Consider the following 44,151-nt stretch of genomic DNA (forward strand, 5'->3'; position numbering starts at 1 on the left):
TTCGCCAATCTCTGCGTCCGGCTCAAATTTTAATCCTCAAAATACGTCGAGTATTCCTGCGGTTAAAATTTTCGCCGTCCTTGACCTTGACGAAAAATCATAGTTTTCGTTCGGGCACTATAATATGCTATGCAATTACCGATGACAACCTTTTAATAAGGCTCCCCTGCCATGGGCTTTTGCCTGCCGGGCAGCCGGCACAATGTCTGACATACGGAAAAACATGATCATGTCTGATGAGTTGTCCAGTCTGAACTGGATACTGCAAAACAGCATTGACCCGAAATACGAAGTCCGCGTGCCGGCCCAGGAGTACGGGGACCTGAGTGAACTCAATCAATGCCGGCAGATACGAAATGCAGCGGGCCGGCAGACCCTTGCCGATATCGCCCGGGAGGCGATCTGCCTGCTGGATTCCTCTGTGGCCATATATGAAGAAAACGGCGACTATGCCTTTGGCATGTTTGCTTCCGGCTGGTGCCGCCTGCTTGACAGCGCTTCGCGCCGGTTGTGTGACACCCGGGACAACAGGCAGGCCCTTGCCTGCGGCAAATGGCTCTGTCATGAAAATTGCTGGAATGATGCGGCGAAAGAGGCAATGGATTCGGGCCGGCCGGCGGATATTGAATGCGTCGGCGGTATTCGGCTTTATGCACAGCCGGTTTTTGCCTCGGGCCGGGTCGTGGGTTCCATAAACATCGGATACGGCAATCCGCCGCAGGACATTGAAACCCTTGAAATGCTCGCCCGCAGGTTTAACGTCAGTGTGGATGAGCTGCGTAAGGCCGCCCGTCAGTACGTGCCAAGGCCTGGCGTTGTGGTTGACATGGCCAAAAACCGGTTGAAAACCGCTGGACGCCTGCTCGGGCAGATGGTGGAACGGCGGCAGCAGGAGGAGGATCTGCTGGCTTCCAGGCGCCGGATGAGTACGCTGCTGCAGAACCTGCCGGGCATGGCCTACAGGTGCAGAAATGAAAAAAAATGGACCATGGAATTTGTCAGCCAGGGCTGCTTTGCTTTGACCGGATATGAATCCGGGCATCTGACCGCAGAAGGCGGCATTTCCTACGGGAAGCTCATTCACCCGGAAGACGCCGACTATGTCTGGCAGAAGGTGCAGCAGTCCCTTGCCCGGAATCGTCACTTTGAGGTTGAATACCGGATTGTGACGGCCTCCGGTGATATCCGGTGGGTCTGGGAACGCGGGATGGCAACCGGGTGGACGGATAACGGCCTTGAAATTATTGAAGGCTTTATTTCCGATATTACCGAAAGAAAAAAGGCAGAGGAAAAACACGGCAGGCTTGAAAAGCAGCTTCACCAGAGCCGGAGAATGGAGGCGGTGGGGCGTTTTGCCGGCGGCATTGCCCATGATTTTAACAATCTGCTTTTTGTCATTTTGGGCTATTCAGAGATGATGCTTCAGGATCTGCCGGAAACCCATGACATGCAGGGCCCGGTCAGTGAAATATACAATGCCGCGGACAGGGGCAGGGATCTGATCGGCCAGATACTGGCATTCAGCAGAAGGCAAATGCCGGAAATGGAGATCATCGACGTTGAACGGGTCATTGGCGGCATTGAACCCATGCTGGTCAGACTTATCGGCGAGGATATCGAAATTCAGGTCAGCCTTGGTGCCGGGGCGGGTTATGTTAAAGCCCATGCCTCCCAGATCGAGCAGATCCTGATGAACCTGGCGGTCAATGCCAGAGACGCCATGCCCTCCGGGGGCCGGCTTTTTATTGCCACCAGGGCGGCCCGGATTGAAAAAGACAATGAAGAAGCCGAAATCGGGGAACTCCGGCCGGGTTCTTATCTTCTGATTACCGTGGAAGACACCGGCGAGGGTATGGACCGCGATACCCTGGACAGGGTTTTTGAGCCATTTTTTTCCACCAAGTCCAGGGAGAACGGCTCAGGGCTCGGACTTTCCACGGTTTACGGTATCGTGGGGCAGTACGGGGGAAAAGTCCGGGTTTCCAGCCAGCCCGGGCAGGGCACACGGTTTTTGATTTATCTGCCTTTGGTGGAAACGGCCCGGGCTTCTGATGCGGCCGGACCCCAAGAAGAAACAGAATCCAGGGGACTCAACGCTCCGGTTACCGTGCTGGTTGTCGAGGATGATCCGTCGGTGCGGGAGCTTGCGATAAGAATTTTAAAGGATCAGGGCTGCCGGGTGATTGAAACCCGGGATGGATCCGATGCTGTTGAAAAGGCCCAAGCTCTGGAAGAGCCCCTCCATCTGCTGTTAACAGACGTGGTCATGCCCGGCATGAAAGGCCCGGAGGTTTTCAGACGGGTCAGGACCCGGCATCCGGAAATGAAAGTTCTCTATATGTCCGGTTATTCCGGAAACGTACTGGAAAAGACCGATATGCCCAGGCAAAAAGCCGCGTTTCTCCAAAAACCGTTTACCATCCAGGAATTGAGGCGACATCTGGCCATGCTTCTGGGAGATCGGGCCCACAAAGGCGGGCAGAAGCCCACGGGGCCGCCAGTGACTTGATATGATGAAAATGATATCAGTAAAAATATTGTCAGGAATCAGGATATGCCGGATCTGGAATTAACCCCGGTGGCCCGGGCCGTGATGGAAAAGCGTTATCTTGCCCGGGATAACCAGGGCAATATCATTGAAACCCCGGAGCAGCTGTTTCACCGGGTGGCCCGGGCTGTGGCCGAGGCGGACCGGATGTTTGATCCGGGCGCATCCGTGCGCAAAACAGCCGGTGCATTTGAGGCGGCCATGACATCTCTGTCCTTTCTGCCCAACACGCCCTGCCTGATCAACGCCGGCCGGCCCATGGGTCAGCTGGCGGCCTGTTTTGTGCTGCCGGTGGACGATAACCTGGAATCCATTTTTCAGACCCTTAAGGACACGGCCCTGATCCATCAGAGCGGGGGCGGCACCGGGTTTTCCTTTTCCCGGATCAGACCCCGGGGCGATACCATTTTTCCCGCATTCGGCGCTTCCGGCGGGCCGGTTTCCTTTATTGAGCTGTTTGACTCGGCCACTTATATCATTGACCGCAACCAGGTCAGACCCGGGGCCAACATGGCCGTGCTCCATGTTTCCCATCCGGATATCGAGGAGTTTATCCGGGCCAAAACCCGGCATCAGGGGCTGCAGAATTTCAACCTGTCCGTGGCCGTGGACGAGCGGTTTTTAGACAGCCTGGAAAAGGGGGGCCTTTATCCCCTGATTCATTCGCGCACCGGGGCGGTGGTGGGGGAAAAACCCGCCCGGAAAATCATGGACATGATCGCTGAAAGCGCGTGGGAATGCGGAGACCCGGGAGTTTTGTTTATCGACCGGATCAACCGGGAAAACCCCACCCCCGGGCTGGGCGCCATCGAGGCCACCAATCCCTGCGGAGAGCAGCCCCTTCTGCCGTTTGAATCCTGTACCCTGGGCTCGGTGAACCTGACCCGGTTTGTCTCTGATCAGGGAATTGATTATGAGGGCCTGGAGCGGATCGTGACCCTGGCCGTGCATTTTCTGGACAATGTAATCGAGGTCAACCGCTACCCCCTGCGGCGCATCGAGGAATGGAGCCGCACCAACCGCAAGATCGGCCTGGGGGTCATGGGGTTTGCAGATGCGCTGATCACAATGGGTGTGCCCTACCAGAGTCAAAAAGCCCTGGATCTGGCCGAACAGATCATGGGCTGCATTCAGCAGACCGCTGCCGCGGCTTCGGCCCGACTGGCAGAAACCCGGGGCAGCTTCCCTGCATTCGGACACAGCGTGTTTCCGGAAAAAGGTGTTATGCGGCGCAGGAACGCCGCCGTGACAACCATCGCGCCCACCGGCACCATCAGCCTGATCGCCGGGGTCAGCTCCGGGATTGAACCGGTATTTGCATATGAGCTGCGGCGCAAGGTGGTCGATGATGTTATCGAACAGGTCCATCCCCTGTATCAGGCCTGCCTGGACAAGGGGCAGACCCCGCCCAGGGAGATCTTTCAGACCGCCTGGGACGTAGAACCCGAGTGGCATCTCAAAATCCAGGAGGCCTTTCAGAAGCATACGGACAACGCGGTTTCCAAAACTGTTAATTTCCCGGCCGATGCCACCATCTCAGATATCCGCCGGCTTTTTGATCAGGCCGCAGCCATGCAGGTCAAGGGCGTAACCGCATACCGGGACCAGTCCCGCCCGGGCCAGAGCCTTTCGGCCTGCCCGGTGCGGTGTGAAAGATGTGAGTGACCCATTGATTACTCTTCTTCCAGGGTAATGATGATATCGGCCACTGTGGCGCCCTTGCCCTCTTCGTGCACGAGCAGGGGGTTGATGTCCAGTTCCTTGACCTGTGGGCAGTCCGTGACCAGGCCGGACAGGCCCACAAGCAACTTTTCAATGGTTTCAATGTCGGCCTTTGGCTTTCCCCGGTAGCCGGTGAGGATCTGATAACCCCGGACGCTTCGGATCATTCGGCGGGCGTTATTGCGGCCGATGGGCGCCAGCCGGAAGGAAACGTTTTTAAACAGCTCCACGTAAATGCCGCCGAATCCGAACATCAGCAGATGACCAAATCCCGGGTGCCGGTTTACCCCGAGGATGACTTCTTCTCCCCTGGGGGCCATTTTGGTGACCATTACGCCCTGGATTTGTGCATCCGGGTTGTAGTCTTTGGCGTTGCTGACGATATCCGTATATGCCTGCTGCGCTTCCCGGGTGGTTTCAATGTTTAACACCACGGCCTTTGCGTCCATTTTGTGCAGAATCTGGGGGGACACCACTTTCATGACAACGGGAAAGCCCATTTTCTCTGCGGCCTGGCCGGCTTCCTGCGCTGAGCCGACAACTTCAGCGGGCAGGGTGGGGAAACCGTAGCACTGCAGCAGGCGGGCGCCGTCATGCTCGCCGAGCACGGTTTTGCCGCTTTTCAGACATTCATCCACGATCTGTCTGGCCCGGTCCCGGTCAAATGTCAGGTCATACTGGGGCAGGATGGTTCGTGTCAGCCAGCGGGTGGCCTCATATAGCCTGCCCATGGCCCGGGCCGCGTTTTCCGGAAACGCGTAGACCGGTACGTGGTGCTCCTGGAGATACTGCACGCCGGCAGATACGTCCACCACCCCCATAAAGCAGCAGATAATGGGCTTGTCCGTGTTTTTATAGGTCTTGACAATGGCTTTGGCCGTTCCGATGGCATCGGTCATGGACTGGGGGGTTAAAATCATGAGAACGCAGTCCACGCCGTCGTCTTTGATCACCGCATCAAGGGCGTGCTCGTAGCGTTTGCTCGGCGCGTCGCCGATGACGTCCACGGGGTTGCTGAAGTTGGCCGTGGGCGGCAGGTGCTGGCGCAGGGCCGCATCGGTTTCATCAGAGAATTGCGCCAGTTTCAGGCCGGAAACCTCGGTCATGTCCGTGGCAATGATGCCGGGTCCGCCGGCGTTGGTGATAATGGCGGTGCGGTTTCCCGCGGGCAGCCGGTTTGCGGAAAACACGCCCGCGTAGTCAAACAGTTCATCCACGGTATCCACCCGCATGATGCCGGCTTCATCAAAAATGGCGTTGTAAACAGCTTCTGACCCGGCCAGTGAGCCGGTGTGCGAAGAGGCGGCTTTTGCTCCTGAGGCGGTCTTGCCGGACTTGATCACCAGAATCGGCGTGGGACGGTGATCCGAGGTGATGTGCTTGAGCTTGTCCACGAAATTTTCCCGCATGCGCAGCTCTTCCATGTAGACCATCATCACCCGGGTTTCCGGGTCCTTGTGATAGTACTGCAGCAGGTCGAATTCATCCACGTCCGCCTTGTTGCCGATGGAGATAAACTTGGAAAAACCGTATCCCCGGGACATGGCAAAGTCGAGCACGGCCGTGCAAAGCGCCCCGCTCTGGGAGATAAACGAGATGTTGCCGTATTCGGGCAAGTGGGTGGAAAAGCTGGCGTTTAACCGCACGTCCGGATGGGGGTTGATGACCCCAAGGCAGTTGGGACCCACCAGGGGAATATCGGCCCGGCGGCAGACATCGGCGATCTCGGTTTCGATCTGCGCGCCTTCGCCCCCGACTTCTTTGAATCCGGCCGAGACAATGACAATACCCCTGATGCCTTTTTCCACACAGTCGCGCACGGCCTGAAGGGCCAGCTTTGGCGGCAGGATGATCATGGCCATGTCCACCGGGTCCGGGATTTCCGTGATGGATTCGTAGCATCGCACGCAAAGAATGGATCGGGCCTTGGGGTTGACCGGGTAGAGGGTCCCTGTATATTCGCCCCTTAAGATATTGGCAAAAATGTCATGGCCCACTTTGCCGGGCGTCGACGAGGCGCCGAGCACGGCAACGGATTTGGGGGAGAAAATCGCGTCAAGTCTTTCCATTATACTCTCTTTCAGATTTTTTTATGTTTGCATTCTTCGAAATTGCACAAGTCTTGATTTTGACCTTTACTGCGCCATATGAATCAGACTTCATTCTAAGTAACTTCAAAAAAGTTGCTGTTCGTGCCTGGTTCTATAATTTTCGCCTGATGCCGGCCCGGTGGCGGTTTGCTCCCTGCTGACCGCTTGCGCGCTCAATGCGACTCGCAAACCATCCCCGGGCCGGCATCAGGGCCGACTGTGTGCAAACTTTCACACCAAGGGAGTCGGAAGGAACACATTCAAGTCTTAAAAAGCGTTGTTTTCATGCCCGGCCGCAGGGCTTCTTCCTGACAAACAGCGGACGCCGTGAAAAGCTTTTTGCGATGTTATCATCGTTGATGGAGTCGTGAAAAGTTCTAAAACGGATATAACCGCCAACCAATAAAAAAATAACTTCTTGATTTTACTTAACACTTAATCCTTTAACACTGCCTGTAAAAAATACTTTTTACAGGCTCATCATCATTGTAACCGCCAAACACAAATAATGCAAACCCCCGGCCTATCGGACAATGGAAATGCCGATGCGCACGGCCCGGGTTCGTTCCCGGTAGTCCAGCAGGCTTTCGGCCAGGGCATTGACGTACTGGGCCTGGAGGTAAACATCAATATCCACGGGCAAAAGGCGGTGAAGCGGGTATGTGGCGTCAAACTGCACGGATGCACCTTCTTCCGCCCACCTGAAATGTGAGCCCAGCACCAGGCCTTCTGACCGGCCGGCCTTGATTTCAAGGTCAAAATAGCCCCGGTAACGATACAGGTCCCTGTTGGTATCATCATGGTTTCCGGCGTAAACCCACATCTTCGGCGCCACCTGGACACCCAGCCCGGTGTTTTCATGAAACCAGATAAAAACCGGGCGGATATAGGCGTAATTGGTGCTCCGCGACTCAAGTCCGCCCCGGCCGTTGGATTCGTGCTGGAACCCGGTCTGGACAAACAGGCGGGAAATGCTGTTTGAGTCCTTTAGCAGATTGGGGGAAAAAAAGAAAATCTCGGGCTTGTAACTGGTATCCTTAAATGGCTGGGATGTCGAGCCCAGATCCCAGAAAGATGTCTGGGTATAGCCGAGATAAAATTGCCTGGCCCAGGGATATTTCCGGGCAATCTTTTTTTTGGGGTTGAAAAACCGGTATTTCAGGCTGATCTGGAATGCGCTTTCTTCAGGATCCACGCCCGCCAGAAAATACATGGGTTTGTAGGCTGAAATGTTTTCCAGGTACGGCTGGTAAAGGGAAAACATGGAATCCATGGTCTGAAAATTACCATCTTTATCTCCTGTTTCGGCAGCAGTCCTCTCTGAATCCTGAAACACAGGGGTTTGTGCGCTGATTTTTTCCGTATGCGCAATGCAGAGTGCAATCAGGACAATCATCAGGATCAATGCGTTCCGGTTCATTGGCAGGCTCCTGTTTTGCAGTTTTAAGGGGCGGGGCGCCTTTTCCTTTATATTGAAAACATATTTTTTACAGATTTACAAGGAGTTATAAGGTCAGGGGGCTGTTTCCGTCTGTCAAAAGAACAGATGTTATTTTTTTAAACAATGTTATTGACATGGAAAATTTTCTGTGCAAGGGTTTTGGGTAAATGCACAATTTGCACATTTTGCATAATTGATGGCGCCGTAAAAAGTCTGATTTCAGATGGTGCCGTAAAAAGTTCAAGATCAAGGATTGCGCAAGTTCGAAGAATGCAGCGTACTTAGCCGTACGTGAAATTCTGAGAAATTGCGCGTAACGCAGATATTGGACTTTTACGGCGCCATCATAATTGCACAGGAAAAGGCCATGGGCATTGAGCTTATCTATTCCAGGCCGTGTCTGATTTTCGGATGCGGCAATCCGCTTTTTGGTGATGACGGATTCGGTCCGAAAGTCATTGAGCATCTCCGGCAGCACCACCAGCTTCCGGAAAGCGTGGGGTGCATGGACGCCGGTACCGCGGTAAGAGACCTGCTTTTTGATATCCTGCTTGCGGAAAACAAGCCCCGCCGGATTCTCATCATTGATTCCTCCCGGCAGGAAGGCCGGGCTCCCGGCGAGATTTCAGAGATTGCCGTGGACGGGATCACCCCGGAAAAAACCAGCGATTTTTCCCTGCACCAGTTTCCAACCACCAATATGCTCACGGAACTCAGCACCGGAACCAATGTGGAAGTCCGTGTGCTGGTGGTCCAGCCTGAATATATTCCGGATGAAATTGCCCCCGGCATTTCCGCGTCCGTGATGGCTGCGGTGCCGGAAATGTGCCGGCATATCATGGATATCATAGAAAAGGAGCCGTTATGATCGAAATCCGTCCAAGCCGGCTGGCCAGCCTTCTGGGTGTGCACCGCAACACGGTCCGCAACTGGATCAGAAGCGGCAAGCTTGCGGCAAAGCCCGGGGTGGGCAAACGCTATGTGATTTCCCGATCGGAACTGGCCGAATTTCTCCGGGCCAGACAGGTTTCGGCCGGGGTCATCCAAGAGTTGACAGACCGGCAGACCAGAGCTTCTGCCGGTGCGGGGAAAACCCGTTACCAAAAACCAGATATTGACAGAGAGGTGCCCATGTCAGACAAACCCGTGGGATCCGTGATGGTTGTGGGCGGCGGCATTGCCGGAATCCAGTCGGCCCTGGACCTGGCCGAGTCCGGCTATTTCGTCTACCTGCTGGAGAAAAGCCCGGGCATCGGCGGCAACATGGCCCGGTTGGACAAAACCTTTCCAACCAATGACTGCGCCATGTGAATTCTTTCGCCGAAACTGGTCGAGTGCGGTCGGCACTTGAATATTGAACTTCTGACCCTTTCCGAAATCGTGGACGTGGCCGGTCAGGCCGGCAACTTCACAGTCACCGTAAAAAAGAATCCCCGCTACATCGACATGGACAAGTGCATCGCCTGCGGCATCTGTGCCCAGCGCTGTCCCAAGAAAGTCGATGATGAATTCAACATGGGCATTGCCAAGCGCAAGGCCGCCTACATCCCTTACGGGCAGACCGTTCCGCTCAAGTATGTCATTGATCCGGTCAACTGCCTTTATTTTACCAAGGGCAAATGCCGGGCATGCGAAAAATTCTGTCCCACCGGGGCCGTCAATTTCGAGGACAAGGAGGAAATCCTGGATTTCAGCGTGGGTTCCCTGATTCTGTCCCCGGGCTTTAAACCCTATGACCCGTCCGGGCTGGATTTTTACGGATACGGAAAAATCCCGGATGTGGTCACCAGCATGGAATACGAACGGATGCTTTCGGCCGGGGGGCCGTTTCAGGGACATCTGGAGAAGCGCTCTGACGGCAGGGCGCCGAAATCCATCGCCTGGATCCAGTGTGTGGGATCGCGCAACACCAATCAATGTGAAAACGGCTATTGCTCCAGTGTCTGCTGCATGTATGCCATGAAACAGGCCCTGATCACCGAAACCCATATTGCCGGCGGCGGCGAGCAAACCATTTTCATGATGGATCTGCGCGCACACGGCAAGGAGTTTGAGCGCTATCACCAGTATGCCCTGGAGCATAATGTCCGGTTTGTCCGGGCCCGTCCCCACACCATTGATCCCGGCCCGGGCAATTCCGGGGTGTCCATGCGCTATGTCACCGAAGACGGCCGCACAATGAAGGAAGATTTTGACATGGCCGTGCTTTCCGTGGGCATGGAAGCCTCTGATGATGCCCGCCGGCTGGCTGAAAAAACCGGAATTTCACTCAATCATTATCAATTTGCCCAAACTTCGAGCTTTAAACCGGCTGCCAGCACCCGGGAGGGGATTTTTATCGGCGGCGCCTTTGGCGGGCCCCTGAATATCCCCACGGCCGTGGCCCAGGCCTCATCGGCCGCAGCAGAGGCAGCCCGGGGACTGGCCTCATCCAAAAACAGCCTGACCCGGGAAAAGAAATACCCGGCTGAAACAAACATCGCCGGCAAGGAACCGCGCATCGGCGTGTTTGTCTGCTCCTGCGGGGTCAACATTTCCAGCACCGTTGACGTGGAGGCGGTGGTGGAATACACCAAAAGCCTTCCCAATGTGGTGTTTGTGGAAAACAACATGTTTTCCTGCTCCACGGATACCCAGCACATGATGGCCAAGGCCGTGGCGGAAAACGAATTAAACCGGATTGTTGTGGCGGCCTGTTCTCCCCGTACCCATGAGCCCCTGTTTCAGGACACCCTAAAGGAGGCAGGATTAAACGGGTATCTGCTGGAAATGGCCAACATCCGCAACCACAATGCCTGGGTGCACCAGAAGGAGCCGGAAAAAGCCACGCAGAAGGCCATGGACCAGGTGCGCATGGCCGTGGCCAAGGCACGCATGGTTCAGCCATTGGACAAGCTCCAGGTGGACGTGATTCAAAAAGCTTTGGTGGTGGGCGGCGGCCCGGCCGGCCTGAGCGCAGCCCTGGGCCTGGCAGATCAGGGATATGAGACGGTGTTGGTGGAAAAAACCGGTCAGTTGGGCGGAAACGCGTTAAACATCCGCAAAACCGCAAAAGGAGAAGACGTTGGCCCGGCCCTGCGCGAAATGATCCGGAATGTGGAGGCCAACCAGCGAATCCGGGTGCTGAAAAACGCCCGCCTGACGTCTGTTAACGGAATTGTGGGCAGTTTTTCCAGTGATGTGGAAGCAGAGGGCAAAACCGAGCACATTGAATACGGCGCAGCCATTCTCGCCACCGGCGGCCGGGAAACCGTTCCCGAGCAATACCTGTACGGAACAGACAGCCGGGTGATGACCCACCTGGAGTTTGACCGGGAACTGGCCGATCATGCCGGCCGGGTCAAGCAGGCCAACACCGCGGTGTTTATCCAGTGCGTGGGCTCCCGCAACGAAAAACGCAATTACTGCAGCCGTATCTGCTGCACCCACACGGCCAAGTCCGCCATTGAGCTAAAGGAGCAGAACCCGGATATGAACGTCTATGTGCTCTACCGGGATATCCGCACCTACGGCGCCAAGGAGGACTTTTATACAAAGGCCAGAAAACTCGGGGTCAAGTTTATCCGCTATGACCCAAAAGACAACGACCCGGAGGTCTATCAGGAGGATGCGGGCTTAAAAGTCCGGGTCACAGACCCCATACTCGGCCTTCCCGTGGTCATTGACACGGATTACCTGGTTCTGGCCGCAGCCATTGAGGCCAACGAGGTCTCTGACCTGCTGAGCCTGTTCCGGTGCGCCACCAACCAGGACGGTTTCTTAAACGAGGCCCATCCCAAACTGCGGCCCGTGGATCTGGCCGTGGACGGGCTGTTTATGGCCGGCATGGCCGCGTATCCGAAAATGATAGAAGGTTCGGTTTCCCAGGCCCGTGCCGCCGTGTCCCGGGCCGGGGTGATTCTTTCCAGAAACCGGATGTATCTGGATGCGGTCAAGTCCTATGTCACCGAGCAGTGCGACGGATGCGCGGTATGCCTGGATGTGTGCCCCTATGACGCCATTTCCCTCACTGAGGAAACCATAGACGGCAGAAGCGTCAAAAAGGTCAGCACGGAAGCGGCGCTGTGCAAGGGCTGCGGGCTTTGCGAGGCAACATGTCCCAAGCAGGGCATCCAGGTCCACAGCTTTACCAATAATCAACTCCGGGCCCAGGTGCGCGCGGCCCTGGATCTGCCCAATTAAAACGGATGAATGCAATCAGGGAGAACAGCGTCATGTCTGAATCATTTGAGCCCAAAATTATCGGTTTTCTGTGCAATTGGTGCGCTTATGCCGGCGGGGACCTGGCCGGGGTCATGCGCATTCAGTATCCGCCAAATCTCCGGGCCATCCGGGTGATGTGCTCGGGCATGGTCCACCCGGAAGTGGTGGTGGAAGCCCTTTGCAACGGGGCTGACGGCGTCATTGTCATGGGGTGACATCCCGGGGAATGCCATTACCTGGAAGGTAATGAAAAAGCACTGGCCCGAAGCACGGTTATCAAGGCGGTCCTGGAAGATTCGGGCATTGATCCCGAGCGGTTTGCCATTGACTGGGTGTCTTCGGCCGAGGCCCCGCGCTTTGCTGAAGTGGTCACGGAATTCACCCAAAAGATCCGGGCCATGGGGCCCTGTGAAGCCGGTGCCCTGCAGCAGGCGGCCAATTGAGACCTTTGCCTGTTAAAGAAATTTGTCCGGCCGAACAGGGCCTATAGTCCACAGGAGGGGATATGGAAACTTTTTTTGACCTGGTTCAGCAGGTTCAGAAACAGGGATTGTGCCACCGGTGCGGCGGATGCGTCACCTTCTGCACAGCCGTGAATTTCGGCGCCCTGGAGCTGGACCAAGACGGCAAGCCCCGCTATGGGGACATGGAAAAATGCATCGAATGCGGGCTGTGTTATTGTATTTGCCCGGAAATCGAGGAATTCGAGGAAGAAACCCGGCGCAAGGTGGCCTGGAGCGCCCCGAACGGCCGCATCATTGAAACCAGCGTGGTTCGGTCCGCCGATGCTGCGGTGCAGGAAAAGGGAACAGACGGCGGGGTGGTCACGGCCCTTTTGCTGCATCTTTTTGACAACGGCCGCATTGACGGCGCCATTGTCACCAGGCCGGCCGGGCCTTTCATGCGCCGGCCCAGTCTGGCTGTGACCCGGAAGGAGATAGAAGACGCCGCAGGGTTTTATTTTGATACCTCTCACGGTATGAAGCACTTAAGCGACCGGTATGTCACCTATTCCTCCATTGAGAAGTTTGCGCCCATGATGAAAAAGGGTCTGCGCCGGGTCGCCCTGGTGGGAACCCCCTGCCAGATCAAGGCTTACCGCCGAATGGAGGTGCTCGGCATTGTGCCCTCGGATTCCATCCAGTACTGCCTGGGGCTGTTTTGCTCCGGCAACTTCATCTTTGATCCCGAAAGCCGGGAAAAATTGGCGGCCGCTCACGGTTTTGCCTGGGACAATGTCAAAAAGATCAATATCAAGGATTCGCTTTTAATCCACCTGGACAACGGCGAAATCCGCTCAATTGCCCTGGAAGACCTGGAGTTCATGAAGCGCGTGGCCTGCCGGTACTGCCCGGATTATTCAGCGGAATTTGCCGATATTTCCTTTGGCGGCATCGGCGCCCCCGAGGGCTGGACCACGGTGATCACCCGCACCCCCCTGGGCCGGGCTGTACTGGCAGACGCCCGGGACAATGCCGTGGAGGAGCTTGACCAGCGGCAAAACCCGGGCTATGCATCCGGGGCCCTGGCCCAAATGCAGGAGGCGGCGGACAAAAAAAAGAAAGCCGCCCGGGACAACCGCGGGGAACTGGGCAAAAAGCCGGTGAGCATCAAGGGGTAAAGCGCATCAAATCAATATCCAAACGTGTCTGAGAGGAAAATCATATGGCAGCAAAAGTGGCAAGCGACTGGCTCAATGCCTGTTCCGGGTGCGAGATCGCCATTGTGGATATGGGCGAGCGGCTGCTGACCGTGCTGGATCTCGTGGAGTTTGTGCATCTGCCCGCGCTCATGGATCACAAGTATTACGGCCAGATGGGCGACGGGGCGCACCTGAGCTTTCCCGAAGCCGATCTGGGCATTATCAGTGGGAGTATCAAAAATGAAGAACATCTTGAAGTGGCCCTGGAGATGCGCAAAAAATGCGGGGCCATTATTGCCCTGGGCACCTGCGCCACCCACGGCGGCATCCCGGCCCTGGCCAATTCCTGGGCCAATGACGCCATGCTGGAGCGCTACTATTCCACCGAGACCACAGACGCCTGCGATGCCGTGCCCGCAGACGGCGTACCCCCCCTTCTGGAAAATGTATCCGCCCTTGATGAAAAAATCAATGTGGACATCTACCTGCCCGGATGCCCGCCCCATCCGGACCAGGTGTTTGGCGCCCTGGCCGCGTTTCTGGAGGGAAAAACACCGGAGCTCCCAACAAAAAGCGTTTGCGACACCTGCCCCACCCAACGGGAGGGCAAGGGAAAGATCGGCAAACTGCGTCGTTTTCTGCAGGCCCCGCAATACAAGGGTGCGGATGAGCCCCTGGACCAAATGCGCTGTTTGCTGGAGCAGGGGCTTTTGTGCATGGGTCCGGTGACCCGGGCCGGCTGCGGCGGTGACGGGGTTGTGCCCCGGTGTATTTCCGCCCGGGTGCCGTGCCGCGGATGCTACGGCCCTGTGCAGCCCGGGGGCAACCAGCGGCTGGATATGTTAAACGCCCTGGCCTCAAACGGTATTGATCCGGCATCGCTTCCGGAAACCGTTTCCATGCTCCGGTTTTCCGGCGGGCACGGAATGCTGAAACCGGCCCGCAGATAAAAGGAGGTTTTATGACCGAAACACGCACCATTAAAATTTCGCCCATCACCCGGATCGAGGGCCATGCCTCCATTGCCATTGAGTTGGATGATGCCGGCAACGTGGCTGATTCCAAGGTTCATTTCCAGTCCATCCGGGGTTTTGAAAAATTCGTTGAGGGAAAACCCGCAGAGGAACTGCCCAGGATCGTAAACCGGATCTGCGGGATCTGCCCCTGGCACCATCACCTGGCCGCCAACAAGGCCGTTGACCGGTGTTTTGGCGTAACGCCCCCGCCGGCGGGCCAGAAACTGCGCGAGCTGATCCAGACCATCGCCCAGGCAGAAGACAAGCTTCTGCATTTCTTTTTTCTGGCAGCCGCTGATTTTGTGATCGGCCCGGATGCGGACTATGCCGTGCGAAATGTCATCGGCGTGGCCAAGGCCAACCCGGATCTGGCCAAAAAAGTGGTGCAGATGCGCTACAAGGCCAAGATGATGATCGAGAAATTCGCCGGCAAGGCCATCCACCCGGTGGCCGCTGTAACAGGCGGATTTGCCAAAGCCATGACCGAAGAAGACCGCAAGTGGATGCTGGAGGGCATGCGCGAAATCTATGATTTTGCCCGTTTCACCATTGATTTTGCAAAAAAGGATATTTTTCCCAAATATATGGATGCGATCGCCAGTCTCGGGGTGATCAATACCGGGTTTATCGGCACCGTGGACAGCGCCGGGGCCCTGAATCTTTATGACGGAAAAATCCGGCTCATGAAAGCCGACGGCTCCTATACCGACTTTGACGTCCAGGATTACACGGATTATCTGGGCGAACACGTCCCCTCCTGGTCTTACGGAAAATTTCCCTATGCCAAATCCTGGAACGAGGGTTTTTCCCTGGACCTCGACAACCCCAAAGGCATTTACCGCTCCAACACCCTGGCCCGGATCAACGTGGCCGATCACATGGCCACCCCTGCGGCCCAGGCGGAGCTCGAGGAATTCCGGCAGCTCTTTGGCCGGCCGGCCCAGGCCACGCTGCTGTATCATTACGCCCGGTTAATCGAGGAGGTTTATGCCTGCGAGCACGCCATTGAAATGCTTGAAGACCCGGAGATCACCGATCCAAACGTGCGCGCGGAAGCCGAACCCAAAGCCGGCCGCGGCGTGGGCTGCGTGGAAGCCCCCCGGGGCACCCTGATCCATGATTATTCCACGGATGATAACGGGCTGATCACCCGGGCCAACATGATCGTGGGCACCACCCACAACCTGGGGCCCATCAACATGAGCGTGGATCAGGCCGCAAGATCCCTGATAAAAGAGGGCCACGTGGACGAGGGCATCTTAAACAAGGTGGAAATGGCGGTGCGCGCCTATGATCCATGAGTCTCCTGCGCCACACACAGCCTGGACGGCGGTGTCGCAATGGAAATGACCATCCGTGATGCAAACGGCAATGTTATTAAAACCTTCAGCAACTAAGAAAAAAAGCCCATGTGTCTTGCCATTCCCTCGAAAATCGTGGCCATTGACGGTGATACGGCAGTCATCGATGTTGACGGGGTGCGGCGCAAAGCCGGCCTGATGCTGGTGGAAGACGTCTGCGTGGGGGATTACGTGATTGTTCATGCCGGCTATGCCATCAGCCGTATTGACGAAGATGCGGCTTTGGAAACCCTGGATCTGATGAAGCAGGTGTTTACATGAGTCCGATGGTTTCCGCCCGCAGGCTTGACATCAAAGGCATTGTCCAGGGCGTGGGTTTCCGCCCCTATATCTATCAGCTGGCAGCCGCCCATGATCTGAAAGGATCTGTTGTCAATACAGGTTTCGGGGTCCGGGTCCATGTGGAAGGCCGGCCGGATAATGTGGCCGGGTTCTGCCGGGCCATGGCAACCCATGGTCCGCCCATGGCCCGGATCACGGAAATCACTGAACATCAGAGCCCGCCTGCCGGGTTTTCGGATTTTACCATCGGCCAAACAGACCGGGGCACGGCTTCGGTCAACACATTTGTCTGCCCGGACACGGCCGTCTGCGCAGACTGCCTGCGGGAGATGCATGACCCCCGGGACCGGCGCTACAAATATCCGTTTATCAACTGCACCAACTGCGGGCCCCGCTACACCATTGTCTGTGATCTTCCCTATGACCGGCCCTATACCACCATGAAGCACTTTGAAATGTGCGATCAGTGCCGGGCCGAATACCATGACCCGTCCAGCCGGCGGTTTCATGCCCAGCCCAATGCCTGCCCGGTGTGCGGGCCCGGGGCGGTGGTTTGCCACAGCACGGGCCAAAAAATCCCGTGCACAGATCCCATTGCCCATGCCGCAGACCAGCTCAAAGCCGGCGCCATTGTGGCCATAAAAGGCCTGGGCGGCTTTCATCTGGCTGCGGATGCAGCAAACTGCAAGGCCGTGGCCGGGCTGCGCCGGAAAAAGGGCAGGGCGGAAAAGCCCTTTGCCGTAATGGCCCAAAGCCTTGAGCACATCCGGGCATTTGCCCGGATCCGCCCGGAAGAAAAGGATCTGCTCACTTCCGGCCGGCGGCCCATTGTCCTGGTGGAAAAAAAAGCGCCCGGTTTTCTCTGCCATGCCGTGGCCCCGGACAATCCCTGTTTCGGCGTGATGCTGCCATACACGCCCCTGCACCATCTGTTGCTTGAACACGGGTTTGCCGCCCTGGTGATGACCAGCGGCAATGCAGCCAAAGAGCCCATTGTCACAGACAATGAGGGTGCATTTTCTGCTCTTGGTGGGATTGCCGACTGTTTTCTCATCCATGACCGGGATATCTGCGTGCGGGCAGATGATTCCATTGTGCGCCATGCGGCCGGCACACAGCTCGCCATCCGCCGGTCCCGGGGATATGCCCCGGCTCCCCTGGCTTTGAATTTCCGGTGCCCGCAAATCCTGGCCTGCGGGGCGGAATTGAAAAATACGGTATGCCTGACAAAGGATGAAAACGCGTTTTTAAGCCAGCATATCGGGGACCTGGAAAATCCCGGGGCTTTTGATTTTTTCAGATCCACCATCGATCATCTCCGGGGTCTTTTTGACATCACACCGGAGCTGGTGGCTCATGACATGCACCCGGATTACATGAGCACCCGCTATGCCATGGCCCAATCGGCAGTCAAACACGTGGCCGTCCAACATCACCATGCCCATGTGGTGTCCTGCATGGCGGAAAACCGGATTTCGGACACGGTCATCGGCCTGGCTTTTGACGGCACCGGATACGGCACAGACGGCCGGATTTGGGGCGGTGAGGTGCTGGTGGCAGATGCCGCCGCATTTGTCCGCGCAGCTCACCTCCAATATGTGCCCATGCCCGGCGGCAATGCCGCAGTTGCCGATCCGCGGCGCATGGCCGCCGGGTGGCTGCATCAGGCATTTGGAGACCAGTGGGTGAACCTGGAATTGGAATGCGTCCGCAGCCGGGACCCGGAAGAACTGACCGTGATTTCCCGCATGATTGAAAAACAGGTCAATTCCCCTTTGACCTCGAGCATGGGCCGGCTTTTTGATACCGTGGCCGCGATTGCCGGCATCCACTCCGGTCCCGTGGAATTCGAGGGCCAGGCCGCCATAAAGCTGGAAGCCGCAGCCGGTCCAAGCCCCGGCCTGCTGGAGCAAAAGACATGCTACCCTTTCCAGCTTCCGGCAGAAATCGGCGGTGCCATTGAAATCCGGCCCCTGATCCGGGCGGTTGTTGATGACGTGCAGGCCGGCCGATCAGCAGCCGAAATCAGCCGCCGGTTTCATTCCACTCTGGTTTATCTGTTTTCCCAAATCTGCGATCAGATCCGGGCCCGTCAGGGCATCAGCCGGGTGGTGCTCACCGGCGGGGTGTTTCAAAACGCCTGTTTGCTTTCAGCCATGGCCGGCCGGCTAACGGCCATGGATTTTTCGGTTTACACCCACGGCCTTGTGCCGGCAAACGACGGGGGCATCAGCCTGGGCCAGGCTGTTGCGGCCGCAGCAGGGATGCCATAGGCAGGACATGGAACATACCCATCATTACAGGGACGGCAGACTCTGCCGCAGGCTCGCTGAACAGATCGCATCAATGTGCGCAGAAGACCTCCGGATCATGGAGGTCTGCGGCACGCACACGGTTTCTGCGTTCCGTCACGGTATCCGCACCCTGCTGCCCCGGTCCCTGTCTTTGATTTCCGGGCCCGGATGCCCGGTCTGCGTCACAGATCAGGCAGAACTGGATGCGTTTATAGAAATCGCCAACATGCCGGATACGATTCTGGCAACATTCGGCGATCTCATGCGCGTGCCCGCAACCGGGTCCTCCCTTCAGAAGGAAAAGGCCAGAGGAAAAGATATCCGGATGGTGTATTCCACCATGGATGCCCTGGATCTGGCCCGGGCCAATCCGGACCAACAGGTGGTGTTTGCCGGTGTGGGCTTTGAGACCACCGCGCCCACCATCGCCGCCTCAATTCTTGCCGCGCATGCGGAAAATTTAAGCAATTACAGCGTATACTGCGCCCATAAGCGTGTGCCTCCGGCCCTGGATGCCCTGATGCATCTTTCCGGTGTTGAAATCCACGGATTTCTGCTGCCCGGTCATGTTTCGGTGATCATCGGCGAGCAGGCCTATGCGGCATTTTTTGAAAAACACCGGATCCCGTGTGTTATTGCCGGATTTGAGCCCGCAGACATGCTTTACGCCATTGGCCGGCTGGCGGAAATGATTGCATCCGGCACCCCGGGCCTGGAAAATGCTTATGGCCGGGCTGTTTCCGCACAGGGCAATCTCCGGGCCCGGCAGGTTATGGACCGGGTGTTTGAAACCACGGACGCCCTCTGGCGGGGACTTGGCCGGATTGCCGACAGCGGACTGGCCATTGGCGAGGAATTTGCCGATTTTGATGCGGCCCGGCGGTTTTGCGTAAATGTCCGGCCGGCTGCGGCCCCGGCCGGCTGCGCCTGCGGCGAGGTGCTCACCGGCAGATGCCTGCCGCCCCAGTGCCCGCTTTACGCCGGCGTGTGCACCCCTGCCCACCCGGTGGGGCCCTGCATGGTTTCAAGCGAGGGAACATGTGCGGCATACTGGAAATACAACCGATGATCAGGCGGATGGGATAGATGAAACACCATACCATTGTGCTGGACCACGGCAGCGGGGGGCTGCTTTCCCATGAGCTTACGGAAAAAATCATGCTCCCGGCATTTGATAACCCGGTGCTGTCCCGGCTCGACGACAGTGCGGTGCTTGAGTCGCAAAAAGGGCGCATGGCGTTTTCCACGGATTCGTTCGTGGTGGATCCTCTGTTTTTCCCTGGGGGCAACATCGGGGATCTGGCGGTCAACGGCACGGTCAACGACATTGCCATGAGCGGGGCTGTGCCCTTGTATTTAAGTGCCGGGCTGATCATCGAGGAAGGCTTTGCCATCCGTGACCTGGAAACAATCATCGCCTCAATGGCTGCTGCCGCCCGGCAGGCCGGGGTCAGCATTGTTGCCGGCGACACCAAGGTGGTGCCCCGGGGGGCGGCGGACAAGCTGTTTATCAATACCTCGGGGGTGGGCTGGATTGCCGGTGATTTTGAAATTAACGCCGCCAATGCCCGGGCCGGGGACTGTGTTCTTTTAAGCGGCACCATGGCCGATCACGGCATGACCATCTTAAACCAGCGGGAAGGGCTGAGCTTTGATGCGGACGTGAAAAGCGACAGCGCGGCGTTAAACGGCCTTGTGGCGCGCATGCTTTCCGCCGCCCCGGACGGCATCCGGGTGCTGCGGGACCCCACCCGGGGCGGAGTGGCAACGGCTTTAAATGAAATTGCCCTGGCCTCGGGCACGGGCATCCAGATCAATGAATCAAGCCTTCCGGTGCGCAAATCCGTATCCGGACTGTGCGAACTTCTGGGCATTGATCCTTTGTATGCGGCAAACGAGGGAAAGCTCATCGCCATTGTTGACAGGGCCTGTGCCGATGCCGTGCTTGCCGCGCTCAGGCAGGACCCCCTGGGCGCTGATGCCTGCATTATCGGCCAGGCCATGGCCGACCACCCCGGCCGGGTGGTCATGGAAACAGCCATCGGCGGCCGGCGCATCGTGGATATGCTCACCGGCGGTCAGCTTCCCCGTATCTGCTGATATAGTGCCTGAACGAAAACCGTCTTTTCCGCCAATCTCTGCGCCCGGCTCAAATTTTAATCCTCAGGATACGCCGCGTAACTTGTTTGATTTTCTGTCCGGTTCGGGTTATTCTCTGTCATTGGCAGCGTAAAAACAAGGTCCATTTCTGGTAACCGGTTTCCGGAAAAAGGTGGCGGATGTCGTATATATTGCCTGTTGTTCTTCTTGTAATCGGTCTTTTGCTCCTGATCAAGGGGGCGGAATTCCTGGTGGAAGGTGCCGGTTCCATTGCCCGGAGATACAGGATCTCGGATCTGGTGATCGGTCTGACCATCGTGTCCTTCGGCACTTCCGCTCCTGAACTGTTTGTCAATGTCACCGCAAGCCTTCAGGGCAATGCCGGTATTGCCATCGGCAATGTTCTGGGCAGCAACATCGCCAATATCCTTTTGATCCTGGGTGTATCCGCCCTGATTTACCCCCTGGCCGTGTCCCGTGGCACGGTATGGCGGGAAATTCCCTTCAGCCTGCTGGCTGCGGCGGTGCTTTGGATTGCCGCCAATGACCGGCTGTTGGACGGCTGGGTTTACAGCGATATCTCCCGCTCTGACGGCCTTGTGTTTCTGCTGTTTTTTGCCATTTTCCTGTATTACTCGGCCAGCATTGCCGGAAACATCTCTGCCAACGGCCGGGACCTTCCCCTGCAGCAGCGCAGCATTGGCGCATCTCTGGGCCTTGTGGCGGCAGGTCTGGCGGGTTTGGCCCTGGGGGGCAAATGGATCGTGGACGGTGCCACACACATTGCCCTTTCCTTTGGGATGAGCCAGGAGATGGTCGGCCTGACCATCGTGGCAGTGGGCACTTCCCTTCCCGAGCTGGCCACCTCGGCCATGGCCGCCTGGCGCAAAAACGTGGAAATCGCTGTGGGCAACGTGGTGGGCTCCAATATTTTCAATATTTTTTTCGTGCTGGGCATCAGTTCGGTGATCAAGCCGCTTCCCTTTCACCAGGGGGCCAACCTGGACATCGGCATGGTGGTGGTGGCCAGCCTGATTCTTTTTGCCACCATGTTTTTCGGCCAGCGCCGCCGCCTGGACCGCTGGGAGGGGGCGGTTATGCTGGTGCTGTATGCGGCCTACCTGGTATACGTGGTCATGCGGGGATAGTTTTGCGGCCGGCTATTCCTTTTTTTTCTCGTCTGCCTTGACCCCGATTTTGTCAAAGATTTTCTGCTTGATCTGTTCGTTGAACACGTTCCACTTGTGCTGCTGGAAATCCTGGTCCCCGCTGCCGGAAAGAAATCCCACGGGGATGTGAAATCCGCCGGCAGACATTTTTCCGCCCCCGAAATACTTTCCGCTGGCGTCTTTTCCAAACACGTCCTTGATAAACTGGTCCGGATCAATGGTGATCCGGTTAGTGCGCATGGAGCCGATCACCGCTTCCTCCCAGTTGTCTCCGGTGACAATGCCGTAGACAATGGCGGTGTGCACGTTTTCCTCTGTGAGCAGAAAATCCGCGGCCTGGGGAATGGCGTCCCGGTCCTCTGCGCGCAGGTAGCCCACCCCGGCAAAGCAGAAATTCTGGACGATTTCCCGGCTGCCCAGGGCCTTGTGAATCACCTTCATGGTCTGCCTGGACCGGGCTTGGTTCATGATCTGAGAAAGCAGGTCCCGGTCCCGGTACCTGGACAAAAATGCCGCTGCATGAAAATCCTGTTCCCGGGCGTTGATAAACCCGTTTGTATCCGTGATAATGCCGTGGGTCAGGGAGGTGGCCATGAGGATGTGGTTTTTGTCCGAGGAGTTGATCTCCATGATGCCGTTTTCCAGGTATTGGGCATAAATGGAGGAGGCTGCCCCGATTTTGGGGCGGATATCCCTGAACTGCGCCTTTAGCCGATCCTGTGGTTCATGGTGATCCACAATGATCAGCGGCGGCACGTCGGCTTTTTCCAGAGCATTGAGCAGGGCGCCGGCCGTTGTCCCCTGGTTGTCCAGAAAAACCGCTCCGTCATAGGTCTTTAGATCTATTGAACCCTCGCACCGGATCAGTTCAATGCCCATGAGTTTGACCAGGGCAATGTTTTGCTGATGGCTGATGCGGCCGCAGTAATAGATATCCGCCTGGATATCAAATTCCCTGCTGATGATCTGGTGGGCAAACCCGCAGGCAATGGCATCGGGATCCGGAAATTCCTGGAGCACCACCGCATGCTTCTGCCCCCGGAAAGAATCCAGGGCCGCGGCCATGTCCGGGCCTGCGTCCCTGGTTTGGTCCGGATCGGTTTTTTCGGTTTTTTTAGTCTGCATTCTTTTTGTCTCCGGGTTTAGGGGTGGGCTGCTCCCCGGGCAATTCCCGGGTTTTTTCCGTTTCAGACCGTTTTTTTGTTTCCGCGTTCATATCAGCGCCCAGCCGTTGGGCAGTTTCCGTGAGGTGTTCGCACACGGCAGCCAGTTTTGCGGCCTTGCGGCCGGCTTCCACGGCCCGGTTTTTGGCCTCCACGGAGTCGCTGTAAAACTGCCGGATGTTTTCAGGATCATCGCCGGATTCAATGGCCCGGCGCCAGGCATCCATTTTTTCCTCTGCAGCGGATGAGGCTTTTTCGGCCTCCTGTTCGGCTGCTTTTTCCTTTTTGCGGATGTCTGCAAGCCGGTCCAAAACTGCTGCGATATCACCGGCCGTGCCGGCCTCGGGTTCGGCGGCCAGGTCAATGTCTTTTGCCGCCAGCATGGCCGCGGAAACCGGCAGCCGGGAAAGCAGATCCGATAGCGGGCCATCAAACAGGTCCACGGGCTGCTGCTGCTTTAGCTGAAACGGCAGAAAGACAATGGCTGCATCCTTGCTGTAAGCGGCCACGGCATCGCTGTCGGCCCGGGCCACGATTTCGGGCTCTGCCTCGATGCGGATTTCCGCAAGGGTTTCATTGATGTCTGAAACGGTTTTCCCTGTTGCCAGGGCATCTTCGCTCACATCAAGCACCCGGATTTTGGCTTTTTCCCATCCCGGGTTCTGGCGGATCATGTGGGCAAACAAAATCATCAGCCGGCTTGTGGCATCCCCGCGCCACCACACATCCATGCGCCGCTTTTCCGGCGGTATTTTCAGCAGTCTTTCCCATTGGGTTTTTTCCGCGGAAAACAGCAGGATATTGCATCCCCGGGCAAAGGCCGCCTGCAGGTAGAGGCCGAAGCGTTTGGTCCGGTGGGCGGACGGGCTGGACTGGCTCATGTCCAGCCAGTTGGTGATCATGGTGTTGGCGCGCAGCGGGCCGATGCCGTAGGCCTGGATAAGCGTTTCCATGGTGAGCCGAAAATTGGAGCCGGTCAGCACCAGGGCAAACACGTCCACTTCCAGTTCCCGGATGTCTTCCAGAAGTTGCTTTTCCGCGGCCAGGCGCTGGTTTTCGGCCTCCGGGCCCTCGGTTTGCAGGATTTTCACCATGCTGGCAAACCCGCTGTCGCCCTGGATCCAGTCGGCCATTTGCAGCAGGGGTTTGCGCCGGTCCGGGTCATCTGAGAAAATCAGCAGGGCCGGCCGCCAGTTTCGGGGATGTTCCGGGTCTTCAGCCGCCCGGATCAGGTGGTTGCGGATTTGCTGGAACCGGTAGGACCTTTTGCTGTCGGCCCAGCGGGCCGGCCCGGCGGTGCGGATTAAATACTGGTAGATGGCAGACAAAAAGGCCAGAGCCACGATGCCGGCGGTCAGGTCAATGGCCAGCATAACCCCCAGGCAGGCCAGTCCGCCGGCCAGGCTCAGGCGCTTGTCGTAAAACCGAAACGTGGGCCGGAATGCCGGGCTTGCGGCTCGCGCCTCGAAAAAGGTGGCATAATTTAGCAGCCCGTAGGAAATCAGAAAAAACATGGACACCACAGGCGCCACCACATTGAGGTTGCCCAGGGCGATGGTGACAAAAGCGATGGCTCCAGAAAGCAGCACCGCGCGCCTGGGATTGTCCGCCGGCCCGGAGCCCTTGGCAAACAAGAGCAGAAACGGAAAAATCCGGTCTTTGGAAAGTGACTGGAGAATTCGCGGGGCCCCCATAAACGAAGCCATTCCCGAAGACAGGGTGGCGGCGATCACCCCTGCCAGCACCAGGGAATCAATGGCGGCAACCCGCTTCATGGCGTTGTAATCCGTTGCCAGGATGTCGCCGGGCAGGCTGCCGGCAAAAACAACCGCGGCGGCCAGGTAGATGACAATGGAGAGCCCCACTGCGGCAAACGTGCCATTGGGAAGGCTTTTGCCCGGGTCTTTCAGGTCCCCGGACATGCTTACCCCCTGGGTGAACCCGGTAACAGCAGGGAAAAAAATGGCAAAAATCACCCAGAAAGGCGGGCCGTTTTCCGGAGCGGCCAGATTCTGTGTCAACACCGCCGTGTCCCAGCGCAGAATGCCGCCGACAAAAAAGGACAAAATCGCGGCAAATAAAATCACCATGATCAGCGACTGGAACCGCGCGGCCCAGTCCGCGCCCAGCCAGGCAAAAATAAACAGCAGCACCACCGCGCCTGCGGCAATGAGCTGGGCATGCGCCCTTGTTGCAAAAGGCAGCAGTGCGGCCAGCACTTCCCCAAAGCCGATGCTGTAGAAGGCAATGGAGACCGACTGGGCCAGAAACAGCACAATGCCGATGGCACCGCCGAATTCCAGGCCCAGGGTCCGGGAAATCAGGTAATAGTCTCCCCCGCCCTTGACATTGAGGCTGGTGGAGATGGCCGCCAGGGAAAGGGAGGTGAGCACCGAGATGAGATTGGCCAGGGCAATGATGACAAGGGCCCGGATTAGGCCCGCGCTGCCCACCACATAGCCCAGACGCAGAAACAGGATAATACCGAGAATCGTCAGGATACTCGGGGTAAAAACCCCGGAAAAGGTGCCCAGCGTTCCGGTTTTTTTTCCTCCTGCTGCAGGTGGGCTCATGTCCGCAAACCTCGCCGGTCCGGCTTCTAAATATATGAAGGGGGCTCTATGTCATAGAGCACGTTTTCAATGCCCGGAATTCCATTTATTGCTGCACTGATTTCATCGGTGATTTCTTTTTTTGTTTTTTCCCTGAGATATTCTTCGGTCTTAAAGCTGGTGTAGCCGCTTTTGCGGACATTCTGGGTTTCCGCCTTGATATAGACAATTCCGCTGGTGGCGTTTACCGATACCTTTAAATCGGGTTTGCAGTAATTTTCAATGGCCGCTTTCACCCGAGTGCTCAGCGCCAGATCTGCAATGGCTTTTCTTGAATCCGGGGTTGCGGCAAAAGTTTTTCGCCGGGCCGCGTGGCAGATGGTTTCGGCTGCATCTTCAATATTCATTCGCTTGATTCGGATGGTCATCGCATAGCTGTGCGGGTCTGTCAGATCCACCTTGTACAGGTAATGCGCCCAGCGCGCCCGGGTGCTGTCTTCTTCGGTAATATAGCTGATGGCCTCTTTGTCGCTGATGTTATGTTTCTGCCGCATAAAGGCAATGCGGTCGGAAAGATCTGCAATGATACGGATGTTTAATACGTGGGAGATATCAGGCAGCAGGATATGAGAGCCGTGGCCGTGATAGACGATGTTGTCGTCTTTTGCATGTTCCAGCAGTACCGCCTGGATATAGGAAAGGTATTTTTCCTTGCCCCGGGTAAAGCGCTCAAGAACCGAAGGCGCATCGTGAATGGACTGGATGAGTTCCTTTTCAGGAACATTGTAGCGCTGGTTGGCTTCTTCGATCAGGGTTTCCCGGCTCAGGATCTTGTAGCCGAGAATTTCCGCCGTTTTTTCCGCAACTTCCTTGCCATGGCTGAAGCATCCGCGGGAAATGGTGATAATGGCCATGAACTTTCCTCCGTTTTCCTTGTTTTCTGATAAATAGCCAGTTAGACCCGGTGCAGCTTCTGTATCGGGCATGTTCGATGATCTCTTTGCATTATAATAATAACGCCCTGCTTTTAATGTCAAACGATTAAATCGGAGACGTCTTTGGCTTCTTAATGCAAAAAATTAATCAACTGTTATTATTGACAGCAGGATCTTGCCCGCTAAGGGGTCAAACCCTGTTGATTGTTTTTTGTCCGGGTCAAGGGCAAAAATCAAGGTTTGGCGCCTCTATTGAATGGAGGGGAAATGAAAGACAAAAATCAAGGTTTGGGCCCGCAGGGGGTGGTGCTGGATCTCGACGGGGTGATTACGCGGACTGCAGCGGTTCACGGCCGGGCGTGGAAGGACGTGTTTGACGCGTTTTTAAAGGAGCAGGACAAAGATTTTTCCCCGTTTACGGATAAAGATTACCTGACTTACGTAGATGGCAAGCCCCGTTATGACGGGGTCAGTTCCTTTCTGGAATCCAGGGGCATATCCCTTGCCTTCGGCAATCCCGATGATCCGCCCGGAGACCGGACCGTCTGCGGGCTGGGCAACAGAAAAAATGAGCGGTTCAATGACCTGGTCCGCGCCGGCGGGGTGGAGGTGTTTGACACCACGGTGGCGTTGATAAAGGAATTGAAACAATCCGGGACCCGGATCGGAGTGGCCTCATCGAGCAAAAACTGCCGGCAGGTGCTTGAGGCGGCAGGGCTGCTTGATTTGTTCGAGGTGCGCGTTGACGGGGTGGTGTCTGCCGAGCTGGGCCTGAAGGGAAAGCCGGCTCCGGATATTTTTATCACCGCCTGCAACCGGCTCGGCGTGGCGCCCGTTGATGCAGTGGTGGTGGAAGATGCCGTGTCCGGGGTGCAGGCGGGCAGAAACGGCGGTTTCGGCATGGTCATCGGCGTGGCCCGGGAAACCGATCCCGCAATACTGCTCCAAAACGGGGCCGACCGGGTGGTACGGGATATGGGTGAAATCTCACCGGCTGATATCCGCACCTGGTTTGAAACCGGCCTGCCGGAAGATCTGTGGTCTGTGACGTTCCACGATTATGATCCGTCCCTGGAAAAAACCCGGGAGACCCTGCTGACCGCTGGAAACGGGTATTTTGCCACCCGGGGGGCCATGGAGGAATCCGCAGCCGGAGAAATCAACTACCCGGGCACCTACATGGCCGGGGTTTTCAATTGCCTGACATCAACGGTGAGCGGTAAAAACATTGAAAATGAGGACTTTGTCAATTGCCCGAACTGGCTGCCGGTTAATTTCCGCATCGGCTCCGGGCCGTGGATGGATATCAACGCGGTCAAAATCGAATCCATCTGCCGGCGCCTGGATTTTCAAACCGGAATCCTGCACCGGGACATGACCGTGGCCGATGCCATGGGGCGCAGAACACGGATCGTGTCCGAGCGAATCATCAGCATGGCCGATCCCCATGTCTGCGGACTGCGCTACAGCCTCACACCCATCAACTACGATGAAATCATCACCTTTTCCGCTGCCGTCAACGGGGACGTCATCAATGACGGAGTGGAGCGCTACCGGGATCTGGAGCAGCAGCACCTCACGCCCGTGGATCAGAGCGCAGTCGAGGATACCCTTCTGGTTCGGGTGCAGACCACCGAGTCGGCCATTGAGATCGCTGCAGGCGCCAGGGCGGCTGTGGTCTGCGGCGAAAAAATCCATTCGGAGGTCAAACCGGCAGAGGGCCGGGGAGAGCTGCGGTTTTCGGTTCCCGCCCGGAAAAATCAACCCGTGTGCATGGAAAAACTGGCCGCCTTCTGCACCTCGGCCGATGGCAGCACAGAAAGCCCGGCCACGCGCGTGTTTGCCGCCCTGGAAAACACAACTTCCTTTGATGCGCTCAAATCGGCAAGCATCCATGCATGGTCCCGCCTGTGGCAGGAAATGGATATCCGCGTATCCGGGGATCGGTTTTCCCAGAAAATGCTGCGCCTGCACATGTATCATCTTTTGGTCACGGCATCGCCGCACAACACCGGCCTTGATGCGGGTATGCCCGCCCGGGGCCTGCACGGCGAGGCCTACAGGGGCCATATTTTCTGGGATGAGCTGTTTGTGATGCCCTTTTATGACCTGCATTTTGCCGATATTGCCGGATCCCTTCTCATGTACCGCTACCGCCGGCTGGATGCCGCCCGGGACTATGCCCGGGAGCACGGATTTTCCGGGGCCATGTTTCCCTGGCAAAGCGGCCGCACCGGCACCGAGCAGACCCAGACCGTGCACTTAAATCCCCTGACCGGCCAATGGGGCCCGGACAACAGCAGCCTGCAGCGCCACGTGTCTCTGGCCGTGGCCTTCAATACCTGGCAGTATTTCCACATCACCCATGATCTGGCGTTTTTGGAAAACTTCGGGGCTGAAATGTTTTTTGAGATCTGCCGGTTCTGGGCCTCCAAAGCCCGGTGGGACAACGCTCTCAGCCGCTACCGAATCCACGAAGTCATGGGCCCGGACGAATTTCACGAAAAATACCCGGACAAAGACAAGGGCGGGCTCACAGACAATGCCTACACCAATCTCATGGTCCACTGGGCCCTGACCCGGGCTGCAGAGATTTACCGGTACCTGGGCGGCAAGGCCAGAAATACCCTTTGTGAAAAAATCCGCCTGTCAGTGGAAGAGATAGAAAGCTGGACGCAGATGGCGCAAAAACTCAACATCGTGATGCGCGACGGCTTAATCGCCCAGTTTGACGGGTATTTCTCTTTAAAGGAGCTGGACTGGGATCATTACCGCAGCACTTACGGCGATATCCACCGCATGGACCGGATTTTGAAAAAAGAGGGCAAAAAGCCGGACGCCTACAAGGCAGCCAAGCAGGCTGACGTGCTCATGGCGTTTTTCAATCTGGGCGAAAATGCCATCAAAAAAATGCTGGCATCCATGGGTTATGGGCCGTTGGACAATCTTCTGGAAAAAAATTTCGATTATTACATGGCCCGCACCTCCCACGGCTCTACCCTGAGCCGGGTGGTGCACGCAGCCCTGGCCCGGCGCCTGGGCCGCAAAGACATTGCCTGGCAGTTTTACCAGGAGGCCCTTTCAAGCGATTATATCGACATTCAGGGCGGCACCACAAAAGAGGGCATCCACACGGGGGTGATGGCCGCCACAGTGCTCATGGCCATGACCGTCTACGGCGGGCTGCGCATGGACAAAGACGTTCTCTCGGTTGATCCCGGCCTGCCAAAGCAATGGGAAAAAATCGCCTTTGGGGTCTGGTTTCAAAAAAAGCGCTATACATTTGAAATTACAAAAAACAAAGTTATTCTCATTATAGAAGGTCCTGAAGGCGGGGTCGTTTCCGTGGAAGTAAAAGGAAAGACACACCAGGTTTCCTGCGGTGTCAAAACCGCATTTCCTTTATAAGCCTCAGGTTTATCCGTCACACAGGCCCTCAGTATCCGGCTTCTTATCATCCTGAACCTTGAACGTTGAACTTTGAACCTTGAACCAGGGATTTTGCCATGCTCGGAGACGTCTTGTTAATCGAGGAAAAGCACAAGCAGGCAGCCGCCCGGATCGCAGATTACGTCCTGGCCGACCGCCAGCCCGGAACCATCATTGCCATCTCAGGCGAATCCGGATCAGGCAAGTCCGAACTGGCCCATTGCCTGGGCCGGGTGCTGAAAGACAAGGGCTTTGCCGCCAAGCTGGTGCACTCGGACAATTATTACCTCACCCTGCCCAAAGACCGCAACGACTGGCGCAAGGCCCACGGGGCAGAGGCCATTGGGCTAAACGAGTACGACTGGGACCGCATCCAACAGACCCTGGAGGATTTCAGGCGGGGCCGCACCGCCAAGATGCCGTGTATCGACCTGATCACCGACCAGGTCGACACCCTGACCACGGATTTCTCACAAATGGATATGCTGGTACTCGACGGTCTGTACGCCATTGCCGCAAAAAATGTTCATTTCCGGGTGTTCATCGATTTGACCTATCACGAGACCAAAAAGGCCCAGCTTGTGCGCGGCAAGGAAAAGGTGGATGACTGGCGCATGACCGTGCTGGAGCACGAGCACCGGGCCGTGGCCTCCATAAAAAACAAGGCGGATTTCATTGTCACGTCATCATACGAGGTAACACCCGCATGAAAGCAAAAGGATTGCACACACCATGAAAATCTGGCCCGGAACGCCGTTTCCCCTGGGTGCCGTTTATGACGGGGCCGGCACAAATTTTTCCATTTTTTCTGAAATCGCCCACCGGGTGGAGCTCTGCCTGTTTGACGATAACGGCGGCGAGACCCGGGTGGATTTGCCCGAGGTCACGGGATTCTGCTGGCACGGATACCTGCCCGCAGTGGAACCCGGACAGGAGTACGGCTACCGGGTCCACGGTCCGTGGGAGCCGGAAAACGGCCATCGCTGCAACCCGGCAAAACTCCTGCTCGACCCTTATGCCAAGGCCCTTGCCGGACGGGTCCAATGGGACGAGGCCGTGTTTCCCTATGCCTTTGCAGACGGTTCGGACGTGAAAAGCGATGTTGACAGCGCCCCTTTTGTTCCCAAGTGCGTGGTCCATCAGCCCCATTTTGACTGGACCGGCGACCGCCGCCTGCATCTTCCCTGGCATGAAACCATTATCTATGAAACCCATGTCAGGGGTTTTACCATGCAGCACCCGGATATTCCGGAAGACCTGCGCGGCACCTATGCCGGCCTGGCCCACCCGGCCGCCATCGAGTATTTTCACGATTTGGGCATCACGGCCGTGGAGCTGATGCCGGTGCACAAGTTCATCCATGACAAGCGGCTTGTGGACAACAGGCTTTCCAATTACTGGGGGTATAATTCCATCTGCTATTTTGCCCCGCACGATCAGTATGCCGCAGACCGCCGGCCCGGCGGGGTGGTCTCTGAGTTCAAGCAAATGGTCATGGCCTTTCACCAGGCCGGTATCGAAGTGATCATCGACGTGGTCTACAACCACACCGCAGAGGGCAACCATGAAGGGCCCATGCTCTGCTTTAAAGGAATTGACAACGCCTATTACTACCGGCTCACAGACGATGCCCGCTATTACATGGACTACACCGGCTGCGGCAATACCTTGAACATGCGCCATCCCCACACCCTTCAGCTGCTGATGGATTCGCTTCGCTACTGGATCGAGCAGATGCACGTGGACGGGTTTCGCTTTGATCTGGCCTCGGCCCTGGCCCGGGAGCTGCACGATGTGGACCGGCTGTCTGCGTTTTTTGACATCATCCAGCAGGACCCGGTGATCAGCCAGGCCAAGCTCATTGCCGAACCCTGGGACGTGGGCGAAGGGGGATATCAGGTGGGCAAGTTTCCGCCCCTGTGGTCGGAGTGGAACGGCAAGTACCGCGACTGCATGCGCGACTACTGGCGCGGCCAGGACCAGGTGCTGGAAAAGCTGGCCTCCCGCTTTACCGGCAGCTCGGATCTTTATGAAAACACCTCCAGGCTGCCATATGCCAGCATCAATTTCATCACCGCCCATGACGGATTTACCCTAAACGATCTGGTCTCCTACAATGAAAAGCACAACCAGGCCAACGGCGAGGACAACAACGACGGCGAGGACCACAACCGCTCCTGGAACTGCGGTGCCGAAGGCCCCACAGACGATCCTGAAATCCTGGAACTGCGCGCCCGGCAGAAACGCAATTTCCTGACCACATTGTTTTTGTCCCAGGGCGTGCCCATGCTTTTGGGCGGAGACGAAATGGGCCGCACCCAGCAGGGCAACAACAACGCCTACTGCCAGGACAATGAGATTTCCTGGTATGACTGGGAAAACGCGGATTTAAATCTGCAGGCATTCTGCCGCAAACTGATCGCCTTTCGGCGGGAGCACCCGGTGTTCCGCCGCCGCCGCTGGTTCCAGGGCCGGCCCATCCACGGAAGCGATGTCAAGGATATTGCCTGGTTTAACACCGACGGCCGGCAAAAAGCAGAGGAGGAATGGGATGACGCATCCGACCGGACCCTGGGGGTTTTTTTAAACGGCCAGTCCATTCCCAACCCCCATATCAAGGCTGATCCGGTAACCGATGACAGCTTCTACATTATTTTAAATGCCCACCACGAAACCCTGGACGTGAACTTGCCCGGAGAAAAATGGGGCAGCGGCTGGTTCCGGGTAATCGACACCGCTGCAGGCGGTTTTGTGGAAGACGAAAACCGGATCGAACCCGGCGGCGAAATCCGGCTGGAGGGTCGATCGGTTGTGCTTTTCCGGGTTGAGGAAAAGGAGCCCGACGCGCAATGACGGCGCAAACGCAAAACCACATCCCCCGGGCCACCTATCGCCTTCAGTTTCACCCGGGCTTTACCTTTGACCATGCCGCCCAGATCGCAGACTATTTAGGCGCTCTGGGGGTGAGCCACGTGTATGCATCCCCGTATCTGCAGGCAGCTCCCGGCTCCACTCATGGCTATGATGTCACAGACCCGTCCCGCGTCAATGCCGAACTCGGCGGCCAGCCCGGCCATGACCGCTTCTGCAGCGCCCTGGCCAATGCCGGCCTGGGCCAGGTCATCGACATTGTGCCCAATCACATGGCCGTATTCCACCCGGCCGCCAACAAGTGGTGGTGGGATGTGCTCAAAAAGGGCCCTGCCAGCGCTTATGCCGGGTATTTTGACATTGACTGGAATCCCCCGGAAAACCGCCTGGCCGGCAAAATCCTGCTGCCCATCCTGGAAGACCAGTACGGCCGGGTCCTGGAAGCCGGCAAAATCCGGGTGGCGGTTTGCCCGGAACACGGCCTTGTGTGCCAATATCACGATCATGTGCTGCCCCTGCGGCCTGGTTCTGCGGAAAATATCGCAGACCATGCAGACCCGGCCTGCCGGGCCGCGGTCCTGGCTGATTATTTTAACACCAATATCAACGCCCTGGACAACCTCCTGGAAAACCAGCACTACCGTCTGGCCAGCTGGCGCGCCGCATCCGAAGACATCAACTACCGCCGGTTTTTTGCCATCAACTCCCTGGCCGGGGTGCGCGTGGAAGACCCGGCCGTGTTTGAAGCCACCCACGCCCGCATTCTTGACTGGGCGGCACAGGGCCGGGTCTGCGGCCTGCGCATTGATCATCCTGACGGGTTAAAGGACCCGGAGCAGTATCTCAGCCGGCTGCAAAGCGCCGCGCCTGACGCCTGGATTGTTGTGGAAAAAATCCTTCACCCCGGAGAGGACCTGCCCGGTTCATGGCCGGCTGCGGGCACCACCGGGTATGATTTTTTAAATCTTGTCATGGGCTTGTTTGTGGATCCGGCAAACAAAACCGCTTTCACCGGGATTTACGAAAAATTCACCACCCGCAAAACCAGCTACCCAGACCTTGCCCACGCGTGCAAGCACCGGGTTATGGAAGACCTGCTGGGCGCCGAAATCTCCCGGCTGATCCACCGGCTGGTGGCTATCTGCGAAAACCACCGCTGCTTCCGGGATCATACCCGCAAAGAGCTTTCCCGGGCGATCCGGCAGATGCTTGCCTGCATGCCGGTCTACCGCACTTATGTGCGCGAAGACATACCGGCAGACAGAGCAGACACCCAAGTTATCGCCCGCACCGCAGCCGAGGCCAAATCCCGGCAGCCTAAAACCGATCCCCGGCTGTTTGACTTTCTGGCTGATCTTTGCTGCGGCCGGATTGTCGGCGAGGCAGAAACCCAATGGATGCTTTTGTTCCAGCAGGTCTCAGGCCCGGTCACGGCCAAGGGTATTGAGGATACGGCCTTTTACCGGTATCACCGCCTGATCTGCCTAAACGAGGTGGGCGGGGACCCGGAGGCGTTCGGCCTGTCTGCCGGGGCATTTCACGAGGCCATGATTTCCAGGCAGAAGAAATGCCCGGCTGCCATGCTGGCCACCTCCACCCATGACACCAAGCGAAGCGAGGATGTGCGCGCCCGCCTGGCGCTGTTATCCGAGATCCCGGACCAGTGGGGGGCGGCCGTGCGCCGCTGGGCCGCCCACAATGCCATGCACAAGACCGGTCATCTGCCGGATGCCAATATCGAATACCTGCTCTACCAGTCCCTGGTCGGGGCATGGCCAATGGATTCGGACCGGGCCTGCGCCTTTATCCGGAAAGCCGCCCGTGAGGCCCGGGAGTTTACCTGCTGGGAGCAGCCCGATGAAGCCTATGAAGATGCACTGCTGGCCTTTACCCGAAATCTTCTGACAGATTCCTTTTTCATGTCCGACTTTGAGGCATTTGTGGACCCGCTCATCTTCCCGGGCCGGATCAATTCCCTGTCCCAGACCCTTGTGAAGCTCACGGCCCCGGGCGTGCCCGACTTATACCAGGGCACCGAGCTTTGGGATTTGAGCCTGGTGGACCCGGACAACCGCAGGCCGGTGGATTTTGCCCGGTGCCGTCATTTGCTCAAATCCATCAAAGACATGACCCTGGAGCAGATTATGGCAGACATGGATTCCGGCCTGCCCAAGCTTTTTTTAACCAGCCGGGTTCTGGATTTTCGGAGACATCACGCGCATTTGTTTTCCCCGGAGGCCCAGTATCAGCCGGCTGACGTGACCGGCCCGCACCAGGATCATGCCCTGGCGTATCTGCGCGGAAAACAGGCTGCAGTGATCGTCCCGCGCCTGATCATGAACTTTCCCGGCCATTGGGCCGACACCCGGGCCTGCCTGCCCGAGGGCCCATGGGAAAATGTGTTTACAGGCGATTTGTTTACCGGTCCGGAATTTCTTTTCCGGGAAATCCTTGACCGCTTTCCAGTGGCCCTTTTGGTGCGGACAAAATAGTGAAGACAGAACAAATTGAAATAACAATAAATACCATGAAGGGCATAAAGAACACAAAGGGATGTTTAAATTTTTTTTCTTCATGACCTTCCTGCTCTTCATGGTTTAAATTCATTGTTTCCAGGAAAAAGCTGCCTGATGTTTTATTTCCGTTTACAAGGAACAAGCAAATGCCGGTGATTGAAGTCTGGGCCCCTTTTGCCGACAGCCTTGAAGTACAGATCAGCGGGCGGACCATACCGCTTGAAAAAACAGCCGGAAACTGGTGGCGCCTGGGCCAACCCGTTTCCCCGGCAACCGATTACACCTTTGTGGTAAACGGCCAGGACCCCGTGCCTGATCCCCGGTCCATGCGCCAGCCCAAAGGCATTGACGGCCCTTCCCAGACCCTGGATCACAGCGCCTTTGTCTGGGACGATGACGGTTTTCAGCCCCGGCCCCTGTCATCTGCGGTGATCTATGAACTCCATGTGGGCATGTTTTCCCAAAAGGGCACGTTTGACGGCGTGACCGGGCACCTGGATCATCTTTTGGGCCTGGGCGTCACCCACGTGGAAATCATGCCGGTAAACGGGTTTTCCGGCACCCGCGGCTGGGGATATGACGGGGTTAATTTGTTTGCCCCCCACGAGGCCTACGGCGGCCCGGAGGGATTTAAGCGCCTGGTCAACGCCTGCCACGCCAAAGGCCTGGCCGTGATCCTGGACGTGGTCTACAACCACCTGGGCCCGGCCGGCAATTACCTGGATTGCTTTGGGCCGTATTTCACGGATCACTACCAGTCCCCCTGGGGCCGGGCCGTGAACCTCGACGGCGCAGAAAGCCACGAGGTGCGCGGGTTTTTCTGTGACAACGCGGCCATGTGGCTGCGCGACTACCACGTGGACGGCCTTCGCATCGACGCGGTCCACGGGTTTTTCGACCTTTCGGCAATTCATTTTCTCGAAGATCTCCGCCGGACAGCGGATCAAATCCAGGCCCAAACCGGTCGCCACAAAATTTTGATCGCGGAAAGCGACTTAAACGATCCCCGCACTGTCCGGCCCGCAGCCGCAGGCGGCCACGGCATGGACGCCCAATGGAGTGATGACTTCCACCATGCTCTCCACGCCGTGCTCACAGGCGAGCAAGCCGGGTATTACGCGGATTTTGGAAAACTTTCCCACATTGCCCGGGCGCTGACCCGGGTGTTTGTGTATGACAATCAGTTTTCCGCTTTCCGCCGGCGTTATCACGGCAGGCCCGTGCACGGCCTATCCGGGCACCGGTTTCTGGGCTATCTGCAAAATCACGACCAGGTGGGCAACCGTGCCCTGGGCGAGCGATTAAGCCACCTGATCAGCCCGGGCCGTCTCAAAACCGGCGCAGCCCTCATGCTGCTGTCTCCATTTGTTCCCATGCTGTTTCAGGGCGAGGAATGGGCAGCGTCCACACCGTTTCAGTATTTTACGGATCACTCAGACCCGGAGCTGGGCGAGGCGGTCAAAAAGGGCCGGTGCAAAGAATTTGCCGCTTTCGGCTGGGATCCGGAACAAATCCCGGATCCCCAGGCCAGTGACACCTTTGCCCGCTGCGTGCTGAAATGGGACGAAAAACAAACCCGGCCCCATGCAGAGATCCTGGAGTGGTACAGGCAGTTGATCGCGCTGCGCAAAAACCTGCCCGATGCCGCAGACGGCCGCATGGACCGGGTGCAGGCCACAGCAGATGATGCCGCCGGCTGGCTGGTCATGACCCGGGGCGCACTGACAGTGGCCTGCAATCTGGCTGATCAGACACAGCTTGTGCCGGTCTCCGGGGCAGATCGGATGGAGATCAAACTTTGTCCGGCAAAAAATCCGCCAATCAACACGGCCGGCATTGCACTGCCGGGTGATTGCGTGGCAGTGCTTTATCAGAACCCGGCCATGGAGGAATCAGGATGATCAAAATACGCTCAAGCGGCATTCTGCTGCCTGTTCAAAGCCTTGCCGCAAAGTATGGCATCGGCGACCTGGGCCCTGCGGCCCGGGAGTTTGTTCAGTTTCTGCACGCCGCAGGCCAGCATGTATGGCAGATCCTGCCCGTGACCCCAACCGAGGCCGAACACGGCCATTCCCCGTATCACAGCCTTTCGGCCTTTGCCTTCAACCCCCTGCTCATCAGCCCGGAGCAGATGGCCGAGCACGGCTTTATCGGCAAGGCTGATATCGACGGCATCACGGAGATCACCGCCTCCCCGGACAGAATCGCCTATGACGCGGCCTGGGAAGTCAGAAAGGATCTTTTTGCAAAGGCCTTTGAGCTCCACCGCAAAGAGCCCGACTTTGAGGCATTCTGCCGGCAGCACGCCCACTGGCTCGATGACTATGCCCTGTTTACCGTGCTCACCCGCCAGTACAGGGACCGGTTCTGGCACCAGTGGCCCGCAGGCCTGGTCCGCCGCCAGCCCGACGCTCTGGCGGCCGCATCCCGGCAGTTGGCCGAGCCCATTGCCTGGATTTGCTTTCTGCAGTACCTGTTTTACCGACAATGGACGGACCTGCGGGATTTCTGCACCCAACACGAAATCGCCATCATGGGGGACATGCCCATTTACGTGCCCCTGCACAGCGCAGACGTCTGGTGCCGGCCTGAACTGTTCAAGCTGGACCCGGAGTTTCAGCCCGTGGTTGTCTCGGGCGTGCCCCCGGATTATTTCAGCGACACCGGCCAGCTCTGGGGCCATCCGGTCTATGACTGGCAAGCCCATGAAAAACAGGGCTTTGACTGGTGGATTTCCCGCATCTCCCACAATCTGGACCTGTTTGACATCCTGCGCATCGACCATTTCCGGGGCCTGGTGGCCTGCTGGGAGGTGCCCGCAGCCGATACCAGTGCCTTAAACGGCAAATGGCAGGAGGTGCCGGTGCATTCTTTTTTCAGGGCCCTGTATCAGCGCATTTCCTCCCTGTCCCTGGTGGCCGAGGACCTGGGCCATATCACCGCAGATGTCCGGGAGGTCATGGCCCAATACGATCTGCCCGGCATGCGCGTGCTCGTGTTCGGATTCAACGATGATCCGTCCCAAAACCCCAACGCCCCCCATAATGTGGACCCGGGGGGCCTGGTCTACACCGGCACCCATGACACCAATACCGCTGCGGGATGGTTTGAAAACGAGGCCACGGAAATCGCCCAAAAACGCGCCTCTGCTTATTTTGGCGCAAATCTGACCCCCGCCACCTTTGCCCGTCTCCTGGTGCGCGCGGCCATGATGTCTCCGGCCCGCCTCTGCATTCTGCCCATCCAGGACATCCTTGCCCTGGGCCAGGATGCCCGGATCAACCACCCGGCCAAACCAAAGGGCAACTGGCTCTGGCGGCTCACCCCGAACCAGCTCACCGCCGAAGAGGCCACCCGGCATCTCACTCTCACCAGGATTTACGGCCGCGCCTGATATGTTTCAATCGGTCTGAACGCTTTGGATGGATACGCGAAAAAAAACCGGGAAAAAAAGACACTGGAAAGTATGATGCTTAATGAACTCGAACTGAGCCCAAGGCAGCGTGCGACCATTGCCGCAGCCATGACCCTGGGAGCAGTGCTGTTGCTTTTGGCGGCTCTCAGCGCATTTGTGTGGGGATTGGCGCGCTTTGTCGGCGTTTTTCAGAATGTATTGCTCCCACCCGTGGTTGCGGGTATTCTGACGATGCTTCTGCGGCCCTATTACACCCGGCTGGTTGGGATCTGCCGCGGATCCCGGGCCGGGGGCCTGGCTTTGTTTTTTCTTTCCGCCCTCATTCCGCTGGGAGCCTTTGTCTGGTTTGCCGGCGTCTTTGCAGCCAATGAATTGCTCCGGCTGTTTGAAGATTTGCCGTCCATGTTTGATGCCATGCTCGAGACAGGCCGGTCTCTTTGGCCGCAAGTCGCCACACTGCTGGAGAAATACGGGCTGATGTCCGGGCTTGACGGCCTGCTGGACAATCCCGGAAAAATGGCCGCCAGTGTGCTTCAGACTTCCTGGGAGCGAATGTCGCAGCCCATTGTTCAAATGTTTCAGTCCGTGACGGGATTGCTGGCCTGGGCGGTGGTTCCCCTTTATTTGGCCTTTTTTCTCATGGCCAGGCCGTTTGAACCCAACCAGATCAGACAATTTCTGCCGTTTCTCAAAAAGGAAACCAGAGAAGACGTAATCTATTTGTTGGATCAGTTCATCGGCATCCTCCTGACGTTTTTCCGCGGCCAGATCATTATCGCCCTGGCCCAGGGCGTGCTTTTTGCAGCAGGGTTTGCCATGGTCGGGTTTCCCTACAGTATCGTTGTGGGCCTGACGCTGGGGTTGCTCAATATTATTCCCTACCTGGGCAGCATCGTGGGACTCGGTGTTGCGCTGCCCCTGGCCTATTTCGGCGATGATGGCGGCTTTCTGCAGGTGGGCCTGACGCTGGTGGTATTCGGTGCGGTGCAGGCCATCGAAGGCTATGTTCTTACGCCGAGAATTATGGGCAACCGCACGGGACTGCATCCGGCCCTCATCATTTTCGCGGTCTTTTTCTGGGGCGTGGCACTCGGCGGCATCCTCGGTATGATGCTGGCCATTCCTTTGACCGCCTTTGCCGTGGTGTTTTGGAGGTTGTTGAAAAAGAAGTATATTGCAGAAGTCGTGTAAATAAGATTTCCAAACAAAGTCCGGCCGGGGCAGGCGATGCAGATGATTTCAGAATAATGCGCGGGCCGGAGGCGACTGGTTGAGAGAAAAATCCGTTATTCCGGCATTCAGGCGGCAGTTTTCCGAAAAACATAGCGGTCATAGGGCATCAGATGATTCCGGGCGGCTTCCGGGAGCTGCTCTTTTGCCCCGATCACCAGAAAACCCCCGGGCCTCAGCGCGTTTATAACCCGCTGCAGGGGTTTTGCGGACAGATCCGGCATGTAATAGGTCAGCAGGCTGTTTCTCAGAAAGACCAGATCCAGGCCTTCTGCCGGCGGCGGATCTGTGAGCAGATCCTGCACCCGCCAGTCAATGCCGTTTTTTACCCAGGGCCGCACAATATAGCGGTCTTTTTTAACATTGAAAAACCAGTCGCTCCGCCTTTCCGCATCTGCATCCCGCAGAGCGCCGCCCGGGTATATGCCTTTTTTCGCGCGCTCCAGGTATTGGGGCGCAAGATCGGTGGCGATAACTTTCAGCCGGGGAGGCGTGCTGTATTTTGCGGTAAAGCTTTCCCACAAGATTCGGAAGCTGTAGACTTCTTCGCCCCCGGCACATCCGGCAGACCAGACCTTTACCGTTTCCGGCTGCCGGGCTGCAAGTTCGGGCAGAACATGGGCTTCAAGGATTTCCCACAAACGCAGGTCCCGGAAAAAGCGTGAAATGGAAACGGTCAATTGCCGCCTGCATTCGGCCCGGAGCCCCGGATCGGCTTCCAGCCGCGCCAGATAATGGTCCATGTTCCGACATCCCAGTTCCTGCATGTGCCGGATCACACGTTTTTTGACCCCTTTGCGGACCTTGCGGTAGCCGTCCCATGAATAATTCAAAAACGCCAGAAGCATTGCAAACTGCTGGTCATCCAACATCGCCTCCCTGTCCATCATCGCCTGTACCGGCCAGTGCGCCCGGGCGCACCGGCTTTTGCAGATACTATAATTTTTATCCGGATTTGATCCGGCGTCAAGGTTTCTGCTATTTGGGAAAGTGAATACCGGTGGCATGGCATTTAGAAAAGTTTTGAAAGGAATGCGGGCACATGAAAAAAAAGCGGACCAAGACAATTTTCAGCCTGACTGCAGCGCTTGTTATCATCGTCGCGCTGTTTTTTTTTGCAATCCTCTCCCATTGATCCGGCAGCTTATACACCGCCTGAACCGCCGGAACTAACCGGTGTGCTCAAACCCAACCATCTCCTAAAAGAAGCAGAGCTGCTGGCCAAAGGAAGGGTCAACGGCCCGGAAGAAGTGGCACTGGACAACCAGGGCCGTGTCTATGGCGGGACCCGGGATGGAAAAATCATGCGGATTTTTCCGGATGGACAGATGGAGGTTTTTGCCGACACAAAAGGCCGTCCTTTGGGCCTTCATTTTGATAAGGATCAAAACCTGATCGTCTGCGATGCTCACAAGGGGCTGCTCTCCATTAATCCCCGCGGAGAAATCAAGGTCCTGGCCGATTCGGCCGGGGGCGTGGCCTTCGGGTTTACCGATGCCCTGGATATTGCCGGTGACGGAACCATCTATTTCACAGATGCCAGTGCCAGGTACGGCCAGAGCGAATATCTCTATGATCTTTTGGAAGCCAGGCCGCACGGCCGGTTTCTGAGCTATGATCCGGACACCGGCAGGGTTCGGGTTTTGCTTGAGGACCTTTATTTCGCCAATGGTGTGGCCTTGTCCCAAAACCAGGACTTTGTTTTGATCAATGAAACCTACCGCTACCGGATCATCCGCTATTGGTTAAAAGGCCGCAGGGCCGGAACACAGGAAATCTTTATGGATAATCTGCCGGGATTTCCGGATAACATTTCAAGCAGCCCAAAGGGAGATTTCTGGCTGGCACTGTTTACGGTCCGAAACAAATTCCTGGATGCCATTCATCCGCACCCCTTTTTAAAGGCGCAAATGGCCAAGCTCCCCAAAGCCGTGTGGCCTTCACCAAAGCCATACGGCCTGGTTCTGGCGCTAAATGAACAAGGAGAGATCACCCAAAGTCTGCATGACCCAACAGGCAGGCACCTGCAGGAGGTCACCTCCGCCCGGCAATACAGCGGATATCTCTACCTGGGCAGCTTGCATAACGACCGGATAGGGAAATACAAACTGCCTTGATGCTTTTCCTGTAAATCCGGGAGTATCTGTATGGGGTTCTGGTGCATGCCACGCCATAGACGCATTTGACGGTGCAGTTGCCCCCCTGATCATGGACTCTCATTCTCCGGATTTTAAAAGTCTGCCCCTGGTCGACGATATCGCCCGGCCCTCGTTTACCCTTGGCATCCTTGCCGGATATAGCGGCATGAATCATTTTTTGAATGCTCAGGAAGTTTTTCATTGAGAAGTGTTTGAGGGTTGGTTATTTTGAAGACAGTTTATTTGCCTTTAATTGGAGGTTGGTACGGATATTTCATTGCCTTTGGACAAAATGACAAATCTGGATAAAATAGCGTTGATGGAGAAAATATGGGACGATCTTTGCCGAAAGCCCGCATCCATATCATCGCCTGAATGGCATCGGAACATTTTGCAGGCCAGAGAGCGGGATATAGAGAAAGGGACGGCAAAATTTGCAGATTTTGATTGTGCCAGGGAAAGAATCAGGAACAAAACCAGATGAAATCGGAATTCACGCCCTCCATTTTGGATATCACCGTTTGCTTGCCAAAAGGTTTCCTTTTGCTGTCTATTATATCGTCTTCATAAATTTATGGCCGCAAATAAAAGGAGCCGCTTGTGAGAGCTGTGGCGGTTGACTGGTCCGGCGCAAAAAACCCGGCCAACAAGATCTGGCTGGCCGGAGCCGACCAAGGCTGTCTGACCCGCCTTGAACCCATGGGTTCCCGGGATGAAGCCGTCGATGAAGTGCTCGGGCACCTTTGCTGCCGCAAAAAGGCCGTTGCCGGACTGGATTTTGGGTTCTCGCTGCCGGCCTGGTTTTTTCGGCAAAATGGCTTGTCCAATGTGTCCGGGCTATGGGAGCTGGCCGAGCGTGACGGAGAAAAATGGCTCAGCCAATGCTGCCGGCCTTTTTGGGGCCGTCCCGGAAAAACAAAGCCCGACCTCGAAACCCATTTTCGCAGAACAGAGGAGCAATGCAGGCGGACCTTGGGCATCAGTCCGAAATCCGTGTTTCAGATCGGCGGCGCCGGCGCCGTCGGCACCGGTTCCATCCGGGGCATGCCGTTTCTCCGCAGAATTCGAAAACAGGGCGTTGGCGTCTGGCCCTTTGATACCTGTAAACTGCCCCTTGTGGTGGAGATCTATCCCAGGATTCTGACCGGTCCTGTGGTGAAACGTTCCGGGCAAAGCCGGGCCGATTACCTGAAAGCTCACAGGCCGGATCTGCCCCCGAAACTGGCATCACATGCCATCCATTCAGAAGACGCATTTGACGCCGCGGTTTCCGCCCTGATCATGGACGCTCATTTCCCGGAGTTTGAAAGCCTGCCCCGGGTCGACGATATTGCCCGGCTTGAAGGGGAGATATGGGTACCAAAGCGGGCCGGCGTATAAAGCCCATCAAAACCTGCGTGCCAGCTTGATATTTGCCACCTTGCCCGGTTTTGATCATAAGCCCGTTTACCCTTGACATCCCTGCTGGTTTAAGGTGTATATAAATAAATTCACCCTGTTTTTTCCAAAAACCCGTATCATGCATTGTACCCCACACCCGAAAAAAGCAAAAAGGCAGTCAACAATACAGATACCCGATGCCCCTGTCAGGCTTGAAACCAAAATTATCAGCGAGGCTCATATCATCCAGAACATCAGAAACAAACATGCTTTACTTCAGCAGGATATAGCAGAGCCCACTGTCATATCTGCGCAAACTGAAGGATATGCCAATATTCATGCCGAAGAGGCGTTTTATTTTACGTCTCTTCGGGCATCTAATCATCGTATTCCAGTTTTTTCATTATTAGGCAGGGTTGGCGTTTTTTATTCTTTGCATTTAGTAAAAAAGCATGAAAGCGGAGGGTTTTTACAGCGCCAAAAAGATGATTTAATCAAACTCCTAATTGGTGCAATACTTGGGGGAATAATAACTTATATAGTGACCTCCATTTCTAAATAGTGCCTGTCCGAAAACTATTATTTTCTAGATTTGCGCGGCAGCGGGCGGGGCCCCCGAGACAGCTAAACAATGGTTCAGAACAATATAGCTCC

Annotated in this window: 31 protein-coding genes and 1 pseudogene; 26 read left to right on the top strand and 6 right to left on the bottom strand. The window is 56.7% G+C overall.

Translation table 11 applies throughout. The features are described 5' to 3' along the window. Positions 1-202 precede the first annotated feature (202 nt). Entirely contained in the window at positions 203-2,509 is a 2,307-nt protein-coding gene (locus ACTCIA_RS07985; RefSeq protein ID WP_463001281.1) for an ATP-binding protein, read from the top strand. A gap of 45 nt (positions 2,510-2,554) precedes the next feature. Then, positions 2,555-4,213 (top strand): adenosylcobalamin-dependent ribonucleoside-diphosphate reductase, encoded by a 1,659-nt coding sequence (locus ACTCIA_RS07990; protein WP_463001282.1) that lies wholly within the window; start codon positions 2,555-2,557, stop codon positions 4,211-4,213. A gap of 8 nt (positions 4,214-4,221) precedes the next feature. Here ACTCIA_RS07990 and acs read toward each other — a convergent pair whose 3' ends face one another. Together acs and ACTCIA_RS08000 are read right to left on the bottom strand one after the other, a co-directional pair. After that, positions 4,222-6,339 carry an acetate--CoA ligase alpha subunit gene (gene acs, locus ACTCIA_RS07995; protein ID WP_463001283.1) on the bottom strand — a complete coding sequence of 706 codons (2,118 nt, stop codon included), beginning with the start codon at positions 6,337-6,339 and terminating at the stop codon, positions 4,222-4,224. A gap of 544 nt (positions 6,340-6,883) precedes the next feature. Further along, positions 6,884-7,780, bottom strand: coding sequence for a phospholipase A (locus tag ACTCIA_RS08000; protein ID WP_463001284.1), 897 nt, complete (start codon positions 7,778-7,780; stop codon positions 6,884-6,886). 388 nt (positions 7,781-8,168) lie between these two features. Between ACTCIA_RS08000 and ACTCIA_RS08005 the strand changes: the two genes are divergently transcribed. From ACTCIA_RS08005 to ACTCIA_RS08060, 12 genes and pseudogenes are all read left to right on the top strand, one after another. Next, positions 8,169-8,669, top strand: coding sequence for a hydrogenase maturation protease (locus tag ACTCIA_RS08005; RefSeq protein ID WP_463001285.1), 501 nt, complete (start codon positions 8,169-8,171; stop codon positions 8,667-8,669). After that, positions 8,666-8,812 (top strand): annotated as a pseudogene (locus ACTCIA_RS08010) (helix-turn-helix domain-containing protein); the annotation flags it as partial. The gene ACTCIA_RS08005 and the pseudogene ACTCIA_RS08010, both read left to right, overlap by 4 nt. A 120-nt stretch (positions 8,813-8,932) precedes the next feature. Beyond that, on the top strand, positions 8,933-11,983 hold the full coding sequence (locus ACTCIA_RS08015; RefSeq protein ID WP_463001311.1) for an FAD-dependent oxidoreductase: 3,051 nt from the start codon (positions 8,933-8,935) through the stop codon (positions 11,981-11,983). Between the two features lie 32 nt (positions 11,984-12,015). After that, a complete protein-coding gene (locus tag ACTCIA_RS08020) occupies positions 12,016-12,447 on the top strand; it encodes a hydrogenase iron-sulfur subunit (RefSeq protein ID WP_463001286.1) in 432 nt (143 codons plus the stop codon). 62 nt (positions 12,448-12,509) lie between these two features. After that, positions 12,510-13,625, top strand: coding sequence for a Coenzyme F420 hydrogenase/dehydrogenase, beta subunit C-terminal domain (locus ACTCIA_RS08025; RefSeq protein WP_463001287.1), 1,116 nt, complete (start codon positions 12,510-12,512; stop codon positions 13,623-13,625). Positions 13,626-13,669: 44 nt separating this feature from the next. After that, positions 13,670-14,596, top strand: coding sequence for an NADH-quinone oxidoreductase subunit B family protein (locus ACTCIA_RS08030; RefSeq protein ID WP_463001288.1), 927 nt, complete (start codon positions 13,670-13,672; stop codon positions 14,594-14,596). An 11-nt stretch (positions 14,597-14,607) separates the two neighbouring features. After that, entirely contained in the window at positions 14,608-15,963 is a 1,356-nt protein-coding gene (locus ACTCIA_RS08035; protein WP_463001289.1) for a Ni/Fe hydrogenase subunit alpha, read from the top strand. A gap of 108 nt (positions 15,964-16,071) precedes the next feature. Continuing rightward, the gene (locus ACTCIA_RS08040) at positions 16,072-16,284 is read left to right on the top strand and encodes a HypC/HybG/HupF family hydrogenase formation chaperone (RefSeq protein WP_463001290.1); all 213 of its coding nucleotides are present in this window, start codon (positions 16,072-16,074) and stop codon (positions 16,282-16,284) included. Next, a complete protein-coding gene (gene hypF, locus ACTCIA_RS08045) occupies positions 16,281-18,578 on the top strand; it encodes a carbamoyltransferase HypF (protein ID WP_463001291.1) in 2,298 nt (765 codons plus the stop codon). Before ACTCIA_RS08040 ends, hypF begins: the two co-directional genes overlap by 4 nt. Before the next feature lie 7 nt (positions 18,579-18,585). Beyond that, on the top strand, positions 18,586-19,668 hold the full coding sequence (hypD, locus tag ACTCIA_RS08050; RefSeq protein ID WP_463001292.1) for a hydrogenase formation protein HypD: 1,083 nt from the start codon (positions 18,586-18,588) through the stop codon (positions 19,666-19,668). Between the two features lie 17 nt (positions 19,669-19,685). Further along, positions 19,686-20,699 (top strand): hydrogenase expression/formation protein HypE, encoded by a 1,014-nt coding sequence (gene hypE, locus ACTCIA_RS08055; RefSeq protein WP_463001293.1) that lies wholly within the window; start codon positions 19,686-19,688, stop codon positions 20,697-20,699. Between the two features lie 179 nt (positions 20,700-20,878). After that, positions 20,879-21,847: a calcium/sodium antiporter gene (locus tag ACTCIA_RS08060; RefSeq protein WP_463001294.1), complete on the top strand. Its 969-nt coding sequence runs from the start codon at positions 20,879-20,881 to the stop codon at positions 21,845-21,847. Between the two features lie 12 nt (positions 21,848-21,859). Here ACTCIA_RS08060 and ACTCIA_RS08065 read toward each other — a convergent pair whose 3' ends face one another. From ACTCIA_RS08065 to ACTCIA_RS08075, 3 genes are read right to left on the bottom strand one after another with little or no spacing between them, the layout of a single operon-like run. After that, positions 21,860-22,993, bottom strand: a complete 1,134-nt coding sequence (locus ACTCIA_RS08065; RefSeq protein WP_463001295.1) for a DHH family phosphoesterase — start codon at positions 22,991-22,993, stop codon at positions 21,860-21,862. Next, positions 22,983-25,604 carry an amino acid permease gene (locus ACTCIA_RS08070; protein ID WP_463001296.1) on the bottom strand — a complete coding sequence of 874 codons (2,622 nt, stop codon included), beginning with the start codon at positions 25,602-25,604 and terminating at the stop codon, positions 22,983-22,985. Before ACTCIA_RS08070 ends, ACTCIA_RS08065 begins: the two co-directional genes overlap by 11 nt. Positions 25,605-25,630: 26 nt before the next feature. After that, positions 25,631-26,497 carry a cytidylate kinase-like family protein gene (locus ACTCIA_RS08075; RefSeq protein WP_463001297.1) on the bottom strand — a complete coding sequence of 289 codons (867 nt, stop codon included), beginning with the start codon at positions 26,495-26,497 and terminating at the stop codon, positions 25,631-25,633. Positions 26,498-26,785: 288 nt separating this feature from the next. Between ACTCIA_RS08075 and ACTCIA_RS08080 the strand changes: the two genes are divergently transcribed. From ACTCIA_RS08080 to ACTCIA_RS08110, 7 genes are all read left to right on the top strand, one after another. After that, positions 26,786-29,926 carry a beta-phosphoglucomutase family hydrolase gene (locus ACTCIA_RS08080; RefSeq protein WP_463001298.1) on the top strand — a complete coding sequence of 1,047 codons (3,141 nt, stop codon included), beginning with the start codon at positions 26,786-26,788 and terminating at the stop codon, positions 29,924-29,926. Between the two features lie 98 nt (positions 29,927-30,024). Further along, entirely contained in the window at positions 30,025-30,657 is a 633-nt protein-coding gene (locus ACTCIA_RS08085) for a uridine kinase family protein (protein ID WP_463001299.1), read from the top strand. A 22-nt stretch (positions 30,658-30,679) separates the two neighbouring features. After that, the gene (gene glgX, locus ACTCIA_RS08090) at positions 30,680-32,800 is read left to right on the top strand and encodes a glycogen debranching protein GlgX (RefSeq protein ID WP_463001300.1); all 2,121 of its coding nucleotides are present in this window, start codon (positions 30,680-30,682) and stop codon (positions 32,798-32,800) included. Continuing rightward, positions 32,797-35,310 carry a malto-oligosyltrehalose synthase gene (gene treY, locus ACTCIA_RS08095; RefSeq protein ID WP_463001301.1) on the top strand — a complete coding sequence of 838 codons (2,514 nt, stop codon included), beginning with the start codon at positions 32,797-32,799 and terminating at the stop codon, positions 35,308-35,310. Before glgX ends, treY begins: the two co-directional genes overlap by 4 nt. Positions 35,311-35,480: 170 nt before the next feature. Continuing rightward, complete coding sequence (treZ, locus tag ACTCIA_RS08100) at positions 35,481-37,235, top strand: malto-oligosyltrehalose trehalohydrolase (protein WP_463001302.1); 1,755 nt, start codon at positions 35,481-35,483, stop codon at positions 37,233-37,235. Further along, the gene (gene malQ, locus ACTCIA_RS08105) at positions 37,232-38,728 is read left to right on the top strand and encodes a 4-alpha-glucanotransferase (RefSeq protein WP_463001303.1); all 1,497 of its coding nucleotides are present in this window, start codon (positions 37,232-37,234) and stop codon (positions 38,726-38,728) included. Before treZ ends, malQ begins: the two co-directional genes overlap by 4 nt. Positions 38,729-38,800: 72 nt before the next feature. Next, on the top strand, positions 38,801-39,940 hold the full coding sequence (locus tag ACTCIA_RS08110) for an AI-2E family transporter (RefSeq protein WP_463001304.1): 1,140 nt from the start codon (positions 38,801-38,803) through the stop codon (positions 39,938-39,940). 107 nt (positions 39,941-40,047) lie between these two features. Here the strand turns inward: ACTCIA_RS08110 and ACTCIA_RS08115 are convergent, their stop codons facing one another. Beyond that, complete coding sequence (locus tag ACTCIA_RS08115; protein ID WP_463001305.1) at positions 40,048-40,851, bottom strand: CheR family methyltransferase; 804 nt, start codon at positions 40,849-40,851, stop codon at positions 40,048-40,050. Positions 40,852-41,157: 306 nt separating this feature from the next. Between ACTCIA_RS08115 and ACTCIA_RS08120 the strand changes: the two genes are divergently transcribed. The 5 genes from ACTCIA_RS08120 to ACTCIA_RS08140 all read left to right on the top strand — a co-directional run bounded on the left by ACTCIA_RS08120 (position 41,158) and on the right by ACTCIA_RS08140 (position 44,059). Then, a complete protein-coding gene (locus tag ACTCIA_RS08120; protein ID WP_463001306.1) occupies positions 41,158-42,096 on the top strand; it encodes an SMP-30/gluconolactonase/LRE family protein in 939 nt (312 codons plus the stop codon). Between the two features lie 91 nt (positions 42,097-42,187). Then, positions 42,188-42,322 (top strand): hypothetical protein, encoded by a 135-nt coding sequence (locus tag ACTCIA_RS08125; protein WP_463001307.1) that lies wholly within the window; start codon positions 42,188-42,190, stop codon positions 42,320-42,322. Between the two features lie 87 nt (positions 42,323-42,409). After that, positions 42,410-42,601 (top strand): addiction module protein, encoded by a 192-nt coding sequence (locus ACTCIA_RS08130; protein WP_463001308.1) that lies wholly within the window; start codon positions 42,410-42,412, stop codon positions 42,599-42,601. Between the two features lie 116 nt (positions 42,602-42,717). Then, positions 42,718-43,497 (top strand): hypothetical protein, encoded by a 780-nt coding sequence (locus ACTCIA_RS08135; protein ID WP_463001309.1) that lies wholly within the window; start codon positions 42,718-42,720, stop codon positions 43,495-43,497. A 94-nt stretch (positions 43,498-43,591) separates the two neighbouring features. Next, positions 43,592-44,059 carry a hypothetical protein gene (locus tag ACTCIA_RS08140; RefSeq protein ID WP_463001310.1) on the top strand — a complete coding sequence of 156 codons (468 nt, stop codon included), beginning with the start codon at positions 43,592-43,594 and terminating at the stop codon, positions 44,057-44,059. Positions 44,060-44,151: the final 92 nt, after the last annotated feature.

This window comes from Desulfosalsimonas sp., assembly GCF_055149105.1.

Bases quoted from the DNA above. Each gene is read 5' to 3' on its own strand.
- ACTCIA_RS08125 (WP_463001307.1), top strand. From the start codon at position 42,188: ATGGACTCTCATTCTCCGGATTTTAAAAGTCTGCCCCTGGTCGACGAT.
- ACTCIA_RS08110 (WP_463001304.1), top strand. From the start codon at position 38,801: ATGATGCTTAATGAACTCGAACTGAGCCCAAGGCAGCGTGCGACCATT.
- treY (WP_463001301.1), top strand. From the start codon at position 32,797: ATGACGGCGCAAACGCAAAACCACATCCCCCGGGCCACCTATCGCCTT.
- treZ (WP_463001302.1), top strand. From the start codon at position 35,481: ATGCCGGTGATTGAAGTCTGGGCCCCTTTTGCCGACAGCCTTGAAGTA.
- ACTCIA_RS07990 (WP_463001282.1), top strand. From the start codon at position 2,555: ATGCCGGATCTGGAATTAACCCCGGTGGCCCGGGCCGTGATGGAAAAG.
- ACTCIA_RS08080 (WP_463001298.1), top strand. From the start codon at position 26,786: ATGAAAGACAAAAATCAAGGTTTGGGCCCGCAGGGGGTGGTGCTGGAT.
- hypE (WP_463001293.1), top strand. From the start codon at position 19,686: ATGAAACACCATACCATTGTGCTGGACCACGGCAGCGGGGGGCTGCTT.
- ACTCIA_RS08000 (WP_463001284.1), bottom strand. From the start codon at position 7,780: ATGAACCGGAACGCATTGATCCTGATGATTGTCCTGATTGCACTCTGC.
- hypD (WP_463001292.1), top strand. From the start codon at position 18,586: ATGGAACATACCCATCATTACAGGGACGGCAGACTCTGCCGCAGGCTC.
- ACTCIA_RS08025 (WP_463001287.1), top strand. From the start codon at position 12,510: ATGGAAACTTTTTTTGACCTGGTTCAGCAGGTTCAGAAACAGGGATTG.
- ACTCIA_RS08130 (WP_463001308.1), top strand. From the start codon at position 42,410: ATGACAAATCTGGATAAAATAGCGTTGATGGAGAAAATATGGGACGAT.
- glgX (WP_463001300.1), top strand. From the start codon at position 30,680: ATGAAAATCTGGCCCGGAACGCCGTTTCCCCTGGGTGCCGTTTATGAC.
- ACTCIA_RS08060 (WP_463001294.1), top strand. From the start codon at position 20,879: ATGTCGTATATATTGCCTGTTGTTCTTCTTGTAATCGGTCTTTTGCTC.
- ACTCIA_RS08070 (WP_463001296.1), bottom strand. From the start codon at position 25,604: ATGAGCCCACCTGCAGCAGGAGGAAAAAAAACCGGAACGCTGGGCACC.
- ACTCIA_RS08065 (WP_463001295.1), bottom strand. From the start codon at position 22,993: ATGCAGACTAAAAAAACCGAAAAAACCGATCCGGACCAAACCAGGGAC.
- ACTCIA_RS08085 (WP_463001299.1), top strand. From the start codon at position 30,025: ATGCTCGGAGACGTCTTGTTAATCGAGGAAAAGCACAAGCAGGCAGCC.
- ACTCIA_RS07985 (WP_463001281.1), top strand. From the start codon at position 203: ATGTCTGACATACGGAAAAACATGATCATGTCTGATGAGTTGTCCAGT.
- ACTCIA_RS08115 (WP_463001305.1), bottom strand. From the start codon at position 40,851: ATGTTGGATGACCAGCAGTTTGCAATGCTTCTGGCGTTTTTGAATTAT.
- ACTCIA_RS08040 (WP_463001290.1), top strand. From the start codon at position 16,072: ATGTGTCTTGCCATTCCCTCGAAAATCGTGGCCATTGACGGTGATACG.
- ACTCIA_RS08075 (WP_463001297.1), bottom strand. From the start codon at position 26,497: ATGGCCATTATCACCATTTCCCGCGGATGCTTCAGCCATGGCAAGGAA.
- ACTCIA_RS08005 (WP_463001285.1), top strand. From the start codon at position 8,169: ATGGGCATTGAGCTTATCTATTCCAGGCCGTGTCTGATTTTCGGATGC.
- malQ (WP_463001303.1), top strand. From the start codon at position 37,232: ATGATCAAAATACGCTCAAGCGGCATTCTGCTGCCTGTTCAAAGCCTT.
- ACTCIA_RS08030 (WP_463001288.1), top strand. From the start codon at position 13,670: ATGGCAGCAAAAGTGGCAAGCGACTGGCTCAATGCCTGTTCCGGGTGC.
- acs (WP_463001283.1), bottom strand. From the start codon at position 6,339: ATGGAAAGACTTGACGCGATTTTCTCCCCCAAATCCGTTGCCGTGCTC.
- hypF (WP_463001291.1), top strand. From the start codon at position 16,281: ATGAGTCCGATGGTTTCCGCCCGCAGGCTTGACATCAAAGGCATTGTC.
- ACTCIA_RS08035 (WP_463001289.1), top strand. From the start codon at position 14,608: ATGACCGAAACACGCACCATTAAAATTTCGCCCATCACCCGGATCGAG.